This window comes from Flavobacterium sp., from assembly GCF_040383245.1.
In the GTDB taxonomy this organism is placed as follows: Bacteria; Bacteroidota; Bacteroidia; order Flavobacteriales; family Flavobacteriaceae; genus Flavobacterium.
Genome location: NZ_JBEIDX010000010.1, coordinates 1 through 57,671, shown reverse-complemented (window position 1 = coordinate 57,671; position 57,671 = coordinate 1). Strand labels below are relative to the sequence as shown.

At 33.7% G+C, this 57,671-nt stretch carries 54 protein-coding genes and 1 tRNA gene; 26 read left to right on the top strand and 29 right to left on the bottom strand.

Annotated elements, in window-relative coordinates:
* Positions 1-24 precede the first annotated feature (24 nt).
* The 3 genes from ABWO08_RS06040 to ABWO08_RS06030 all read left to right on the top strand — a co-directional run bounded on the left by ABWO08_RS06040 (position 25) and on the right by ABWO08_RS06030 (position 2,492).
* Positions 25-402 (top strand): mechanosensitive ion channel domain-containing protein, encoded by a 378-nt coding sequence (locus ABWO08_RS06040; protein ID WP_353084310.1) that lies wholly within the window; start codon positions 25-27, stop codon positions 400-402.
* An 8-nt stretch (positions 403-410) separates the two neighbouring features.
* A complete protein-coding gene (locus ABWO08_RS06035; RefSeq protein WP_353084308.1) occupies positions 411-1,133 on the top strand; it encodes a DUF2490 domain-containing protein in 723 nt (240 codons plus the stop codon).
* A gap of 111 nt (positions 1,134-1,244) precedes the next feature.
* The gene (locus tag ABWO08_RS06030; RefSeq protein WP_353084306.1) at positions 1,245-2,492 is read left to right on the top strand and encodes a DEAD/DEAH box helicase; all 1,248 of its coding nucleotides are present in this window, start codon (positions 1,245-1,247) and stop codon (positions 2,490-2,492) included.
* 22 nt (positions 2,493-2,514) lie between these two features.
* On the opposite strand, the gene ettA is transcribed toward ABWO08_RS06030, so the two are convergent.
* From ettA to holA, 3 genes are read right to left on the bottom strand one after another with little or no spacing between them, the layout of a single operon-like run.
* Complete coding sequence (gene ettA / locus ABWO08_RS06025; protein WP_353084305.1) at positions 2,515-4,203, bottom strand: energy-dependent translational throttle protein EttA; 1,689 nt, start codon at positions 4,201-4,203, stop codon at positions 2,515-2,517.
* Positions 4,204-4,221: 18 nt separating this feature from the next.
* Positions 4,222-4,404, bottom strand: a complete 183-nt coding sequence (locus ABWO08_RS06020) for a CAL67264 family membrane protein (RefSeq protein ID WP_353084304.1) — start codon at positions 4,402-4,404, stop codon at positions 4,222-4,224.
* A 60-nt stretch (positions 4,405-4,464) separates the two neighbouring features.
* On the bottom strand, positions 4,465-5,469 hold the full coding sequence (gene holA, locus ABWO08_RS06015; protein ID WP_353084302.1) for a DNA polymerase III subunit delta: 1,005 nt from the start codon (positions 5,467-5,469) through the stop codon (positions 4,465-4,467).
* Positions 5,470-5,504: 35 nt separating this feature from the next.
* Here holA and ABWO08_RS06010 point away from each other — a divergent pair, with 35 nt between their 5' ends.
* From ABWO08_RS06010 to ABWO08_RS06000, 3 genes are all read left to right on the top strand, one after another.
* Positions 5,505-5,951: a type I restriction enzyme HsdR N-terminal domain-containing protein gene (locus ABWO08_RS06010; RefSeq protein ID WP_353084301.1), complete on the top strand. Its 447-nt coding sequence runs from the start codon at positions 5,505-5,507 to the stop codon at positions 5,949-5,951.
* 5 nt (positions 5,952-5,956) lie between these two features.
* Complete coding sequence (locus tag ABWO08_RS06005; RefSeq protein WP_353084299.1) at positions 5,957-6,943, top strand: glycosyltransferase family 2 protein; 987 nt, start codon at positions 5,957-5,959, stop codon at positions 6,941-6,943.
* A gap of 84 nt (positions 6,944-7,027) precedes the next feature.
* Entirely contained in the window at positions 7,028-7,858 is an 831-nt protein-coding gene (locus ABWO08_RS06000) for an OmpA/MotB family protein (protein WP_353084297.1), read from the top strand.
* Between the two features lie 50 nt (positions 7,859-7,908).
* On the opposite strand, the gene ABWO08_RS05995 is transcribed toward ABWO08_RS06000, so the two are convergent.
* Together ABWO08_RS05995 and ABWO08_RS05990 are read right to left on the bottom strand one after the other, a co-directional pair.
* A complete protein-coding gene (locus ABWO08_RS05995) occupies positions 7,909-8,529 on the bottom strand; it encodes an L-threonylcarbamoyladenylate synthase (protein WP_353084295.1) in 621 nt (206 codons plus the stop codon).
* Positions 8,530-8,574: 45 nt separating this feature from the next.
* Positions 8,575-10,908, bottom strand: coding sequence for an ATP-dependent helicase (locus ABWO08_RS05990; protein WP_353084294.1), 2,334 nt, complete (start codon positions 10,906-10,908; stop codon positions 8,575-8,577).
* A gap of 105 nt (positions 10,909-11,013) precedes the next feature.
* On the opposite strand from ABWO08_RS05990, the gene ABWO08_RS05985 reads away from it, so the two are divergent.
* A complete protein-coding gene (locus ABWO08_RS05985; RefSeq protein ID WP_353084292.1) occupies positions 11,014-11,535 on the top strand; it encodes a DUF7935 family protein in 522 nt (173 codons plus the stop codon).
* 2 nt (positions 11,536-11,537) lie between these two features.
* Here the strand turns inward: ABWO08_RS05985 and ABWO08_RS05980 are convergent, their stop codons facing one another.
* From ABWO08_RS05980 to rpmH, 4 genes are all read right to left on the bottom strand, one after another.
* Complete coding sequence (locus ABWO08_RS05980; protein ID WP_353084290.1) at positions 11,538-13,628, bottom strand: M1 family metallopeptidase; 2,091 nt, start codon at positions 13,626-13,628, stop codon at positions 11,538-11,540.
* 26 nt (positions 13,629-13,654) lie between these two features.
* Positions 13,655-15,763: an ATP-dependent DNA helicase RecG gene (recG, locus tag ABWO08_RS05975; RefSeq protein ID WP_353084289.1), complete on the bottom strand. Its 2,109-nt coding sequence runs from the start codon at positions 15,761-15,763 to the stop codon at positions 13,655-13,657.
* A gap of 94 nt (positions 15,764-15,857) precedes the next feature.
* Positions 15,858-18,710, bottom strand: a complete 2,853-nt coding sequence (gene carB / locus ABWO08_RS05970) for a carbamoyl-phosphate synthase large subunit (protein ID WP_353084288.1) — start codon at positions 18,708-18,710, stop codon at positions 15,858-15,860.
* 205 nt (positions 18,711-18,915) lie between these two features.
* Complete coding sequence (gene rpmH / locus ABWO08_RS05965; protein WP_008464848.1) at positions 18,916-19,077, bottom strand: 50S ribosomal protein L34; 162 nt, start codon at positions 19,075-19,077, stop codon at positions 18,916-18,918.
* 150 nt (positions 19,078-19,227) lie between these two features.
* Here rpmH and ABWO08_RS05960 point away from each other — a divergent pair, with 150 nt between their 5' ends.
* Positions 19,228-19,743, top strand: coding sequence for a DUF2892 domain-containing protein (locus tag ABWO08_RS05960; RefSeq protein ID WP_353084284.1), 516 nt, complete (start codon positions 19,228-19,230; stop codon positions 19,741-19,743).
* A gap of 87 nt (positions 19,744-19,830) precedes the next feature.
* Here ABWO08_RS05960 and ABWO08_RS05955 read toward each other — a convergent pair whose 3' ends face one another.
* Both ABWO08_RS05955 and ABWO08_RS05950 read right to left on the bottom strand, forming a co-directional pair.
* On the bottom strand, positions 19,831-20,724 hold the full coding sequence (locus ABWO08_RS05955) for a lytic transglycosylase domain-containing protein (RefSeq protein WP_353084282.1): 894 nt from the start codon (positions 20,722-20,724) through the stop codon (positions 19,831-19,833).
* 48 nt (positions 20,725-20,772) lie between these two features.
* Positions 20,773-21,438, bottom strand: coding sequence for an alpha/beta hydrolase (locus tag ABWO08_RS05950; RefSeq protein WP_353084280.1), 666 nt, complete (start codon positions 21,436-21,438; stop codon positions 20,773-20,775).
* 107 nt (positions 21,439-21,545) lie between these two features.
* Between ABWO08_RS05950 and ABWO08_RS05945 the strand changes: the two genes are divergently transcribed.
* Together ABWO08_RS05945 and ABWO08_RS05940 are read left to right on the top strand one after the other, a co-directional pair.
* Complete coding sequence (locus tag ABWO08_RS05945; protein WP_353084347.1) at positions 21,546-21,830, top strand: GNAT family N-acetyltransferase; 285 nt, start codon at positions 21,546-21,548, stop codon at positions 21,828-21,830.
* A gap of 96 nt (positions 21,831-21,926) precedes the next feature.
* Positions 21,927-22,268 carry a hypothetical protein gene (locus ABWO08_RS05940; protein ID WP_353084278.1) on the top strand — a complete coding sequence of 114 codons (342 nt, stop codon included), beginning with the start codon at positions 21,927-21,929 and terminating at the stop codon, positions 22,266-22,268.
* Here the strand turns inward: ABWO08_RS05940 and mtaB are convergent.
* The 3 genes from mtaB to ABWO08_RS05925 form a co-directional block, all read right to left on the bottom strand.
* Positions 22,265-23,584 carry a tRNA (N(6)-L-threonylcarbamoyladenosine(37)-C(2))-methylthiotransferase MtaB gene (gene mtaB / locus ABWO08_RS05935; RefSeq protein ID WP_353084277.1) on the bottom strand — a complete coding sequence of 440 codons (1,320 nt, stop codon included), beginning with the start codon at positions 23,582-23,584 and terminating at the stop codon, positions 22,265-22,267. The genes ABWO08_RS05940 and mtaB overlap by 4 nt on opposite strands.
* A 111-nt stretch (positions 23,585-23,695) precedes the next feature.
* Positions 23,696-24,871 carry a GlmU family protein gene (locus ABWO08_RS05930; protein ID WP_353084275.1) on the bottom strand — a complete coding sequence of 392 codons (1,176 nt, stop codon included), beginning with the start codon at positions 24,869-24,871 and terminating at the stop codon, positions 23,696-23,698.
* 134 nt (positions 24,872-25,005) lie between these two features.
* The gene (locus tag ABWO08_RS05925) at positions 25,006-25,257 is read right to left on the bottom strand and encodes a type B 50S ribosomal protein L31 (protein ID WP_353084273.1); all 252 of its coding nucleotides are present in this window, start codon (positions 25,255-25,257) and stop codon (positions 25,006-25,008) included.
* Between the two features lie 293 nt (positions 25,258-25,550).
* Between ABWO08_RS05925 and ABWO08_RS05920 the strand changes: the two genes are divergently transcribed.
* The 4 genes from ABWO08_RS05920 to ABWO08_RS05905 are packed head-to-tail and all read left to right on the top strand — an operon-like array spanning position 25,551 to position 31,135.
* Complete coding sequence (locus ABWO08_RS05920; RefSeq protein WP_353084271.1) at positions 25,551-26,561, top strand: DUF4199 domain-containing protein; 1,011 nt, start codon at positions 25,551-25,553, stop codon at positions 26,559-26,561.
* Positions 26,561-27,520, top strand: a complete 960-nt coding sequence (locus ABWO08_RS05915) for a glycosyltransferase family 2 protein (protein WP_353084269.1) — start codon at positions 26,561-26,563, stop codon at positions 27,518-27,520. Before ABWO08_RS05920 ends, ABWO08_RS05915 begins: the two co-directional genes overlap by 1 nt.
* Positions 27,521-27,560: 40 nt before the next feature.
* Positions 27,561-29,288 (top strand): phospho-sugar mutase, encoded by a 1,728-nt coding sequence (locus ABWO08_RS05910; protein WP_353084267.1) that lies wholly within the window; start codon positions 27,561-27,563, stop codon positions 29,286-29,288.
* Positions 29,288-31,135: an ABC transporter ATP-binding protein gene (locus ABWO08_RS05905; protein ID WP_353084265.1), complete on the top strand. Its 1,848-nt coding sequence runs from the start codon at positions 29,288-29,290 to the stop codon at positions 31,133-31,135. Before ABWO08_RS05910 ends, ABWO08_RS05905 begins: the two co-directional genes overlap by 1 nt.
* 11 nt (positions 31,136-31,146) lie before the next feature.
* On the opposite strand, the gene ABWO08_RS05900 is transcribed toward ABWO08_RS05905, so the two are convergent.
* On the bottom strand, positions 31,147-33,615 hold the full coding sequence (locus tag ABWO08_RS05900) for a TonB-dependent receptor (RefSeq protein WP_353084263.1): 2,469 nt from the start codon (positions 33,613-33,615) through the stop codon (positions 31,147-31,149).
* A 10-nt stretch (positions 33,616-33,625) separates the two neighbouring features.
* On the bottom strand, positions 33,626-35,314 hold the full coding sequence (locus tag ABWO08_RS05895) for a M23 family metallopeptidase (protein ID WP_353084261.1): 1,689 nt from the start codon (positions 35,312-35,314) through the stop codon (positions 33,626-33,628).
* Positions 35,315-35,510: 196 nt separating this feature from the next.
* On the opposite strand from ABWO08_RS05895, the gene ABWO08_RS05890 reads away from it, so the two are divergent.
* The 3 genes from ABWO08_RS05890 (at position 35,511) to rny (ending at position 37,883) form a co-directional block, all read left to right on the top strand.
* A complete protein-coding gene (locus ABWO08_RS05890; protein WP_353084259.1) occupies positions 35,511-35,801 on the top strand; it encodes a hypothetical protein in 291 nt (96 codons plus the stop codon).
* A gap of 4 nt (positions 35,802-35,805) precedes the next feature.
* Entirely contained in the window at positions 35,806-36,096 is a 291-nt protein-coding gene (locus ABWO08_RS05885) for a cell division protein ZapA (RefSeq protein WP_353084258.1), read from the top strand.
* A gap of 224 nt (positions 36,097-36,320) precedes the next feature.
* A complete protein-coding gene (gene rny, locus ABWO08_RS05880) occupies positions 36,321-37,883 on the top strand; it encodes a ribonuclease Y (protein WP_353084256.1) in 1,563 nt (520 codons plus the stop codon).
* A gap of 48 nt (positions 37,884-37,931) precedes the next feature.
* Here rny and xerD read toward each other — a convergent pair whose 3' ends face one another.
* From xerD to ABWO08_RS05865, 3 genes are all read right to left on the bottom strand, one after another.
* Positions 37,932-38,828: a site-specific tyrosine recombinase XerD gene (xerD, locus tag ABWO08_RS05875; protein WP_353084255.1), complete on the bottom strand. Its 897-nt coding sequence runs from the start codon at positions 38,826-38,828 to the stop codon at positions 37,932-37,934.
* Positions 38,829-38,908: 80 nt separating this feature from the next.
* Complete coding sequence (locus ABWO08_RS05870) at positions 38,909-39,469, bottom strand: porin family protein (protein ID WP_353084253.1); 561 nt, start codon at positions 39,467-39,469, stop codon at positions 38,909-38,911.
* Positions 39,470-39,686: 217 nt separating this feature from the next.
* A complete protein-coding gene (locus tag ABWO08_RS05865; RefSeq protein ID WP_353084251.1) occupies positions 39,687-40,361 on the bottom strand; it encodes a hypothetical protein in 675 nt (224 codons plus the stop codon).
* Positions 40,362-40,724: 363 nt separating this feature from the next.
* On the opposite strand from ABWO08_RS05865, the gene aroQ reads away from it, so the two are divergent.
* Complete coding sequence (aroQ, locus tag ABWO08_RS05860; RefSeq protein ID WP_353084250.1) at positions 40,725-41,141, top strand: type II 3-dehydroquinate dehydratase; 417 nt, start codon at positions 40,725-40,727, stop codon at positions 41,139-41,141.
* A gap of 4 nt (positions 41,142-41,145) precedes the next feature.
* Positions 41,146-43,620: a DUF5686 and carboxypeptidase regulatory-like domain-containing protein gene (locus ABWO08_RS05855; RefSeq protein ID WP_353084248.1), complete on the top strand. Its 2,475-nt coding sequence runs from the start codon at positions 41,146-41,148 to the stop codon at positions 43,618-43,620.
* Here the strand turns inward: ABWO08_RS05855 and ABWO08_RS05850 are convergent, their stop codons facing one another.
* The 4 genes from ABWO08_RS05850 to ABWO08_RS05835 all read right to left on the bottom strand — a co-directional run bounded on the left by ABWO08_RS05850 (position 43,621) and on the right by ABWO08_RS05835 (position 46,839).
* On the bottom strand, positions 43,621-44,385 hold the full coding sequence (locus ABWO08_RS05850) for a sulfite exporter TauE/SafE family protein (RefSeq protein WP_353084246.1): 765 nt from the start codon (positions 44,383-44,385) through the stop codon (positions 43,621-43,623).
* A 59-nt stretch (positions 44,386-44,444) separates the two neighbouring features.
* Positions 44,445-45,755 (bottom strand): UDP-N-acetylglucosamine 1-carboxyvinyltransferase, encoded by a 1,311-nt coding sequence (gene murA / locus ABWO08_RS05845; protein WP_353084244.1) that lies wholly within the window; start codon positions 45,753-45,755, stop codon positions 44,445-44,447.
* Positions 45,756-45,833: 78 nt separating this feature from the next.
* The gene (locus ABWO08_RS05840; RefSeq protein WP_353084242.1) at positions 45,834-46,553 is read right to left on the bottom strand and encodes a DUF4290 domain-containing protein; all 720 of its coding nucleotides are present in this window, start codon (positions 46,551-46,553) and stop codon (positions 45,834-45,836) included.
* A 1-nt stretch (position 46,554) separates the two neighbouring features.
* Complete coding sequence (locus ABWO08_RS05835) at positions 46,555-46,839, bottom strand: DUF493 family protein (protein ID WP_353084240.1); 285 nt, start codon at positions 46,837-46,839, stop codon at positions 46,555-46,557.
* Between the two features lie 254 nt (positions 46,840-47,093).
* Here ABWO08_RS05835 and ABWO08_RS05830 point away from each other — a divergent pair, with 254 nt between their 5' ends.
* Positions 47,094-47,873 carry an SDR family NAD(P)-dependent oxidoreductase gene (locus tag ABWO08_RS05830; protein ID WP_353084238.1) on the top strand — a complete coding sequence of 260 codons (780 nt, stop codon included), beginning with the start codon at positions 47,094-47,096 and terminating at the stop codon, positions 47,871-47,873.
* A 96-nt stretch (positions 47,874-47,969) separates the two neighbouring features.
* On the opposite strand, the gene ABWO08_RS05825 is transcribed toward ABWO08_RS05830, so the two are convergent.
* Complete coding sequence (locus tag ABWO08_RS05825; RefSeq protein WP_353084237.1) at positions 47,970-49,013, bottom strand: fibrobacter succinogenes major paralogous domain-containing protein; 1,044 nt, start codon at positions 49,011-49,013, stop codon at positions 47,970-47,972.
* Positions 49,014-49,126: 113 nt separating this feature from the next.
* Here ABWO08_RS05825 and ABWO08_RS05820 point away from each other — a divergent pair, with 113 nt between their 5' ends.
* The 5 genes from ABWO08_RS05820 to ABWO08_RS05800 all read left to right on the top strand — a co-directional run bounded on the left by ABWO08_RS05820 (position 49,127) and on the right by ABWO08_RS05800 (position 53,710).
* On the top strand, positions 49,127-49,660 hold the full coding sequence (locus tag ABWO08_RS05820) for an AAA family ATPase (RefSeq protein WP_353084235.1): 534 nt from the start codon (positions 49,127-49,129) through the stop codon (positions 49,658-49,660).
* 47 nt (positions 49,661-49,707) lie between these two features.
* A complete protein-coding gene (locus ABWO08_RS05815) occupies positions 49,708-51,603 on the top strand; it encodes a RecQ family ATP-dependent DNA helicase (protein WP_353084233.1) in 1,896 nt (631 codons plus the stop codon).
* A gap of 38 nt (positions 51,604-51,641) precedes the next feature.
* Entirely contained in the window at positions 51,642-52,589 is a 948-nt protein-coding gene (gene fmt / locus ABWO08_RS05810; RefSeq protein WP_353084232.1) for a methionyl-tRNA formyltransferase, read from the top strand.
* A gap of 182 nt (positions 52,590-52,771) precedes the next feature.
* Positions 52,772-53,044 (top strand): HU family DNA-binding protein, encoded by a 273-nt coding sequence (locus ABWO08_RS05805; RefSeq protein WP_353084230.1) that lies wholly within the window; start codon positions 52,772-52,774, stop codon positions 53,042-53,044.
* 105 nt (positions 53,045-53,149) lie between these two features.
* Entirely contained in the window at positions 53,150-53,710 is a 561-nt protein-coding gene (locus tag ABWO08_RS05800; RefSeq protein WP_353084228.1) for a YqgE/AlgH family protein, read from the top strand.
* Here the strand turns inward: ABWO08_RS05800 and ABWO08_RS05795 are convergent.
* Positions 53,702-54,532: an aminotransferase class IV gene (locus ABWO08_RS05795; RefSeq protein WP_353084226.1), complete on the bottom strand. Its 831-nt coding sequence runs from the start codon at positions 54,530-54,532 to the stop codon at positions 53,702-53,704. The genes ABWO08_RS05800 and ABWO08_RS05795 overlap by 9 nt on opposite strands.
* Positions 54,533-54,569: 37 nt before the next feature.
* Positions 54,570-54,962, bottom strand: coding sequence for an START-like domain-containing protein (locus tag ABWO08_RS05790; RefSeq protein WP_353084224.1), 393 nt, complete (start codon positions 54,960-54,962; stop codon positions 54,570-54,572).
* 141 nt (positions 54,963-55,103) lie between these two features.
* Between ABWO08_RS05790 and ABWO08_RS05785 the strand changes: the two genes are divergently transcribed.
* A tRNA-Met gene (locus ABWO08_RS05785) sits at positions 55,104-55,177 on the top strand.
* A 405-nt stretch (positions 55,178-55,582) separates the two neighbouring features.
* Here the strand turns inward: ABWO08_RS05785 and ABWO08_RS05780 are convergent.
* The 3 genes from ABWO08_RS05780 to ABWO08_RS05770 all read right to left on the bottom strand — a co-directional run.
* Positions 55,583-56,842: a tyrosine-type recombinase/integrase gene (locus ABWO08_RS05780; RefSeq protein ID WP_353084223.1), complete on the bottom strand. Its 1,260-nt coding sequence runs from the start codon at positions 56,840-56,842 to the stop codon at positions 55,583-55,585.
* The gene (locus tag ABWO08_RS05775; RefSeq protein ID WP_353084221.1) at positions 56,839-57,210 is read right to left on the bottom strand and encodes a hypothetical protein; all 372 of its coding nucleotides are present in this window, start codon (positions 57,208-57,210) and stop codon (positions 56,839-56,841) included. The genes ABWO08_RS05780 and ABWO08_RS05775 overlap by 4 nt, the downstream gene beginning before the upstream one ends.
* 34 nt (positions 57,211-57,244) lie before the next feature.
* On the bottom strand, positions 57,245-57,671 hold a 427-nt coding region (locus ABWO08_RS05770), incomplete at its 5' end, for a DNA methyltransferase (RefSeq protein ID WP_353084219.1).

The window sequence follows — 57,671 nt, the reverse complement described above, 5'->3', positions numbered from 1 at the left end:
CGATTGGAAAGAAGTAGGAGGAAAATGGCTATTAGATCATTACAGCTATTTTCGACAATCACTCTAATTATTCTTCTAACGGGAGTTTGGGGATTTAAACAAAATGAAATTGCATTATTTGCAAGTACAATTTTAACAGCTTTAGGCATAGCTTTTTTTGCTCAATGGTCATTACTTTCAAATATAACTTCGAGCATCTTGATTTTCTTTAATCATCCAGTAAAATTAGGAGATTATGTAAAAGTATTACACAAAGATTATCATTTTGAAGGAGAAGTGACAGAAATGAACTACTTTTTTGTGTATATAAAAACAAGCGATAACGAAATAATTACAATACCCAATTCTCATTTCTTTGAAAAATCATTTTCTGTTACTCAAAATAAAGGAAAATCTAAATAAGTTATTAAATGAGAATATTATTTCTAAATACTATTGTGTTTTATTATTCAATAAATACAATAACTGCACAGACTTTTGACCTTGGCAGTTGGAATATTCTGAACTTAAAATATAATCTTGACGAAAAATTAAGTTTTTTTGGAGAAGGACAAATGCGTTCATTAAAATTTTACAATGACTTTCACTATTATGAGTTTAAAGGTGGTATTAACTTCAAAGTTCATAAAAATGTAAAGCTAAGTTTAGGTGCGGGCAGTTACCAAACCTACAAAGAAGGCGGTGATTTTGTTTTACCAAAAAATAATAATGAATTCAGAATTTGGCCTCAGTTTATTCTTTTTCAATCAATCTACAAACTTAAAATAGAACAACGATATCGTGCAGAATTGAGATATACAAGTAATGGCTACCGCAACCGTTTTCGTTATAGACTTGGTGTTTCTTATCCTTTTGGAAAATTGCGAAATGAATACAAACCCTTTCAAGTTAGTGCAAGTAATGAACTATTTTTTACTGACAAAGAACCTTATTTTGAAAGAAACAGAATGTTACTTGCATTTAACTACAAACCATCAAAAGCAACAACTATACAAATTGGTTATTTACATCAGTTAGACTACAAAATAAATGATGAAACAGGTCGAGACTTTTTTCAAATTGGTTATTTTATAGAATTGTTCCGAACAACATCACAAAACACAATTATTGATTCAGATATAAAAGACAATTAATCGAAATAAATGACAAGTAAATTCAAAATACTCTTCATTTGAAATGAAAAATAGCGCTTAAAAAATATAACCTATCTTTGCAGTCACTTGAAACAGTTCAAGTAACTAATTATGACTTTCAGCGAATTAAATTTATTAAAAAACATACAGCAAGCCTTAACAGAAGAAGGATACACCAACCCCACTCCTATTCAGCAGCAAGCAATTCCAATTATTTTAGAAGGAACCGATTTAGTGGGTTGTGCCCAAACCGGTACCGGAAAAACAGCGGCTTTTGCAATACCAATCATCAACTATTTACACCGCTTAGTAGGCTCTTCTGCTAAGAAAAAAAACATACGCACACTTGTGGTTACGCCAACGCGAGAACTAGCCATTCAAATAGACGAGAGTTTCAATACCTACGGAAAATACACCAACATCCGTTCGATGGTGGTATTTGGAGGGGTAAGTCAGGTGCCGCAAGTAGACCAACTGAAAAAAGGAATTGACATCTTAATTGCTACTCCAGGAAGATTATTAGACCTTCACAAACAAGGATTTATTGATTTGGATCATTTGCATTTCTTGGTTTTAGACGAAGCCGATCAAATGCTGGACATGGGTTTTATAAACGATGTAAAAAAGATTGTAAAACTAACTCCAGACAACCGTCAAACGCTTTTATTTTCGGCCACTATGCCAATGGCAATTAGAGAACTTGCCGATACTTTTTTAACGAAACCTAAATATGTTTCGGTTACTCCGGTTTCTTCCACAGCCGAAACGGTGAATCAAAAAGTATATTTTGTGGGTAAAGAAGACAAACGCAAACTTTTATACCACATCATTCGAAACGACAAGATTGATAATGTTTTGGTTTTTACCAGAACTAAACACGGCGCAGATAATGTGGTAAAAGCGCTTAAAAAGAACAATGTCACTGCCGAAGCCATTCATGGCGATAAATCTCAAAATGCAAGACAACGCGTTCTTGATGCGTTTAAAAATAAAGAGATTTCTGTTTTGGTTGCCACCGATATTGCAGCGCGTGGAATTGACATTGAAAGTTTGCCTTTTGTGATAAACTTTGATATTCCGAATATTTCTGAAACCTATGTACACCGAATTGGAAGAACAGGTAGAGCAGGAAATAGCGGATTGGCGATTTCTTTTTGTGCCAAAGACGAACAACCCTATTGGAAAGATATTGAAAAGTTAATTAAAATAAATGTCAAAGTCGTAAATGATCATCCGTATCCTTACACTGACATTCCTGAAAATCCGGATGCAAAACCCGATTTAAGAAATAAGAAAAATGCACCTTCAAATTCAAGAAAATCAGAAGGTTCTAAAAAGAATAAAAAACGCTGGTATTAACCAGCGTTTTTTATTTATATACTTATCGAATTAATTTTTTGTATTTAATACGAGTTGGATTTACATCCCCTAAACGCTTGCGTTTATTTTCTTCATATTCAGAAAATCCTCCTTCAAAACAATACACTTGCGAATCGCCTTCAAAAGCAAGAATGTGCGTGCAAATTCGATCCAAGAACCACCTGTCGTGCGAAATAACTACAGCACAACCCGCAAAATTCTCTAAACCTTCTTCTAATGCTCTAAGGGTATTGATATCTAAATCATTGGTAGGCTCATCCAGTAAAAGTACGTTTCCTTCTTCCTTTAAAGTCATGGCCAAGTGAAGACGGTTTCGTTCACCTCCAGATAAAGCAGCTACTTTTTTGTTTTGCTCGCTTCCACCAAAATTAAAACGAGACAAATACGCTCTTGAATTCACCTGACGGCCACCCATCATGATTAATTCTTGTCCGTCACAAAAGTTTTCCCAAATAGATTTATTAGGATCAATATTAGAATGCGACTGATCTACATAAGCAATCTTAACGGTTTCCCCAATTGTGAACTCTCCGCCATCTGGCTCTTGTTCTTTCATGATCATTCTGAAGATAGTTGATTTACCGGCACCGTTTGGCCCAATAATTCCAACAATTCCAGCTTGTGGTAGCGTAAAATTCAAATCATCGTATAATAATTTGTCGCCAAAAGCTTTAGCAACTCCTTTTGCTTCAATCACATTTGTTCCTAAACGAGGTCCATTCGGAATGTAGATTTCTAATTTTTCATCTAATTCTTTCTGATCTTCATTTAATAATTTATCATAATTCTGTAAACGTGCTTTTTGTTTGGTTTGTCTTCCTTTCGCTCCTTGACGTACCCAATCCAACTCACGCTCTAATGTTTTTCTTCTTTTGGAAGCTACTTTCTCTTCCTGTTCCATTCGTTTCGATTTTTGATCCAACCAAGAAGAATAATTTCCTTTCCATGGAATACCTTCTCCTCGATCCAATTCTAAAATCCAACCTGCTACATTATCTAAGAAATACCTGTCGTGTGTTACCGCAATAACAGTTCCTGCATATTGCGATAAATGTTGCTCAAGCCAAAGAACGCTTTCTGCATCCAAGTGGTTGGTAGGCTCATCTAACAACAATACATCCGGCTGTTGTAATAACAATCTACACAATGCTACTCTACGTTTCTCCCCACCAGACAATACATTTATTGGCATATCTCCATCCGGAGTTCGCAACGCATCCATGGCAATTTCTAGTTTGGTATCCAGTTCCCAAGCGCCCGTTGCATCAATTTTATCTTGCAAATCCGCTTGACGATCCATCAATTTTTGCATTTTATCTGCATCTTCATACACTTCAGGCAAACCAAACATGTCGTTGATTTTATTGAATTCGTCCAAAATGGCTACCGTTTCGGCAACTCCTTCACGAACAACTTCAATTACAGTTTTAGTTTCGTCTAATTGTGGCTCTTGCTCTAAATACCCAACAGTATATCCCGGTTGAAAAACCACATCGCCTTGGTAATTTTTATCTACTCCTGCAATAATTTTAAGCAAAGAAGATTTACCAGAACCATTCAATCCCAGGATACCAATTTTAGCTCCATAAAAGAAACTCAAATAGATATTTTTTAAAACTTGTTTATCACTTCCTTGGTAGGATTTACTCAATTTTTGCATTGAGAAAATCACCTTTTTATCATCTGACATTTTATTGATTTTATATTATTATACTCTTCCTTTTAACGCATTAAACACCCATGCATTCGCCAAGAAACCAACGCCAACAGCGCCAAATCCCCAACCAGCCACATCGGCATATTTATAAACTCCTAGTCCAATTAAAATAAGACCCATTATGATCATAATAAAGGTGGCCCATCCTAAAACAGTATTTTTATTCATTCCCATAGTTTAATATTTAATTTGAGGTGCACAAATATCGTTATTTTAAATTTTTGCTCTAAATAATTAAGCAAAAATTTTCACCAACATTTCTTTAAGTAAATCATGATTGGATAAGGAATTAGCGCCAACCCCTTTGCTTTTAACATCTATTTCGCGCAAGGATGCCACAATGCTACTTACCTTTTTCATTGGATAATTTCGAAGCGCTATTTCATAATCCTTCATAAAAAAAGGATTCACACCAAGCACCGGAGCCGCTGCTCTAGGATCTTTATCTTTCAATCCGTGGTATTTTAAAATTTTCACAAAAAAACCAAATACCAAACTCACGGTAACCACTAAAGGATTGTCTTTTGGATTATCAGCAAAATATTGAGCAATCTTATAGGCTTTCAATTGGTCTTTAGACCCAATAGCATTTTGCAATTCGAATACATTAAAATCTTTGCTGAAACCAATATTGTATTCAATATCTTTTGGAGTGATGGTATGGCCTTTCGGCAAAATAATTTGAAGTTTATCCAATTCATTGCTAATTCTGCTCAAATCATTTCCTAAAAACTCCACCAGCATGGCATTCGCTTTAGGTTCTATTGCATATCCTCTACCTTGCAATAACCGCTGAATCCAGGTCCCAACCTGATTTTCGTATAATTTTTTACTTTCAAATAAAACCCCATTTTTAGCAATCAATTTTACTAATTTCTTTCTTTTATCGAGGGTTTTATATTTATAAGCCACAACTAAAACTGTTGTTGGTTGTGGATTTTCGGCATAACTTTCTAGTTTATCAATTGTTCGAGATAACTCTTGGGCTTCACGAACCACCACAACTTGACGCTCAGCCATCATTGGGTAGCGTTTTGCATTGGAAACGATATCTTCAATTGTAGCATCGCGACCATAAATCACTGTTTGATTGAACCCTTTTTCGTCTTCACCTAAAATGTTGTTTTCAATATATTTGGTTAATTTATCAATATAATACGGCTCCTCACCCATTAAAAAATAAATAGGCTTGATAGTTCCCGCTTTTAGGTCGTTAATGATTTTTAAAACTTCATCCATTTTTATCTGTTCTCTAAAATTCTTACTTTTGCATTATGCAAAAACTACAATTTCCATCGTATTCGTTTCGCTTCAAAAATAGTGAAAATAAAATTGCCATCTTCGATGAAATTCGTAAAAAATTTATTCTTCTTACTCCCGAAGAATGGGTGCGTCAACATGTAGTGCAGTATTTACTTCAGGATAAAAATTATCCAAAATCGTACATCAATATTGAAAAATTAATAAAAGTCAACGAATTAAATAAACGCTACGACATTGTGGTTTACCAACCCAACGGTGAATTGTTTTTACTAATTGAATGCAAAGCGCCCGAAGTAAAAATAACGCAGCAAACATTTGATCAGATTGCGCGTTATAATTTAGTTTTAAATGCAAAATACTTAATGGTAAGCAACGGACTAAATCATTACTTTTGCAAAATAGATTTTGAAAACGAGAAATATGTTTTTCTCGAAGAATTACCAAATTTTGGAGAATAGATTCAATGGATAAAAAAATTGCAGTTGTTATTTTAAATTGGAACGGAGCTAAATTGCTAGAGCAATTTTTACCTTCGGTGGTAGCTTATTCGGATGAAGCGAACATTTATGTGGCGGATAATGCTTCCACCGACAATTCGATTGCAGTGATTAAGGAGCAATTTCCATCGGTTAAAATAATTCAAAATGAAGGAAATTTTGGGTTTGCAATGGGCTATAATGTTGCCCTGCAAACTATTGAAGAACCGTATTATGCTCTAGTAAATTCGGATATTGAAGTTACCGAAAATTGGCTTAGCCCAATCGTATCTCTTTTTGATAACGAACCAATCATCGGAATCATCCAACCCAAAATTTTAGATTACAAAAACAAAGATTACTTTGAATACGCAGGAGCTGCCGGAGGTTATATTGACAGTTATGGCTATCCGTATTGCCGTGGGAGAATATTTGATACCATTGAAAAAGACAACCACCAATACGACGATGAAACTGAAATATTTTGGGCAAGTGGCGCGTGTTTTTTTATCCGAAAAGAAATTTTTAGAAAACTAAATGGCTTTGACCCTGATTTCTTTGCACACCAAGAAGAAATCGATTTGTGTTGGCGCGCTTTTAATTTGGGATACTCAGCAAAATATACGAGTAAATCAGTCGTGTATCATGTTGGAGGGGCAACTTTGAATCAATCGAATCCTAAAAAAACATTTTTAAATTATAGAAATTCTTTATTGATGTTGTTGAAGAATTTGCCAAGCAACCAATTGGTACCTATCCTATTCATGCGTTTGACTTTGGATGGAATTGCCGGAGTTCAGTTTATTTTTAAAGGGAAATTTGCCCATTGCTTTGCTATCCTAAAAGCCCATTTCTACTTCTATCATTTAATAAACTACACCTTAAAAAAACGAGGGACCATACAAAAGGAAAACTATTTTCACACGAAAAGCATTGTATTTAATTACTTTGTTTCCAAAAAACAGTATTTCTAACACTTCGTTAACAATAAATTAGGTTATTATTCAGAATATAACCACAAGAATTTGTAATTTTGTAATTGTAAAAAAAATATCACCATGAGAAAAGCACTTTATTTAATTTTATTTGCAGGGTTAACTTTAACTTCTTGCGGAACTAAAAAGAAAATAGCCGAATTAGAAAAACAAAACAAAGAGTGTAAAGATTTATTGAACTCAACTACTGTAAAACTTAATTTGTGTCTTACTGAAAAAGAGTCATTAAGTCAGCAAAATGAATACTTAAAGAAAAATAACACTGAGTTAATTAACAATGTAGGTAACATGACTACGTTAACTAAACAAGGTGCTCAAAACATAGAAAAAGCATTAGAAACAATTAAAGAAAAAGACCTGAAAATTTCTAGAATGCAAGATGCATTAACTAGAAAAGATAGCGTAACACTTGCTTTAGTTACTAGTTTAAAAGGTTCGGTTGGAATTTCTGATCCAGACATTAATATAAACGTTGAAAAAGGAGTAGTATTTATTTCTATTGCTGATAAATTATTATTCAAAAGCGGAAGTTATGTTGTGAGCGATAAAGCTAAAGATGTATTGGCGAAAGTTGCTAAAGTAATTAACGACAAACCAACTTTTGAGTGCATGGTTGAAGGTCACACAGACAATGTTCCGTTTACAGGAAACTCGGTTTTAATTGACAACTGGGATTTAAGTGTGAAAAGATCTACTGCAATTGTAAGAGTGTTAACTAAAGACTTAGGTGTTAAACCATCGCAATTAATTGCTGCAGGTCGAGGAGAATTCATTCCGTTAGTAGAAAATAAAACTGCTGAAAATCGTGCAACAAACAGAAGAACACGAATTGTAGTTTTACCAAAAATTGATGAGTTCTACGAAATGATCGAAAAAGAAATGAAAAAACAATAACATTGTAATTCAAATAAAAAAAACCTTGATTTCTCAAGGTTTTTTTTATGCTATAAAATAGCTAAATCACCTTTTCCTTCTCGGATAACTTCTGGTTCATTCCCAGATAAATCAATAATTGTAGATGGAACATTATCGCCATAACCACCATCAATAACCAATTCGATTTGGTTTTGCCATTTTTCAAAAATCAATTCGGGATCGGTAGAATATTCCAAAACCTCATCTTCATCATGAATAGAAGTGGAAATAATCGGATTCCCTAATTCTTTAACAATAGCACGGATAATATTATTATCTGGAACTCTAATTCCGACAGTTTTCTTGTTTTTAAACACTTTAGGAAGATTAGAATTCCCCGGAAGAATAAAAGTATACGGACCAGGCAAAGCTCTTTTAAGTAATTTAAATGTAGCGGTGTCGATTTGTTTTACATAATCGGAGATATGACTCAAGTCGGAGCAAATAAACGAAAGATTAGCTTTTTCTAATTTGATTCCTTTTATTTTGGCTACTTTTTCAACCGCTTTCACATTGGTAATATCACAACCCAAGCCATAAACCGTATCGGTAGGATAAATTATCAACCCACCATTTTTCAATACCTCCACTACTTTTTTAATTGCAGCTTCATTGGGATTGTCTTCGTATATTTTTAATAGTTGGGCCATTTTTTTAGTTTAAAGTTTAAGGTTAAAATTTACCTTTTGAAACTATTATCCAATCACGTCGAGTTTGGCGAAACGCAATAATAATTTCTTGATTCCTCCCACTTCAAATCGGATTTCTGCTTTTTTATCGGCACCTACTCCTTCCAGGTTGATGATTTCTCCTTTTCCAAAGCGTTCGTGCATTACAATGTTTCCAACAACCAATTTATTATCAAACAGATTCGAATTCGACCCTGCATTTTCTTTTCCAATTGGTTTTAATTTTCGAATTGCAGAAGCTGGAGTTGGCTCATCGCCATATTTTTTGGGCGGCGTTCCTGCAACAGGTTTTGCTAAACGCAACTTTGATTTATCAATGTCGCCAAAAATATCAATATCCATCATTGGTTTATAGCGATACCCTCCTGCATCAGCAGGATTTATATATTCCAAATAATCCTCTTTAATTTCTTCAATGAAACGAGAAGGCTCGCTATCTGTAAGTTTACCCCAGCGGTAACGCGACTGCGCATAGGTTAAATACGCCTGATGCTCGGCTCGAGTTAAGGCTACATAAAACAATCGGCGCTCTTCTTCAAGTTCGCTTCGGGTGTTTAAACTCATGGCACTCGGAAATAAATCTTCCTCCATTCCCACAATAAAAACATAAGGAAACTCCAATCCTTTCGCAAGGTGAATGGTCATTAATGCCACACGGTCGTCATCTCCGGTATCGTTATCTAAATCGGTTGCCAAGGCAACATCTTCCAAAAATTCGGATAATGCACCTCGAGCGCCATCAATTTCTTTTTGCCCTTCAATAAAATCTTTAATACCACCCAGTAATACCTCAATATTTTCAATTCGAGCAATTCCTTCTGGTGTACCGTCTTTTTTCAACTCCTGAATAAATCCGGTTTTCTTAGTTACATGATCCGTTAAAAACAAGGCATCTTGCGTTTCATTAATCACTTGAAAGCTCTTAATCATGGTAACAAAATCCTGCAATTTGGCTTTGGTACCCGAGTTTAATTTCAAATCGATTTTATCAATATGCTCCATTACTTCAAATATAGAACGCTTGTAATGATTGGCCGCTACCGTTAGTTTCTCAACGGTAGTATCCCCAATTCCTCGAGCAGGATAATTAATCACTCGAACAAGTGCTTCTTCATCTTTAGGATTTATCACCAATCGCAAATAGCACAAAATATCTTTTACCTCTTTTCTTTGGTAAAATGACAAACCACCATAAATTCGATACGGAATATCGCGCTTGCGCAAGGCATCTTCCATAGCACGTGATTGCGCATTGGTACGGTACAAAATGGCAAATTGGCCATTGTGCATTTGGTTCCGCATTTTTTGTTCAAATATCTCCCCGGCAACAAAACGTCCTTCTTCACCATCGGTTACACTGCGGTGGACTTTGATTTTGGGACCATTATCATTAGCCGTCCAAACCACTTTGTCCAGCTTGACTTTGTTTTTATCAATAATCGAATTGGCTGCTTCTACAATATTCTTGGTAGAACGGTAGTTTTGCTCCAATCGATACATTTTTACATTATCATAATCTTTTTGGAAATTCAAAATATTATTGATGTTCGCACCACGAAAAGCATAGATACTTTGCGCGTCATCTCCAACAACACATATATTTTGAAATCGATCAGACAAAGCTCTAACAATTAAATATTGCGAATGGTTGGTATCTTGGTACTCATCCACCATAATGTATCTAAAACGGTCTTGGTATTTTGCTAAAACATCAGGAAATCGGTTCAGCAATTCGTTGGTTTTCAATAATAAATCATCAAAATCCATTGCCCCCGATTTAAAACAACGGTCTACATAATTAGCATAAATCTCGCCCAATCGCGGCTTTTTTGACATGGCATCTTGCTCCTGCAACTCGGGATTATTCATGTACGCTTTTACCGTTATCAAGGAATTTTTGTAAGAGGAAATCCTGCTTAAAACTTGTTTGGGTTTGTAAACATCTTTATCCAATTGCATTTCTTTGATAATTCCAAATATACAACGCACCGAATCTTGGGTGTCATAAATAGTAAAATTGGAAGGAAAACCCAACTTATCGGCTTCACTTCGTAGAATTCGTGCAAAAACAGAGTGAAATGTTCCCATCCATAAGTTCTTGGCGTCGTTAGAACCCACAATATCGGAAATACGCTTTTTCATTTCGCGCGCCGCTTTGTTGGTAAAAGTCAATGCCAAAATATTAAACGCATCTACGCCCAAACTCATTAAATAAGCAATACGCATGGTAAGCACCCGGGTTTTACCTGATCCTGCACCCGCAATAATAATCATCGGACCGTCTTTTTGTAAAACCGGTTCTTGCTGCGCCTCATTAAGCTGATTAATATATTTTTGCATTCTAACTTTTTTGAATCTTCAAATTTAAGCTTACTACTCCTTAATTACAATATATTTTTAAGGTTAATTCTTTATATTTGTCAACAATTAATATACAAATAAAAAATGAATACTGATAAAATTATTGAATTGGCTTTTTACACACTTCCTGCTTTAATAACTGGAGCTGTAGCTTATTATTTTTTTCAAATGCATACGCAAAACGAAGACAATAAAAGACGTTTTGCACTTCAAAAAGAAAACCAAAAACAAGCGTTACCAATAAAACTTCAGGCGTATGAAAGATTGTCACTTTTATTAGAACGCATCAATTCAACAAAATTAGTATTGCGAATTGCGCCACTTTCAGAGGACAAATTAGCATATCAAAATTTACTTATTCAAAATATCGAACAAGAATTTGATCACAATTTAACCCAACAAATTTATGTTTCGGATGAATGTTGGACAATGCTCATTTCTGCAAAAAACACCACCATTCAAAATATTAGAAAAGCAACTTTAGACGCAGCTAATACCAACTCCAAAGAATTAAGAGAAGCTATAATTACTAATTCTCTAGAAGGAGAATCGGTAAATAATTTGGCTTTAGGATACTTAAAATCAGAAGTAAAAGAGTTTTTGTAAAATTACTTTTCATCCAACAAACGCTGCAACTGAATTTTTTCTAGTTCGGGCAAATCATTAAAATAGGAACTAAATAATTCTCGATATCCTTCTTTTTTCAATAAAGTACGAATGGTATCGCGTGCATACTTTACCAATTGCCATTTAGGATGAATCATTGCATTGACTAAGTTTTTTAGCACTTTATTATTTTTGGGCTCCATAAACAACGTACTTTCAAAGGCATTTTGCCGAACGTTACTTTCAAACTTAGGCGAAGTGTACTCCAACAACTCATAAAAATACTGTGAATATTGCGCTGAATTGGCAGTGGAATAATTGAAATCTATGTAATACGAAAGAAATAAAATTCGCAATCCTTTATCGTTTTTACCCAACCAATTTTTAGCCAGTTCCAAATAATTGGCTCTTTTTTCGGGATAATTTTTATACAAATTCACAAAAGCTACTTCTTTTGTATCATAAGAATTATCTAGCAATAACGATTCGTATTCGGTTAAAAAGGAACCCGGAATAGTTGCAACTGTTTCCGCTACCGATTGCCGCACTTCCACCTCATTGGTTTGCATTGCTAATCGCAACAATGCTTCTTTTTCATTAAAAGGAACGGCTTCAATTTGATTTATAATTTCTTTTTTCAATCCATAAAAGGCATTCGATTTCATGACCTCTGAGAAAAAGGGTTCTTTGTCTTTAAAGGATTTGCTTTTTTGTGCTTGAATTTCAAATAGCATTCGGATGCTTTCATTTTTCTTTAACAACGCGTTGGCTTGATCGGTTTGAAAACGATACTCCTCAAGCCATTCTTTTTGAAATTTTACAATATCAAAGTCAGAAACCGCAGCAATTTCACTCAAGAAATCAGCCGTTTCCACATTTTTAAATTGGTGCTTTTTTAAATATTTCTTTACCGCTTTTTGAAACGCTTCTTTCCCAATTGCTTCCCGAATGACATGCAAGGCCCAAGCTCCTTTTTGATAAAACGAAAATGAACTCGCCTTCTCATTTAGAATAGGAATCGTATCCGTCTTTGCCGCTTTTCGGAGTTGTAACGCATTTCGGTATAGCGCATTATAAAAGTAATCCTCGCCAAAAATTTCGCGTTCAGCCAATAAGGCATAATAGGTTGCAAACCCTTCTTGTAACCAATGGTGCTTACCAGATTTTGCCGTTACCATGTCGCCAAACCATTGGTGCGCCAATTCGTGGGCACTCACATTAATATAATTTCGATCGTTAAAACCCGATTCATCCACCACAAAATCTTGAGCGAATAATGTTGAAGTTGTATTCTCCATTCCGGCATAAAGAAAATCTTCAACCGGAATTTGGCGGTAAATTTTCCAAGGATACTTCACCCCAATTTCTTTTTCGAGGTAATCAAAAATGGTTTTAGATTCTTTATAAGTATATTGGTATTTATCGGCGTCAACTGGTTTATAATAGTTTTCAATAGCAATTCCCGATTTGGAAGTTTCCGTTTGGTGTTCAAATTTTCCTATGGCCAACATCACCAAATAAGAAGCCATTGGTTTTTTCATTTCAAAATTCCAAGTGGAATTGTTGAAATTTGGAATTCCATTTTGTTTAGAATCCCTTCCTTTATAAATTCCATTGGAGACCACTGCAAAATTAGCATCGTAATTTACCGAAATGTTAAAAACAACTTTCTCATTCACATCATCAAAACTCGGCAACCAATGGCTCGTATACTTGCCCTGCCCTTGCGTCCAGATTTGTTGGCCTTCACCAATTCCTACAAAATACAGGGTTTGCTTAGGCATAGCTTTATATAAAAAGGAAACTTCATTAGTTCCTTTTTTATAGCCTTCAAATAAAACCAATTCGTTCTTGTTGTTTTTATAATTAACCGGATTTCCATTGATAGTCACATTCGAAAAATACATGTTTTTGGCATCTATTCGAATGGAATCGATTTCTGAAAGCACTTTGAATTGATAGGTAATCGTTCCATCTATTGTTTTATTCTCAAAATGAGGAGCTACCAGAGCGTTACATTTGATAAAATCAACTTTGCTAATTTGCTGCGCAAGCGAAAAAAAAGGAAGTAAAAAGAAAATCAGTTTATTCATTTAGTACTAAAATTGAGGAATAGCAGTTAGCTAATGTAATTCCAAATGTTTTTCTTGGCGCTCATTTCCATGAAAATGGCTTTCATTTTTTGGTGCTCGGGTTTGGCCATAGCCGCATCGTCTTTTAACAATTTTAGAGCATGTTCTCTAGCCAACATTAAAATAGCTCTATCTTTTACCAAATCAGCAATTTGCAAATTCAAAACACCACTTTGTTGTTTGCCCATAATATCACCCGGACCACGCAGTTTCAAATCAACTTCGGCTATTTCAAATCCGTCGTTGGTTTTACACATTGTTTCAATTCGGGTTTTGCTGTCGTTACCCAATTTAAATCCCGTCATTAAAATGCAATAACTTTGTTCGGCGCCACGACCTACCCTTCCGCGCAATTGATGCAATTGAGACAACCCAAATCGCTCGGTACTTTCAATCACCATCACACTCGCATTGGGTACATTCACCCCTACCTCAATCACGGTGGTTGCTACCATTATATTAGTTTTTCCGGAAACAAAACGTTGCATTTCGGCTTCTTTTTCGGCGGGTTTCATTTGACCGTGCACAATAGAAATACTGTATTGCGGTAACGGAAAATCTCTTGAAATACTCTCGTAACCGTCCATTAGATCTTTATAATCTTGGGTGGCACTTTCGTTTATTAATGGATAAACAATATACACTTGACGGCCTTTGGCGATTTCATCTTTAAGGAATTTCCATACTTTCAATCGGTTGGAGTCATAGCGATGCACCGTTTGAATGGCTTTTCTTCCCGGAGGCAATTCATCTATCACCGAAATATCCAAATCGCCATACAAACTCATTGCTAAGGTTCTCGGAATTGGTGTTGCCGTCATGACTAACACATGCGGGGGAATATCGTTTTTATGCCATAATTTAGAGCGTTGCTCCACACCAAATCGGTGTTGCTCATCAATAACGGCCAATCCCAAATTATGAAATTTTACTTTATCTTCCAGCAATGCATGTGTTCCGATAAGAATATCTAAAGTCCCGTTTTCTAGAGCTTCGTGAATAATTCTTCGCTCGGAAACCGGAGTTGATCCGGTAAGGAGTTTTATACTTATGTTTAAATCTTGGGCAAGTTCGGTCAAGCCGATAAAATGTTGGTTGGCTAAAATTTCGGTTGGTGCCATTAAGCAACTTTGAAACCCATTGTCTTTTGCCAAAAGCATGCACATCAAGGCCACAATCGTTTTGCCTGATCCCACATCGCCTTGCAGTAACCGATTCATTTGGGCATTGCTACCCATATCGTTTCGTATTTCTTTGATAACGCGTTTTTGGGCGTTGGTCAATTCAAATGGCAAATGATTGGAATAAAAATCGGTGAAATTAGTACCTACTTTATCAAATAAATGCCCTTTAATTTTATGTTTTCGGATGAGATTTTTGGTGATTAATTGCAACTGAATGAAAAACAATTCTTCAAATTTCAATCGGAATTGGGCTTTCGCCAAAAGGTCCTGACTTTTAGGGAAATGAATGTTAAACATGGCCTCATTTTTTGAAATGAGTTGCAACTGTTCCAGCAGATAATTGGGTAAGGTTTCAATAAACTGCCCTTTCACTTCCAGAAACAATTGCTGCATGGCCTTGTTGATAACCTTATTGGTAATGCCGCGCTGGGTTAATTTCTCGGTGCTTGGATACACCGGTTGCATGGCACTTCGCAAACTGGCTTTGTGCTCTTCCAGCAATTCCATTTCGGGATGCGCCATAGAAAATTGCCCGCCATAATTGGAGGTTTTTCCAAAAATCACATACACTTCATTCAGCTTCAAACTTTCCCGAATCCATTTGATCCCTTGAAACCAGGTGAGTTCCATTTGGGCGGTATCATCGGTATAGGTGGCTACCAATCGTTTTTGGTTTTTACCAAACTCCACCGTTTTAACATGTATTATTTTACCAACTACTTGAACTTCGGCAGTGGTATTTTGAAGTTCATTAATTTTATAATACCGCGTACGATCTATATAGCGATTGGGAAACAAATTCATCAAATCGCCATACTTATGGATATTGAGTTCCTTGCGCAGCAATTCTCCGCGCGAAGGTCCAATTCCTTTTAAGTATTCTATAGGAGTTAGAAGCAGCTGATTAGACATTGGTAATAACTAAGAAATTATCTAAAAGCGAAGATAAGTTTAATTACAGTAATTTCATAAAAAAAATCCCAAGCTTTCACTTGGGATTTTGTTGTTATTTACTCAAATACATTTTGCGTCGGGAGTACAATTCATAGAATTGGTCGTCTTTTAAATCCTCAATAAACAAGATGCTTTCGCCGGTTGATTTCATTTCGGGTCCTAGGGCTTTATTCACATTTTGGAACTTACTAAAAGAGAATACCGGTTGTTTAATTGCATATCCTTTTAAATGTGGATTGAATTTAAAATCGGTTACTTTCTTTTCACCCAACATTACTTTGGTAGCATAATTCACATACGGTTCACCGTAAGCTTTTGCAATAAACGGAACCGTTCTTGAAGCTCTTGGATTGGCTTCAATAATATAAACGATATCGTCTTTTATAGCAAACTGAATGTTTATTAAACCAACGGTACGCAAGGCCAATGCAATTTTCTTGGTGTGGTCTTTAATTTGTTGCATTACAAATTCACCCAAATTAAACGGTGGCAAGGTTGCATTAGAATCACCTGAGTGAATTCCGCACGGTTCAATGTGCTCCATAATTCCGATGATGTATACATTTTCACCGTCGCAAATTGCATCGGCTTCGGCTTCAATAGCACCATCTAAATAATGATCGAGCAATAATTTATTTCCAGGAATGCTCTTTAATAAATCAATTACATGCTCTTCTAATTCTTGCTTGTTGATTACAATTTTCATTCCTTGTCCACCCAATACATACGAAGGACGAACTAATAATGGAAAGTCTAAACTATCTGCTAATTTTGAAGCTTCGTCGGCACTTTCTGCAATTCCGAATTTTGGGAATGGAATATCCAATTCGGTTAACAATTCAGAAAAACGACCTCTGTCTTCAGCTAAATCTAGAGCATCGAATGAAGTTCCTAGAATTTTGATTCCGTATTTAGATAATTTTTCAGCCAATTTCAAAGCCGTTTGACCACCTAATTGCACAATCACCCCTTCTGGTTTTTCATGCTGAATGATGTCGTAAATGTGTTCCCAAAAAACAGGCTCGAAATACAATTTATCGGCCGTATCAAAATCGGTAGAAACTGTTTCTGGGTTGCAATTAATCATGATGGTTTCATAGCCACACTCTTTGGCAGCCAAAACTCCGTGAACACAGGAATAATCAAACTCAATTCCTTGCCCAATTCGGTTTGGTCCCGAACCTAAAACAACTACTTTCTTTTTATCGGTTACGATACTTTCATTGTGCACATATCGTTCTCCGTTAGGAGTTTGAATATCGGCTTCGAAAGTAGAGTAATAATAAGGCGTTTGCGCTTTAAATTCGGCCGCACAGGTATCAACCAATTTATAAACACGGTTTATGTTTTGATCGTGACGCAGTTTATAAACCTGACTTTCTAAACAACCCAACATGTGCGCTATTTGGCGATCGCCGTAGCCTTTTTGTTTGGCTTCTAGTAATAATTCTTTTGGTAACGAATCTAATTTGTAAGTTGAGATTTCTCTTTCTAACAAATACAATTCTTCGTATTGTTTCAAGAACCACATGTCGATTTTAGTGATTTCATGAATTCTACTCAACGGAATTCCCATTTGAATGGCATCATAAATCACAAAAACACGATCCCAACTTGCGTAGGTTAGTTTCTCTATAATTTGTTCGTAGTTTTTATATCCTTTTCCGTCTGCTCCTAGTCCGTTGCGTTTAATTTCTAGCGACTGGGTTGCTTTGTGTAAAGCTTCTTGAAACGAACGCCCAATTCCCATTACCTCTCCTACCGATTTCATTTGAAGACCTAAAGTTCGGTCGGCTCCTTCAAATTTATCGAAGTTCCAACGCGGAATTTTCACGATCACATAATCTAAAGTTGGCTCAAATAAAGCCGAAGTAGATTTTGTAATTTGATTTTGCAGTTCATCTAAATGATACCCCAAAGCCAATTTGGATGCAATTTTAGCAATTGGATAACCCGTTGCTTTAGATGCTAAAGCAGAAGAACGGGACACACGAGGGTTAATTTCGATGGCAACAATATCTTCTTTTTCATCTGGTGAAACGGCGAATTGCACGTTACAACCTCCAGCAAAGTTTCCGATGGAACGCATCATCAAAATCGCATAATCACGCATTTTTTGGAAGGTCGTATCCGATAATGTCATTGCTGGCGCTACCGTAATTGAATCTCCGGTGTGGATTCCCATAGGATCCATATTTTCAATAGAACAAATGATAACTACATTATCGTTTTTATCCCGCAAAAGTTCCAATTCGTATTCTTTCCAACCTAACAAAGCCTTATCAATTAAGACTTCGTGAATTGGCGACATTTCTAATCCGTAGGTTAGTTTTTCGTCAAATTCTTCTTTGGAATGCACGAAAGCGGCTCCAGTTCCACCAAGAGTAAAGGATGGACGAATAACTAATGGAAAACCAAATTCTTGTGCTATTTCTTTTCCTTGCAAGAAGGAAGTGGCTGTTTTTGCAGGTGCAGTAGGAACATTTATTCGTTCTAACAATTGCTTAAATTGTTCGCGGTCTTCGGTAATGTTGATGGCATTTACATCGACTCCAATTAATTTTACTCCAAAGTCTTTCCAAATTCCTTTTTCATCGGCTTCCAAGCAAAGATTTAAGGCTGTTTGGCCTCCCATAGTTGGAAGTACAGCATCAATTTGTGGGTGCTCTTTTAATATTTGAATTATCGATTTGGTTGTAAGTGGCAACAAATATATATGATCGGCCATGGATGGATCGGTCATTATGGTTGCTGGATTGGAATTGATTAAGATTACTTCTATTCCTTCTTCACGGATGGAACGAGCTGACTGAGAACCAGCGTAATCAAATTCGCATGCTTGCCCGATTACGATTGGACCTGAACCTATAATTAATACGGATTTTATAGCGTTGTCTTTTGGCATTGTAGTTTATTTGTAATTGTTGTGTTGTTATTTTTTCTTAGCCCCGATAGCAGTGAAAATACTTTTTAAATTTTTCTTTAAAATTAAAAAGATTGCAGCGGATAGCGGGAAATAGCTTCAAAAACTTATTAAATTTTATAAACAAGTTTAAAAAAAAGCCGCTACTAATAAAAGTAACGGCTTAATATTGATTAATTCTTAATCATTATTTTTTGTGTCTTGGTTCGCTAGAAACAGTCAATTTATGTCTTCCTTTAGCTCTACGACGAGCAAGGACTTTTCTTCCATTTGCAGAAGCCATTCTGTCCATAAATCCGTGTTTATTTCTTCTTTTTCTTTTCGATGGTTGAAACGTTCTTTTGCTCATTGCTTTTTATCTTTAATCGTATATTAATCTATTTGATAGGCTCTTTTAAAACCGAGTGCAAATATACAAAGGTTTTTATTACTTGCAAGTAGTTTTTTAAAAATATTTTAAAAACCTTTTATTACCTTTGTAACCTAAATTAAATAAATTATGTTTCACAAAAATATCAAATTGGTTCTTGCGGTACTTCTATTAACAACTTCGGTATGGCAATTCACAGAAAGCAACACAGGAAACGGGATTTTTCTTATCTTATTAACGATCGTTCCTGTTTTTCTATATTATAAAAACGAATACATTTTAATGGCTTTTTTGCAATTGCGTAAGCAAAATTTTGAAGGAGCTAATAAATGGTTGATGAAAATTAAGAACCCAGAAACGGCCTTAGTAAGAAAACAACAAGGATATTACAACTACCTTCAAGGGTTGATGTTGTCTCAAACCAACTTAATTCAAGCTGAAAAACACTTTAAAAAAGCAATTGAATTGGGATTAAGTATGGATATGGATTTGGCTGTTGCCAAATTAAACTTGGCTGGTGTGGCACTTTCTAGAAGAAGAAAACTAGAAGCAACCAACTTAATCAATGAGGTTAAAAAATTAGACAAGCAAGGAATGCTGAAAGATCAAATCAAGTTGATGAAAGATCAAATGAAGAAAATATAAATGAGTTGGAAGACGGAAGACAGAAGATGGAAGTTGGAAGATGGAAGATGGAAGAAATAAAAAAAGGGCTTTAAAGCCCTTTTTTTATTAATATCCCGAAGTTGGAATTTCAATCACATATTTCTTTTTGGTTGGGTTGGATAGTTTTTTATCACGCAACCAGGGATTGTGGATTTTAAGTATCTTATAATTAATTCCTTGTTTCTTAGCAAACACCGCCAAATCTGTTATGGAACTATCTACTTCAATGGTTTTAGTTGGAATGTTATCATACATTTCGTTTTTATCTACTTCGAAACCATATAATTCAGGGTGCTTCATGATTTCTTTTAAGGCCAATATTCGGAATACATACCTCGAAGTTTCATCGGTTAAAAGCAAATCATAATAATCGGTTACTTGTTGTTCAACTATTTTGGTATTTACGCCATTCATTCCTCCATTATAAGATGCTGCAGCTAAGGTCCAGTTTCCGAATTTTTGTTTGGCAGCAACCAAATATTTACAAGCCGCTTCGGTTGCTTTTTGCAAATGATAGCGCTCATCCACGCCTTCATTCACTTCCATCCCTTTTTCTTTAGCGGTATCGGGCATGAATTGCCAAACGCCTTTTGCTCCCGACGGAGAAACGGCATTGGTCAGCGCACTTTCAATAACTGCCAAATATTTAAAATCATCGGGCACGCCATATTGTTTTAAAATGGGTTCTATGATTGGAAAGGCTCTATTGGCGCGCTTCATTATTAATATCGTTGACGAATGTAAGTTGGCATTAACCAACAATTCTCTATCTAGTCGCTCTCGTACATCGGCAATTTGAAGCGGTGCTTTCTCTCCAGCAAAATCGATTGCTGTTGGAAAATATTGCGCCGTTCCTTCGTGTAACAATTTCTTTTTATCATCGTTTGAAAGTGCAAATACAAACAAAGCACTTGAAAACACAAGCAATAATAAAGCTCCGAAAATCGATTTCTTATTCATTTAATAATTATTAAGTAGGAAACAAAATTACAAAAAGGGAACCACAAATTAGATTTCTGGTTTTAAAATAATATCTGGTAAATATTGGTTAAACCATCTAAAACGGTTTAATATCATAATGTGTGTTCCGCCTTTTATTGGTATAAAAGAATTGATATTCTTGGCCGGAAAAACCTCATCCAAATCGCCATGAATATGAATTACCTTAGGATCCGGAACACTTCTCTCCCAACAAACCACTTGCTCGATAGCCCAATCTAAATATTCTTTATTTCGCAAGTGTAGGAATTTTTCATATAATTTCAACTTTTGATTGATCACATTTCCAAAAGAGTATTTGATTAATTTTTCCACATTGTTCAATAAACTTGTAGGAAGCAGCTTATAAGCTTTAGTCATTTTGGCAAATTTTATTCTTCGTGGCATTTCGTCTCGTGTCTTCACGCTTGAGATAATAATTAATTTTTTAAGGTTTAAAAAAGCTGCCATTTCTTGCACTAAAATTCCACCAAAAGAAACACCAACCAATACAGCATTTTCATGAACTACTTTTTCAGCCATTCGCTGAGCATAAGAAACTAGCGTTTCATCCTTTTTAGGTTGCACCCAATCCAATAGAATAACCTCGAAAGACTCACTTGGCAATACAATTCGTTCAAAAATTGAAGAACTTGCCGCCAAGCCAGGCATAAAATAAACTGGGATTTTTGTCATATTTTAACTTATTTCAGTGGTTTTATCCATTAATTATTCCGAAATTTGCCTAAAATTAATCAATTAAAATAGAATTGAATTTGAACTCAGAAATAATTTCAGAAAAAATGGATATTAAAGACAATACCTTCGCTCGTCAATTTGAGATTATGGTGGATGGAAAATTGCTTTCCCTAGAATATTCCTTTCAAGAAAAGAAAATTTTTCTGACGCGCATCAATCTTCCTGAGGGATTTTCTGATGAAGAATTAATTACCAATTTCTTGAAAAACGTTATGGATATTGCATACGAACGCAAACTAAAAGTGGTTCCTATTTTGCCGAAAATTGCGCTTTTCTTCAGAAAAAATCCAACTTACAAAGACTTATTACCTCCGGGTATCAAAATATAATTCGTTTAAAAATCCCAAATCTGAATTCCGAATGCCATTTGTATCCTTATAAATGGTGTTTGGAATTTTTTATTTAGTATTTTCTATATTTACAAAATGAATTTGGACGAACTCAATACTACCGTACTCTCTTTTTTTGAAACCATTGAGAAATATTATGGTTGCAAAACCGAAATCACCGAAGGATTACTAAGTGATCATCATGATTTAGATCCCGAATTTACTACATGGAACTTATCAAAATTTGATTTAATTCGTTCGGCTTATCGCAAAAAAGGCGGCCGTTTTATGCTGGAAGGTTCTAGTATGTATTATGAAATTTCGGGCGAAAGAATTGTAGAATTCAAGCAGCCTGGACGACACAAATATGAATTCGTTGAACAATACAGCGAGACTGTTTTTAGAATCACTAAGATTAAGTTTGACTCGAAGTATTAATTCAAGAAATCCATTCTCACGCTCCCGTCTTCATCAATATGCGTAAGTTTTACTTGATGCAATGTATTCACCAATTCAGGATTCCAAGGGGTTTTTACTTTCACGTAATTCTCTGTAAACCCGTGAATGTAGCCTTCTTTGTTTTCACCTTCAAATAAAACGGTTCTATTAGAGCCAATTTGAGTTTCATAAAAAGCACGACGTTTTTTTACAGATAATCCTCGTAACATTTTACTTCTTTTGGAACGCACATTCATAGGAACAACACCCTCCATTGCTGCAGCTTCGGTATTATCTCTTTCAGAATAAGTAAAAACATGCAAATACGAAATCTCTAAATCATTCAAAAAATGATACGTTTCAAGAAAATCTTCATCGGTTTCACCAGGAAAACCAACAATAACATCCACACCAATACAAGCATGAGGCATTACTTCTCTTATCTTTGAAACACGCTCTGTATATACCTCTCTTTGATAACGGCGTTTCATTTTCTTAAGAATTTCATTGCTTCCAGATTGCAACGGAATATGAAAATGAGGCACAAAAGTGCGACTTTTAGAAACAAAATCTATGGTTTCATTTTTAAGTAAATTAGGTTCGATAGAGGAAATTCGCAAGCGCTCAATTCCTTCTACTTCATCCAATGCTTTTACTAAATCTAGAAAAGTATGTTCGTGTTTTTTATTTCCGAATTCGCCTTTACCATAATCACCAATATTCACTCCGGTAAGCACAATTTCTTTTATTCCTTGTTGGGAAATCTCCGAAGCATTTTTCAAAACATTCTCTAAAGCATCACTTCTAGAAATCCCTCTTGCCAATGGAATCGTGCAATAGGTACATTTATAATCACAACCGTCTTGCACTTTTAAGAAAGCACGAGTTCGATCGCCAATTGAATAACTGCCAACATAAAAATCGGCTTCTTCAATTTCACAAGAATGTACTTCTCCAATATCATTTTTGGCTAAGTCATTAATATAATCGGTGATTTTAAATTTTTCGGTAGCACCAAGAACCAAGTCTACGCCATCCACAGCAACCAACTCCTCGGGTTTTAATTGCGCGTAGCAACCCACCGCAGCGATAAAGGCTTTGTCATTAAGTTTTGTGGCTTTTTTTACAATTTGTTTAAATTGTTTATCTGCATTTTCGGTTACTGAGCAGGTATTTATTACATAAATATCGGCAACTTCTTCAAATTCAACGCGGTCAAATCCTTCGTTTTGAAAATTTCTCGCAATGGTAGATGTTTCGGAGAAATTAAGTTTACACCCAAGGGTATAGAATGCTACTTTTTTTTTGTTTTCCATAGATAAACTCAATTAATGAAATCGTTGTCAAAAAATTGAGAGGGCAAATATAATTTAATTTGAAGATTATTCAATTTGAAGATTTGAAAATATTCGTATATCAAATCAATTTTATTCTTTTCTATACTTTTTTGTTTCTTCAAAAACTACTTCTAATATTTTAGCATCTACTTCTGTAAATTCTACATTTCGGCGAGCCATAACAATTTTAGCTGTTTGAAACACCTTATTTGTTTGATATGTTGTAAATCCGGAAGCCCCGCCCCAAGAATAACTAGGAACAAAATTTCGGGGAAACCCAGAGCCAAAAATATTAGCACTTACGCCAACCACAGTTCCGGTGTTGAACATGGTGTTGATTCCGCATTTACTGTGATCTCCCATCATTAATCCGCAAAATTGAAGTCCGGTTTGAGCAAAATTCTCCGTTTCGTAACTCCACAATTTAACCGGTTCGTAATTGTTTTTAAGGTTGGAATTGTTGCTATCTGCACCAATATTACACCATTCGCCTAAAACCGAATTTCCTAAAAATCCATCGTGCCCTTTATTGGAATATCCAAAAAGAACTGAATTATTCACTTCGCCTCCAATTACAGAATGCGGGCCAACAGTAGTTGCACCATAAACTTTAGTTGCTAATTTCACTCTTCCTGATTCACATAAAGCAAAGGGCCCTCTAATTACCGAACCTTCCATTATTTCGGAATTGGCACCAATATAAATAGGGCCTGTAGCAGCATTTAAAGTAACAAATTCTAGTTTGGCGCCTTCTTCAATAAAAATATTTTCAGGAGCAATAACATTCACCGATTTTGGAATGGGTTGCGATTTTCTATCTGCGGTAAGCAATTCAAAATCTTCGCGTAAAGCGGCATCATTTTTTGAAAAAATATCCCAAGTATGCTCCACAGTTAAACCAGCTTCTTCGTGTTCGATGATTTCGTAGGTATCAAAATCAACTTCTTCTTGTGTTTCGGTTGTATAAAAAGCAATTACGGTTTCACCAGCAAAAATCGCTTGATTAACTTGAAGACTTTTTATTTTTTCGACTAATGAAGCAGTAGGTAAAAAAGAAGCATTAATCATTACATTGTTTTCCATCTCTACCATAGGAAACTTTTCCGAAAGATATTCTTCGGTAACTGTAGTGGTGGTATATCCCAAATATTTTTCCCACTTTTCTCTAATGGTTAAAATACCTATTCGAATATCGGCAACGGGTCTGGTAAATGTAAAAGGCAAAAGTGCCTCCCTAACAGTTCCGTCAAAAAGTATGTAATTCATGGTAGCAGATTAAAATTTCATGAGTTTAAATTCTGTAATTCAAAATAAACTCAGTTCAAAAGTACGAACTTTTAATAAATAAAAAAACCTCCCATAAAATGGAAGGTCTTAATAAAATTTGAACACTTAAAAAACTATTTTGCTTTTTTAGCGTATTTGCTGTTGAATTTATCAATACGTCCTGCAGTATCGATAAGTTTAGATTTACCTGTGTAAAATGGGTGAGATGTTCTAGAGATCTCCATTTTAAAAACTGGATATTCAACTCCTTCGTGAGTGATAGTTTCTTTAGTTTCTACTGTTGATTTAGTGATAAAAACATCTTCGTTTGACATGTCTTTAAAAGCAACTAATCTGTAATTTTCTGGGTGAACTCCTTTTTTCATTTTGTAAATCTTTATTGGTTATGAAGTAGTTTATTCTGAAGCTTTTATTTAAAAGGTGTGAATTCGCTACGACTTTTATTATTCTATTTTTAATATTTAAGAGTGCAAAAGTACAATTATTTTTTAATTATCCAACGATTGAACTACTTTTTTTATTTGAAATATATAATATGCCATAAAAATGGAATTACTATATTTGTGGAATAAATTTTACCAAAATATATAATTTGCATTTACACTAATAAATTATTACTAACTAATTCATTTAATAACCAAATTACAAAGTAATAATCATGAATGAAAATAATAAAAAAATAACTAATAAATCAAATGAAATGGATAATTCAAAATCAGAAATAAACAATGAAAATTCAATTGAATTAAACAAAACTAAATCAAATGATATTATAGGATATCTATTTGGTCTTGGTATATTTTTTTCAGGTTTTTTTCCCTGGATTAATGGATATTCATACACCTCTATAGGGAGCAATGCTACTGCATCCCTAAATATTGGATTAGCATATAGCATCCCTTTAAGCTTAGGAGCTCTTTACTTAATATATAATAAAAAAATAGAAAAATTAAAAATTTACTATGGAATCTTAATTGCGCTTATTTCTTTATTTTTAATTTTCTCATACAAAAGTAAATATAGTGCATCAGTTGGAGAAATTTCTGCATCTGCAGGAACTAGCGCAGGGAATGGAGTATATATTATGTTAATAATGGGGCTTCTATATTCCATGTCAAATTTTATTAAATTTAATAGAATAAATGAAATAGTAAAAAAGAACGGAATTACTTTTGGAATAATTAGTGGTATGATTTCACTTCTAATTACTACCCTTATTTACACTTTTAATATTGAATTATTTATATCATTTTGGACAGGATTTATCAGCATATTGATTTACATTGTAATTAGTATCATTCTATTATTAAAAACAAAAAAAGAACTAAACAATGTATTTCCTTTTAAACAGGCATTTACAACTTATTTCATTTCTGCCCTAATTGGGATAGCAATTTCTATGATTTTCAATATTATTTTATTCAACTTTATAGATCCTGCTGCGAAAGAAACTATTAAAGAACTTTCTTTAAAATATGCTGTTGAAATGATGAGAAAATTCAACACACCAGAAGATGCAATGAGTAAAGCAATCGCAGATTTACAAGCTAACGATCAATTTTCAATAGGCCAATTAGTTAAAGGTTCTATATTTAGTATCGCTTTTAGCGCAGTATATGGCTTAATAATTGCTGCTATTTTCAAATCAAAAACAACTTACGAACAATAGTGAATTTATCCATAATAATCCCCTTATTAAACGAGCAAGAATCGTTACCTGAATTACATTCTTGGATTGTAAAAGTCATGCAAGCCAACCAGTATTCTTATGAAGTAATTTTCATTGATGATGGCAGCACCGATGTTTCTTGGCAAGTTGTTGAGGAACTTAATGCGAAGGATTCTAATGTCAAAGGAATTCGTTTTTTAAGAAACTACGGAAAATCGCAAGCGTTACATGCCGGCTTTAATAAAGCACAAGGTGATGTTGTTATCACTATGGATGCCGATTTACAAGACAGCCCCGATGAAATTCCGGAGCTTTACAATATGGTAATGAACGATAAATTTGACTTGGTTTCAGGTTGGAAAAAGAAGCGTTACGATCATGTAGTGACCAAAAACTTACCCTCTAAATTATTTAATTGGGCTGCCAGAAAAACTTCTGGAGTTTATTTAAATGATTTCAACTGCGGATTAAAAGCCTACAAAAACGTTGTGATTAAAAACATCGAAGTTTCAGGTGAAATGCACCGCTATATTCCGGTATTAGCAAAAAATGCAGGGTTTAGTAAGATTGGAGAAAAAGTGGTAATCCACCAAGCACGAAAATACGGAGAATCAAAATTTGGCATGAGTCGATTTATTAATGGTTTTTTAGATTTAATTACTATTTGGTTTTTAACCCGCTACGGAAAAAGACCAATGCACTTCTTTGGAGCAGCTGGAGTATTGATGTTTCTAATCGGATTACTTTCTACCGCTTCCATAATAATTATCAAATTAACCAAACTGTTTGTATTTCATGAGCCAACGATTTTAGTAGCTCAAAATCCGTTGTTTTATATTGCTCTAACTTCTATGATTATTGGATCACAATTATTTCTTGCCGGATTCTTAGGTGAAATAATACTACGAACAAAAAACAACGAGGAACGATATAAAATTGCTACTGAAGTAAATTTATAAAATCAATTCGAATATAAAATTCTATTAAAGTTATTCATAAATGCAAATAGATCAAGATATATTAAACAAAGTAAACGAATGGCTGACTCCGGTATTTGACCGGGAAACTCAAACTGCTATTCGCGAAATGATGGCTTCTTCGCCAAAAGATTTAGAAGAAAGTTTTTACAAAAATTTAGAATTTGGAACTGGCGGAATGCGCGGAATAATGGGTGCCGGAACCAACAGAATTAATAAATATACCCTAGGAAAAAACACACAGGGAATATCCGATTACCTTAAAACAGCATTTCCTGAAGAAGAATTAAAAGTCGTGATTGCATACGATTGCCGTCACAACAGTGATACATTAGCAAAAACAGTTGCTGATGTTTTTTCGGCAAATGGAATTAAGGTGTATTTATTTTCCGACTTACGCCCTACTCCCGAGTTATCTTTTGCTTTAAAATATTTAAAATGCCACGCAGGAATAGTATTGACAGCTTCGCATAATCCTCCTGAATACAACGGATATAAAGTGTATTGGCAAGATGGTGGGCAATTAGTTCCACCTCAAGATGCAGAAATTATCCAAGTAATAGAAGCGCTTCCTTACGATCAAATAAAATTTGATGCTAATGAAGATTTAATCAAATATATCGACACAGAGGTTGACGAAGCATTTATTAAATCAACTATAGAAAATGCTAGTTTTAATACTCCGGCTTCTGCAAAAGATAATTTAAAAATTATTTATACTTCACTTCACGGAACCTCAATTAAATCGATTCCTGGTGTTTTAACAAAAGCAGGATATACCAATTTACATATTGTTGCAGAACAAGAAGTACCAAACGGAGATTTTCCAACAGTAAAATCACCTAATCCCGAAGAACCAGAAGCCCTAAGTATGGCATTAGCACTTGCTGAAAAAGTGAATGGAGATATTGTGGTAGGTACCGATCCCGATTCAGATCGATTGGGTGTGGCAGTTAGAGATACCAATGGCAAAATGATTTTGCTAAACGGAAATCAAACCATGGTTATCATGACGGCCTATTTATTAGAACAATGGAAACGAGCTGGAAAAATTAATGGAAAGCAATTTATTGGTTCTACCATAGTTTCTACTCCAATGATTATGGAGCTTGGTGCTGCTTATGGGGTTGAATGTAAAGTGGGATTAACCGGGTTTAAATGGATTGCAAAATTCATTAAAGATTTTCCTGAATTGCAATTTATTGGCGGTGGTGAAGAAAGTTTTGGGTTTATGGTTGGTGACGCCGTTCGTGATAAAGATGCAGTTGCAGCCACTTTATTAGTTTGCGAAATTGCAGCTCAAGCCAAAGCCGCTGGAAGTTCTTTATATCAAGAATTAATAAACTTATATGTAGATTACGGTTTTTATAAAGAACATTTAATTTCGTTAACCAAAAAAGGAATTTCGGGGTTAGAAGAAATTAAACAAATGATGGTTAACCTAAGAGAAAATCCAGTTTCTGAAATAAACGGACAACGTGTGGTTTGCATTGAAGATTACCAAAATTCGACTGCCAAAAACATGTTTACTGGAGAAATTGAAACAATTGCTATCCCTAAATCGGATGTGTTGATTTATTATTTAGAAGATGGATCAAAAATATGTGCGCGTCCAAGTGGAACGGAACCAAAAATAAAATTTTATTTTAGTGTAAATGCACCTTTGGATAAAATTGAAAATGCAACAACAGTTGAAAAAGAATTAGACGAAAAAATTAAAAATATTATTGCTTCAATGCAGTTAAACTAATGGACGAAAATCTTAAAAAAATATTTCCTTTTATAAAACCTTATAAATTTCATGTCGTTTGGAATGTAATTTATAACATATTATATGCACTTTTCAGTACCCTGTCATTCATTGCTTTAATACCAATGATGCAAGTATTATTTGACAATGCTGAAAAGGTTACTGAAAAACCAGTATATACTTCTATTTGGGAAATAACAAAATTTGGAAAAGAATACCTTTATTATTACATCACGGAATTACAAAATAATTACGGTCCACAATATGCACTTTTACTAGTTATTGTATTGATAATCATTACTTTTTTACTAAAAAACTTGTTTAATTATCTAGCATCCAATCATTTAATGCACCTGAAAAATGGGGTTTTAAAAGATTTAAGAAACAAGATGTATAACAAAATCATTGATTTACCAATATCTTTTTATTCCGAGAAAAGAAAAGGAGATATTATGGCGCGAATGCTTGGAGATGTTGGTGAAGTACAAAATTCCTTTTTTGCTATTTTAGAATTGGTTGTTAAAGAACCTATGACCATTATTTTTACGATTGCTGCAATGTTTGCAATAAGTGTAAAACTTACCCTATTTGTTTTCATCTTCATTCCAATTTCTGGTTATATCATTTCATTAATTGGAAAATCATTAAAATCAAAATCACAAAATATCCAATCTGAAGCTGGTTATTTAATTTCCATTGTAGAAGAAAGTCTTTCTGGATTAAAAGTGGTTAAAAGTTATAATGCAGAAAGCAGTTTCAAGAAAAAATTCTATGATTCGGTTGAACGGTTATTAAAATTATCCAATAGCATTGGACGAAAAAATAACTTAGCTTCTCCATTTAGTGAATTTATGGGAATAATTGTAATTGCGGTTTTACTTTGGTTTGGGGGAAACATGGTACTTGTAGATAAATTACCAAATGGAAAAGCGGTTCTTGAAGGAGCACAATTTTTAGCCTACATGGGATTAGCTTACAACATTTTAACTCCGGCGAAAGCAATTTCAAAAGCCACTTATGCTGTAAAAAGTGGAATGGCAGCTGCACAGCGTGTATTTGAAGTATTAGAAGTTGAAAATGCAATTACAGACAAACCAAATGCATTAGTTAAAGAAACTTTTGATAAAGAAATTTCAATTGAAAATATTAACTTTAAATATGAAGAGGAGAATGTATTAAAGAATTTTTCTTTACAAGTTCCTAAAGGTAAAACGGTGGCTTTAGTGGGGCAATCGGGAAGCGGAAAAAGTACGATTGCTAATCTACTAACGCGTTTTTATGATGTGCAAGAAGGATCAATAAAAATTGATGACACTAATATTAAAGACATGACAATGAATTCACTTCGTCATCTGTTAGGATTAGTGACTCAAGATTCGATTCTTTTTAATGACACTATAAAAAGTAACATTCTTATTGGTAAACTTGATGCAACCGATGAGGAAATTATTGAAGCATTAAAAGTTGCCAATGCATATGAATTTGTAAACGATTTACCAAACGGAATATACACAAACATAGGTGACGCTGGAAACAAACTTTCGGGTGGACAAAAACAACGATTGAACATTGCTCGTGCCGTAATGAAAAATCCTCCAATTATGATTTTGGATGAGGCTACTTCTGCATTAGATACAGAAAGTGAAAAATTTGTTCAGGTAGCATTAGAAAATATGATGCAAAACAGAACTTCAATTGTTATTGCACACCGTCTTTCTACAATTCAAAAAGCGGATAAAATTGTGGTGATGCATCGCGGCGAAATCGTAGAGCAAGGTACTCATGACGAACTTTTAGAGCTAAACGGAACCTATTCTAAATTGGTATTGATGCAAAGTTTTGAATAAACAATTATTTATTACAATCTCGCAGTCAATTTAATATTAAATACTCGTGTGGTCATGTAATTCGGAATTCCGTATTGATTTTTAGTATAAGCATCACGAACCCAAGTATTGGTAATTGCATTTTGGTTATTGAACATATTATAAATTTCAAAACCTAATGACAAATCGTTAAATTTCTTTAACCAATGACCTTCGGGACGTTCGTTATTTTTTTCGGTAAACAAATACGAGAATCCTACATCAACACGACGGTAATCTCGCAAACGACTTTGGTATTCATAGGCATCAGCATACGAAGGAGATCCACCAGGTAATCCTGTATTGTATGTTAAATTCAAATACAATTTTACATTCGGAATATTTGGCATATAATCCTGAAATAAGATTCCGAATTTCAATCGTTGATCCGTTGGTCTTGCAATATAACCTCTGCCATCTTGATTTTCTTCGGTTTTCATGTATCCAAAACTAAACCATGATTCAGTTCCAGGTACAAATTCACCATTCAATCTACAATCAAACCCATAAGCATAAGCAACCGCATCATTATTAGCACGGTAACGAATTCTAACATTTTCTATCGAATAAGTATTTACATCACTCATTGTTTTATAATAGGCCTCGCTAACCAACTTAAATGGACGATTCCACATTTTAAAGTTGTAATCGTTGCTCAATACAAAATGTATGGATTGTTGTGCTTTTACATTAGGATTCACTGTTCCAAATTGATCACGCAATTCTCTATAAAATGGTGGTTGGTAGTAAAAACCAGTTGAGAATCTAAAAATCATATCTTTTTCCCAATCCGGTTTAAAAGAAATTTGAGCTCTTGGACTAACTACTGTTTGACTTTTAGCATCGGTAGCCACATCACCAGAAACCATCCAATTTTGAGCTCTAACTCCGGCATTTACCCATATTTGATTGTCTCCAAGAGTGGTTTTTGTACTCCATTGGGCATAACCTGAAAATCTATTAATGTTAACAAAATTTAGCTCACGCACATTTTGAAATGGTACTAAAGGTCCTGTATATGCAGGTGAATACGGATCATCTCTTGGCGGCACACTTGGTGGGTTCACATTAAAACCAGCATCATTTACTACTTCCCATTCTACAATTCGGTCACGAATACTTTCATGCGTAAATTTCAAACCCCACTCCACTTGATGGCTATTTTTCAAATTGTGATTTCCTTTAATCTCACCATTAAAAATTAGTGCATCCAAATCATTTCTTGCATGATTTAATTGTGTTCCAATAGCTCTATTATAGGTAACTCCTCCAAAAGTTTCTGATCCAATGTTTGTATCCACTTCTCCTAAGAAATAAGCAGCATCAATATCAAAATATTCTTGTTCTTGAGTGTGATAAGCAGAAGCAATTAACTTATAAGTACTTCTTTCAGATGCAATATAATTCGTTTTAAATGCACCAAATAAGGTTTGATATTGGTCCTTTTCTTGTCCTTCATAAAAAACTTGAAGGGCAATTGGATTATTCAAAGTGCCAAAATTTGTTTGTCGTGTTAAAGGTTGGTAGTTGTATTTATTTCTTGAAATATTTCCTAGAAAACTAAACTGAACTTTTTTATTCAAATTGAAATTTACATTCGATTGAATGTCCGCAAATGTTGGTCTGTAATTGGTTTGTGTTTCTTGGCTGTTAACTAAAAGGGAGTTATCACGATAACGAACACCAGTTATGGCGCTCCATTTTTTATTTTTAGAAATTCCCTCAAAAGAAATATTTCCTCCAAGCATACTCGCCTCAATTGAAGCACCAAACTTGGTTGGCTTTCTGTATGTTATATCCAAAACCGAAGACATTTTATCTCCATATTTTGACTGAAAACCTCCAGCAGAAAAATCAATATTCTGAATTAAATCGGTGTTGGTAAAACTCAATCCTTCTTGTTGCCCTGAACGAACTAAAAACGGACGGTATATTTCAATTTCATTTACATAAACTAAATTCTCATCGTAGTTTCCGCCTCGAACTGAATATTGCGAACTTAATTCGGTGTTGGAAGTTACACCCTGCAAAGTTTTGATTATCCCTTCTACTCCACCGGATAAACTAGGAACTTTTTTAACTACGTCGGTGTCAATACTTACAATTCCCTGTACTCTTTTTCGTTTACTTGTAATTACAACATCTTCTAATTGTTCGTTTTTAGAACTCATTATCGGATTGTAATCTAAAACTTCTTTTGGTTTTAATTCGAATGTTGCAGTGATACTTTTTAAAGAAATATGGGTGTAAACCAAAACGACTTTTTGGTTGGAAGGAATTTCAATTACATAAAAACCATTAGTATTTGTAACTGATGATTTGCTTTTATAGCTCACATTTACGCCTACAACTGGTTTATTATTTTCATCAATAACTATACCGGTTACTTTTGCATTTTGCGCGAAAATGAAGGTGCTAATTAGAAAAAAAAGTAGCGATAAAACTTTATTTCTTGTTTTCAAATGGATCGTATTATTTTTGACTTCTATTAAACTGCGTCTCAAAGATAGTGGAATTTCCTACATTATCGGTTACAATTACTTTCAATTTATTAGCTCCTTCCAAAAGAAGATTATCTTTAAAGACATGTGTTATTTTGTTCTGTTTTGATTCATATTCAAATAATACCCATTGTTCATTAAGATATCCGTTGTAGGTTTTCACGCCCGAAAAATCATCAGAAATTGATAAACTAATACTTTTTTGGTCGCTTAGCCATTTACCTTCAATACTTTTTGAAATTTTAATTTTTGGAGCTATTGTGTCCTTCATTAAAGCAAACTTTCCTAAGGTTTTTGATTTACAAGTAAAGGTGTTTCCATTTAATTTTGTGAAATTGTAGGTCCATTTTTTTCCATTAAAAGAAGCAAGGAACATCTGTTTTTTATCGGCTTCAGAAGCCTTATCATCTGTTGCGGTTATAGTAAAATTAGTATGTGCTGGAACAACATCTTCGTGCAAAAATAAAACCTTATTTTTTACTTCAAAATTCAAATAGTAATCGTCATAAAAAGTTCCCGCTGGAAAAAAAACTGAATAATTATCTTTTTCAAAAATAGCATCTACTTTTGCTTTTACTGAAAATTTAGTAGGTTTTTCTTGACTTAGAACTTTTGCTTCTTGGTTTGAATACTGAATTGGCACTGAAATAATAGTTTTATTCTGATTGAAATCAGATACTTCAATCCTTTGATTACTTGTAAAATTTGGAGTTACATTATATATCCCATCAGCTAAATTTTGATATATATTACTCCAATTAAAAGGATTTTTCATGAATAATTTTTGAACCCTTTGGTGTGATTTTTTATATCTACCATAATCTATAAACGCATTCACATAGCGTCCTTCATCAAACACCATTTGATCTAATTCATATCCAAAAACAGGGGTGCCATTTGAAATTATTTGAGTTTTATACACCCCGTTAGCGTTGTAAGAAACATCATCCCAATCGGAAGCATTTATTCCAAATCCAATCCTCCCTGACGCCATTACTTTATGAGAAATATAGGTGCCATCTTTTTGCAAAGACAAACTTAACATTACTGGAATCTTTGACTCATTTACAACCGAATTTTCATCAATTGGATAAACATAAACTCCAGAAACTATAGGTTTTTTAGTATCTTTCAATTTCAATCCAAAAAATAAAGGATTGATAATTTTTTCTGTTTTACTATCTCTAAATTCAAAGTGCAAGTGCGGCCCTTCAGAACCACCAGTATTTCCTGAAATAGCTATAATTTGATTTTTTGTAATTGGCAATTCATTTGGTTTAAAATAGGCTTCTATTTCATAACTTTTTGCAGCATATTGCAGTTCTTCAATTTTTTCTTGAATAACTCCAACAGCTTTTTGCAAATGCCCATAAACGGTAGTATATCCATTTGGATGGGTTATGTATATTGCTTTTCCGTATCCATTAGATGCAATTTTTATGCGTGATACATACCCTTCGGCAGCTGCATGAACATTTAGACCTTCTTTCTGGTTTGTTTTAAAATCAAAACCTGCATGAAAATGGTTTGGACGTAACTCTCCAAAATTGCCCGAAAGCTGCATTGGTATTTCAAGAGGTTGCACAAAATAATCTTGAGGATATGGATTTTGTGAAAATGTAAAAAAAGTTATTAATAAAAAAAAAGAGACGAATTTCATTTAAAAAAGTTGCTATTTGGCTAATTTACGAAATAAGAAAGATACAAAAAAATTAGACCAAAACTATTTTACAAGTAGTTATTTTACAAAATGTTAGCCTGCAAACCAAAAATAAATATTTTTTTTAGCAAAAAATATTGCTTTAATAGAATAGGAATTATAAATTTGTAAGATTAAGTAATGAATAGTGTTACAGATGAGTGAAATCACCGAAATAATAGATACTCTTGAAAATAAAATTCAAAAATTGTTTTTGAAAATAAACAGTTTAGAACAAAAAAAGCAAGAGTTAGAAAAACAACTAACTATTTCAGTGGGGTCAAATCAAAATCAGAATTTAGTTATTGAGCAACTAAAAAAAGATGTTGAAACTTTAAAAATAACTAATTCACTACTTGGCAGTGAAGATTATAAAAGAGATACGAAGCTTAAAATAAATTCATTAATTAGAGAGATAGATTACTGTATTTCACAGATAGCAGATTAAAACTATGAATGAAAAGCTTAAAATTAAATTATCAATTGCAGATAGAGTTTATCCATTAACGGTAGACCCTTCTCAAGAAGAAGCTATGCGTAGTGCTTCGAAAAAAATTGATAATATGATAAAGCAATTCGAAGAAAACTATGCTGTTCGTGATAAACAAGATGTTTTGGCAATGTGCGCCCTACAATTTGCTTCTCAATTAGAACAAAAAAATGTGGATAATGCAATAGATGGAACAGAATCTATCGCGCGATTGACAAAAATGAATGAGTTATTAGATCAATATCTAAAATAATATTTCAAAAAAATACGTTCTTACAAATAGACTAAAAATACTGCCTACATTAGTTCATTTTTGGTAAACTCAACACTAACAAATTAAAATGAGTGAATCATCGTTACTATAGTATGCCCGCTTTATGTGGGAAACTTGAACAACGAGTTAACTCAAAACTTGTCTTATCGAGTTTATACAAGCAATTAATGTAGGTTTTTTTATATAATTTTTTAAATCAAAACATGGATATAGTATCTATAATTATCGGAATGGTAGGTGGATTAGCCGGCGGATTTACAATAACGAAAGTATTGGAAAAAAGCACCGCATCCAACCTACTAAAAAACGCAAAAAAAGACGCAGCATCAATATTAAAAGATGCAAATCTTGAAGGCGAAAATATTAAAAAAGACAAATTACTTCAAGCTAAAGAAAAGTTTTTAGAATTAAAATCGGAACATGAAAAGGAGATTTTAGCTAAGGACAAAAGAATGGCCGAAGTCGAAAAAAGAATTCGAGATAAAGAATCTCAAGTTTCTAGTGAATTAGCTAAAGCTAAAAAAGTAAACGATGATTATGAAGCGAAAACAGCAGAGTATGAATCGAAACTTGAAGTACTAAATAAAAAGCAACAGGAAATTGAGAAAATGCACAAAAGCCAGGTGGAGCAACTTGAAGTTATTTCAGGTTTATCTGCTGAAGATGCAAAAGAACAATTGGTTGAAAGTTTGAAAGCGGAGGCCAAAACCAAAGCAATGGCACACATTCAAGATACCATAGAAGAAGCCAAACTTACCGCACAACAAGAAGCTAAAAAAGTTATCATTAACACCATTCAGCGTGTAGGAACAGAAGAGGCAGTTGAAAATTGCGTTTCTGTTTTCAATATCGAATCGGATGATGTGAAAGGTAGAATTATTGGACGTGAAGGTAGAAACATTCGCGCCCTTGAAGCAGCAACTGGAGTTGAAATTATTGTAGACGACACACCTGAAGCAATTATCCTTTCTTGCTTTGATCCTGTTAGAAGAGAAATTGCAAGATTATCCTTACATAAATTAGTTACAGACGGTCGTATTCACCCGGCACGTATTGAAGAAGTAGTAGCTAAAACAACCAAACAAATCGAAGAAGAAATTGTGGAAGTTGGAAAACGAACTGTAATTGATTTAGGTATTCATGGTTTACACCCAGAGCTTATCAAAACGGTTGGTAGAATGAAATACCGTTCTTCTTATGGTCAAAACTTATTGCAACACTCTCGCGAAGTTTCTAAACTTTGCGGAATCATGGCTGCTGAACTTGGGCTGAATGTAAAACTAGCTAAACGTGCTGGTTTACTTCACGATATTGGAAAAGTGCCTGATGCAGAAAGTGATTTACCACACGCATTATTAGGAATGCAATGGGCTGAAAAATATGGCGAGAAAGAAGAAGTATGTAACGCTATTGGAGCACACCACGACGAAATTGAAATGAAATACTTAATTTCTCCAATCATTCAAGTTTGTGATGCTATTTCTGGTGCAAGACCTGGTGCAAGAAGACAAGTATTGGATTCTTACATTCAAAGATTAAAAGATCTTGAAGAAATTGCTTTCGGATTTAACGGAGTTAAAAACGCCTATGCTATTCAAGCGGGTCGTGAATTGCGTGTTATTGTAGAAAGTGAAAAAGTAAATGACGATATGGCTTCTAACCTGTCGTTTGAAATTTCTCAAAAAATACAAACTGAAATGACCTACCCTGGTCAGGTGAAAATTACCGTAATTAGAGAAACTAGAGCGGTTAATATCGCTAAGTAATAGTTGCTCTTTATTATATAGAAAAGCTTGTCGTTTGACAAGCTTTTTTTATTTTCTAGGGTGATACGTATTTACAATTTGCGTGAGGTGTTTTCTATCTAAATGCACGTAAATTTCAGTTGTAGTAATCGATTCATGGCCTAATAATAGCTGAATAGATCGCAAATCGGCACCATTCTCAAGTAAATGTGTAGCAAACGAATGACGCAAAGTATGCGGACTTATTACTTTGTTTAGATTAATAGCAACGGCAAGCTCTTTAATAATTGTAAAAATCATTGCGCGCGTTAATTGTTTGCCTCGACGATTGAGAAACAAAGTATCTTCAAATCCTTTTTGAATTTGAAGTTGACTCCGAATTAAATTTCGATAAAGTAAGATGTATTTCTGGGTTACTTCACTTATAGGAACAAAGCGCTGCTTATCCCCTTTTCCGGTGATTTTAATAAAACCTTCGTCAAAAAATAAATCGGATATTTTTAAAGAAACCAATTCGGAAACCCGTAATCCACAGCCATACAAAGTTTCTATTATGGCTCTATTACGCTCGCCTTCGTTTTTCGACAAATCGATTGCAGCGATTAAATTATCGATATCTTGAACCGAAAGGGTGTCTGGTAATTTTCTACCCAAACGCGGCGCCTCTATAAGCTCCATTGGACTATCGGTTCGATAATCTTCAAATATCAAATAAGAAAAGAAGCTTTTTAAACCAGAAATGATTCGGGCTTGCGATCGTGCATTAACTTCTTTAGAAATAGCATAAATAAACTGCTGAATAGTTTCTTCTGTAATTTTAATAGGAGAAATAGCTAAAGCATTTTGCTCTAAATATAAACACAACTTCTCTATATCTAGGGAATAGTTGGCTATGGTGTTTTTAGACAGTCCTCTTTCAATTTTAAGGAAAGACTGGTAACTTTTTAAATAAGTGCTCCAATTCATACTTACAAAGTAACGAGAAAAGAAGCAATAAAAAAAACCACACTATTTCTAGAGTGGTTTATAAATTTAACTATCAAAGATTAGAATCTGTAACCTAAACTCAATTGAATGTTAGTGTTTTTTGTTGCAGTTTCTCCAGAAGCTAATTCTTTTTCTAACTGAGATAAACCTAAGCAATAACGAAGACCTACATTAATGTTTTCAGCAACATCATATCCAGCGCCAAAATTTAATCCAAAATCCATAGTTTTATAACCTTCTTTTACATCCAATGAACCTGCAGAAGATTTAGCTGTAGCAGACATTAAAAGACCAATTTGTGGACCAGCTTCTAAATTAAATTTATCAGCCACATAAAACTTAGCCATAACAGGAATGTTAATGTATGATAAGTTATAATTAACATCACCGTCAAATTTAGCTCCTTGAGCAGAGTACAATAATTCTGGTTGAACAGCAAATTTATCTGAAACCGAAATAGTTGCATATCCACCTAAATGGAAACCAACTTGAGTTTTAGCTCCTTCAGCATTAGCTAATGAACTTAAGTTCAAACCAGCTTTTGCTCCAAATTTAACATCTTGTGCATTAGCAAAAGAAATTGCGAAAACAGCTGCCGCTGTTAAAAAAAATTTTTTCATTTTTAAAATTATTTAAAGTTAATAGTTCAAATTTAACTATTAATCTAGGTAATTCCAATTACTATTAACAAGTAGTTATCAACAAAAATATCATTAAAGATTTTTAAAATAAAAAGATTTATTTTCAGTTAGTTAATTTATTTTATGTAAACAGATTAATGAAATAAAAAAAACCACCCCATTTCTGGAGTGGTTATTAAGATATAACTAACTTATCTTAGAAATGTAAAGTCATGTTGATAGAAGAAACTCCAACACCACCTAAATCAAATCCTGAAGTTGCATTTCCAGTTTTAACACCAGCAACTTCTGAAGCAGCTTGACTAGAAATCATTAATCCATAAGTGTATTGAGCACCAATAGATATTTTAGGAAATAAGAAGTACTCTGCACCTAGGAAACCTTGAGCACCAATACCGAATCTCATTCCGTCTTTAGTTTCAACTCCAGCTGCATTAGTAGAAGAACCTGTAGAAACAAGTAACATTGCATCAGCACCATAGAAACCTTGAAGACGAGTTTTACCTCTTCTCCACTCTTTTCCTAAACCTGCCATTAATTCAAATCCAGAAGTAGTAGCTTTATTACCTGCAACATCTGTTGTAGAACCACTATTTACTTGAAAATTAGCCATAACTCTGTAAGCTTGGGTTGCAGAAGTAAATTTCTTACCTACAAAAGTACCTGCTGTTTGATAATCTACAGATGGTGCAGAATTACCTGCTTGGCTAAACATATTCCCTGCATAGTTAAACAAACCATCAGCATTAAATCCGATAGCCCAATCACCAGCTTCTGGTAAAAAGTTTTCTCCTTTTTTAGATTTCAAATCTTGCGCATTAGCAAACGATAAAGCGAATACTGCTGCAACTGTTAAAATAATTTTTTTCATAATTAAATTTTTGTTTAAAGTTAATAGGGCAAATTTAAATACAATTTCATTATAGTTTAACAACATGTAAAAATCAGTTATTAACAAGAAATGAACTATAAAAATTATGTTAATTTATTGTTTATCAAGTATTTAAAAAATAGATTGTTAACAACTTATAAAAATTGGTTAATATCTAACTAACTAAAAAAACAACTTAATTTATCAAATAACAAATACTAGCAGTATTTTTTTTGATAATATACATAAAATCAATTATGAAATTGTCGTATTGCTAATTGCATAATTCAAACACAATAAGTTTAAGATTTATTTAATATGATTATACTTAAAATTATTTATTTTTACAAAAATCAATTTTTCATGAAAGTTATTATTATTAATGGTCCCAACTTAAACCTATTAGGTAAAAGAGAACCTTCAATATACGGAAGCGAATCCTTTGAAGATTATTTCAATTATTTAAAAGAAAAATTTCCAAGTATCGATTTAGACTATTTTCAAAGTAATGTTGAAGGCGAACTAATAAACAAACTGCAAGAAGTAGGTTTTACATATAATGGAATCCTATTAAATGCCGCAGCCTACACCCACACTTCTATAGGCATTGGCGATGCGGTTAAAGCAATAACTACACCTGTAATTGAAGTCCATATTTCAAACACTATGGCTAGAGAAGAATTTAGACATCAATCTTTTATTTCACCAAATGCATCAGGAGTAATTCTTGGATTTGGATTAAAAAGCTATGAATTAGCATTACAATCATTTTTACTATAATTTTATGAAAAAAGCTATTCTTATATTAATTCTATTTTTTTCTATTAGTTCTTTTGCACAAGTTAAAGGTACTGTAACCGACTCCAAAGGAAAACCCATTGCATTTGCTAATATATATGTAAAAGACACCTATATAAGTACCACATCGAATGAACAAGGCAAATATGAATTAAATATTAAAATTCCTGGGACTTATGTAATACTTTATAAGTACTTGGGCTATAAAACCGAAAAGAAAGTAGTGGAGTTTGATAAAGTTGCTGTGTCGCTAGATGCTACTTTACAAGAAGAGGAAATCCAATTGCAAGATGTGGCAATAAGTAATAAGGTAAATCCCGCCATCGAAATTATTAAAAATGCTATTGCAAGTAAAAAAGTAAACACAAAAAAAACCGATAAATACAATGCCGACTTTTACTCGAGAGGAATTTTTAGAGTTAAAAACTTGCCTAAAACTATACTCGGCCAAAAGTTAGATTTCTTTGATGAAATGATTGACTCCACTAGAAGTGGAATTTTATACTTATCGGAAACGGTTTCTAAAATTACTTTTCAAAAGCCAGACAAAATGAAAGAAACCATCATCGCCTCAAAAGTTAGCGGAAGGGATAATGGTTTTAGTTTTAATAATGCAGCCGATGTAAATTATGACTTCTACGAAAATTATTTAGATTTTAACACTAAAGTAGTGTCGCCAATTGCTGATAACGCATTCAATTATTACAAATATAAATTTGACGGATCTTTTGTAGATGAAAACAATAAAATTATTGATAAAATAAAAGTTATTGCCAAACGAGATTCGGAGCCAGTAATGGAAGGTTACATCTATATTGTAGATGATAGTTGGGCAATATATGCAGTAGACCTAACAATTAAAGGCAGTCAGATGGGGAATCCTGCAATTAATAAATTGGTTATCCAACAAAGTTTTAGTTACAACAACACCAATAAAATTTGGGCGAAAAACACCCAAACCTTCGACTTTGAAGCAGGAATTTTTGGAATAAACATTAGCGGTAGATTTACCTATGTATATTCTAATTTTGATTTCCCTGAAAAATTAGAAAAGAAAACCTTTACCAATGAGGTCCTAAAATTTGAAGCAAACGCCAATAAAAAAGAAGATACTTTTTGGAATACAATAAGACCCGTTCCTTTAACAATAGAAGAAAGTACTGATTACTTGAAAAAGGATGTGCTGCAAACAAAGAAAAAGTCAAAGACCTATTTAGATTCTATAGATACGAAACGAAATAAATTCAGGGTTTTTGATGTGATATCGGGTTACAATTATTCGAATTCCTATAAAAAATGGAATATTAATTATGACGGATTATTATCAAATACTTCATTTAATACGGTTCAAGGATGGAAATTTCATTCAGGAATCTCCTATACAAAAAGAGAAGAAGAAAAAAGAACCTTCACTAGAATTAGCTCTAATATAGAATTCGGCTTAGCTGAAAAGAAATTAAGAGCCACCGGAAGTTATGTTCACAAATTTAATTCGGTTAATAATGCCACCTTGTCTATTAATGCAGGTAGCAGCGTTGCTCAATTCAACAGCAACAACCCAATTTCGAATACCATAAACACCTTTAGTAGTTTACTTTTCAAGAATAATTTCATGAAATTGTATGAAAAGAATTTTGTTTCGGCCAATTTTGGAAGAGAACTAGTTAACGGTTTAAATATGAATTTCAATTTGGATTACTCCGAAAGAAAACCTTTATGGAATACAACCGATCAGAGTATTACAAAAACAGATGATGTTTATTCTTCTAATAACCCAATTCTTCCAGATGACTTTAGTACTCCTGCTTTTGAAAAACACAATTTAATGAAAGCAAATGTAGTTGCTGTAATTAAATTTGGGCAACACTATTGGACAAGACCTGACGGGAAATTTAATATTGGAAATGACTCCTATCCTACTGTTTCTTTAGGTTATGAAAAAACTTTTTCTGCAACCGATAAGAAATACGAATACAGTTTGCTTAAGTTTAGAATTCAGCAATTAGCTGCTTTAGGCAATAAAGGAAATACCAAAATCAATATTAGCGGAGGTCAATTTATTAATGGTGAAAACATTGCATTTGTAGACTACAAACATTTTAACGGAAACCAAACACATATTGGAAGTGCAGATTCTTACACTAATCAATTCAATAATTTACCGTATTATTCAGCAAGTACCAATACTAAATATTTTGAAACGCATATTGAACACAACGACCAAGGATTCATTATGAATAAAATTCCGTTGTTGAATAAACTGCAATCGCAATTGGTTTTGGGCTTTCATAATTTAGCTATTCCAGATAGAAAACCCTACCAAGAATACACTATTGGTCTGGATAATTTAGGTTTTGGAAAAGCAAAATTATTCCGATTGGACTATGTTCGCTCCTACCAAAATGGCTACCAAGGAGATGCAATTATATTTGGATTGAAATTCCTGAATGTTTTAGAATAATTATTTAAATACATCATATCCAAATCGGATAAGGGTAGCAACAACAATAATTAAAAAGAAGATTCGAATAAATCCGTTTCCTTTTTTAATTGCCAATTTTGCGCCCATCCAACCGCCAATAGCGTTGCAAAATGCCATTGGTATTGCAATTGTCCAAATGATTTTCCCTTTTAAAACAAACAAACAAATCGATCCAAAGTTGGTTGCTAGATTCACCATTTTGGCATTTGCGGAAGCATGCAAAAAATCGAAACCTAAAATTGCTACAAAACCAAGCACCAATAAACTTCCCGTTCCCGGACCTATAAATCCGTCGTAAAAACCAATACACAAACTCATTACAACCGCAAGAAGTAATTGTTTGTTTGGAGTTAAATTTTTCTCTTGGCTGGCGCCAAAATTCTTTTTGGCAAACGTATAAATCGCAATTAAAGTCAACACCACTAATAGTAGCGGTTTCATAAAATCATTACTCACCAAAGTCAATAAATTGGAACCTAAAAATGCAGCGCCAAAAGACAGCACAGCCATTATTGAAAGCAACTTCCAATTCATTTGTACTTTTTTCAAATACTGTTTGGCCGCAAATGAAGTTCCGCTAAATGCTGGAATTTTTAAGGTACCAATTATTGAAGCAACAGATAAATTGGGCAACAAAACCAGAGCAACAGGTGTTTGAATCAATCCGCCACCACCAACAATAGCATCAACAAATCCTGCGCAAAAAGAAGCCAAACAAAGCAATAAAATAATATAGGTCTCCATAATTCTATAAAATAAAAAAGAGGTACTAGTTGCACCTCTTTTTTAATATTTAGTTCAAATTATACTCTAACAATATTCGCACCTAAAGCTCTTAGACGCTCATCGATGCGTTCGTAACCTCTATCAATTTGTTCGATATTTTGAATCGTTGAAGTTCCTTTTGCAGAAAGTGCTGCAATTAATAAAGAAATTCCGGCTCTAATATCTGGCGAACTCATAACAGTTGCTTTTAATTGTGATTTAAAATTATGCCCCATAACCACAGCACGGTGAGGATCACACAACATAATTTTAGCACCCATATCAATCAATTTATCCACAAAGAACAAACGACTTTCAAACATTTTTTGATGAATCAATACATCGCCATTGGCTTGTGTAGCCACTACCAAAACAATACTCAATAAATCGGGAGTGAATCCTGGCCATGGTGCATCAGCAATGGTCAATATTGATCCGTCAATATCGGTTTTAACTTCGTATCCATTTTCATGAGAAGGGATGTAAATATCATCTCCTTTTCTTTCTAAGGTAATTCCAAGTTTTCTAAATACATTTGGAATAACACCCAAATTATCCCAACTCACATTTTTAATAGTAATCTCACTTCTTGTCATCGCCGCAAGACCTATCCAAGAACCAATTTCAATCATATCAGGAAGTATTCTGTGCTCACAACCACCAAGACTTTCTACTCCTTCAATAGTCAATAAGTTTGATCCTACTCCACCAATTTTAGCTCCCATAGAGTTAAGCATTTTGCATAATTGTTGCAAATACGGCTCACAAGCAGCATTATAAATTGTAGTTACTCCTTCTGCCAATACGGCTGCCATAACAATATTGGCAGTTCCCGTTACAGAAGCTTCGTCAAGTAACATATAAGTCCCTTTTAATCTTGTTGAAGTTTCAACTCCATAAAAATGGTCTTCTTTTTCATATCTAAATTTGGCACCCAAATTAATAAATCCTTCAAAGTGCGTATCCAATCTTCTTCTTCCAATTTTATCTCCACCTGGTTTCGGAATGTATCCTTTTCCAAAACGAGATAACAACGGACCAACAATCATAATAGAACCTCTGAGCGATCCCCCTTCTTTTTTAAAGGCTTCGGTTTCAAGATAGCCCACATTAACCTCATCGGCTTGAAAAGTGATTGATCCTGGACCATTTTTTTGAATTTTTACACCCAAGTTTCCTAATAGCGTAATCAATTTATTTACATCAATAATATCTGGAATATTATTAATTGTAACTTTTTCTGGTGTTAACAACACCGCACATAATATTTGTAACGCTTCGTTTTTAGCACCTTGTGGGGTTACATCCCCTTTTAATCTAATGCCTCCTTCAATTTTAAAAGTTCCCATATAGTCGATTTAGGTTCTTAGGTATTTAGCAATAAGTTTCTTAGTTTTCTTAGACCCTTAGTGCCTTAGCTCCTTTTTTTATTTTGGATTATTATTGTTCTTTATAAATGGTTTTTTCCCTGTTTGTTTTTTAAAACCTTGTTTCATATTCTTTTGCATTGGCATACCGGCTTTATTTGAAACTTTTTTATTGGTTCGAATTAAATCGGTTGTGGTAGACAATTCTTCTTCACTTCCTAACAGGTTAATTGTTCCTTCAGAAAGCTCAAATAAATGTTCAAAAATTACCACATCGGTAACTGTATCTTTATTCCAACTTAAATATGATTTTTTCATGTGGTTGGCAATTACTTTCACCAAGGCACTTTTCATTTCGCCTTCTTCCCATTTATCGGCAACTTCTATCATGTATTTGATATTGTTTCCATAAAAACGGTATTTCGGATTTTTCTGTGGATAAGGTAAACGCTCTGGTTTTAAATTTATCACCTCACGAGTAGGAATAGGATAAGGAGAATCTACATCCATCATAAAATCAGACATGATAAACAACTGATCCCATAACTTGTGCTGAAAATCGGGCACATCACGCAAATGCGGATTCAAACTTCCCATTACCTGAATGATGTATTTGGCTGCCTTGTTGCGTTCTTCTCTGTCTGCAATAACTTTGGCTTGATCGATCAATTTTTGCAAATGACGACCATATTCCGGAATAATTAAATGCGGTCTTTCGGCATTGTATTCCAAATGACCTACCACCTCATTCGCATTCTCTTTTATGTATTTTGGCACCATATTAAAATGAAATTATTCCTTCTATTGTAGAAACTTCTAGATATTTTTCAACCACATGCTCCGGCGAATTCATTCTTACATTTACCGAAACACTGGTATATTTTCCTGCTTTTGATTGGTGCGTATTAATAACCGCGCCCATATTATCAAATGCCTTTTCTACCGCAACAATTTTAGTAGTATCGGTAGGAACGATAAATTTATACAAGTATTCTGAAGGCCAAGCAGAAGTGCTACTCAATTCTTCTTTCAGGCGAATATAAAATTCTTCGGTCTTTTTATCCATTCTGTAATTAAAATAAACGCAAATATACATTTTTGAAATTAGATAAAGTTATCCAAAATAAGATTTTTAAGAATTATCCGCTAATTTATTTGGAGCGAAAATTTGGCGCATTTTAGTAAACCAAATTCCTGCTCTCCGCGCTACTTGGTAGCTTGCTGCGATCAGGGCTATTTGACTGGGGATGGGATATAAATAAAGTAATTTCAATTAAAAAAATAAATATATTTGAAGAATCATAATATTAATGAACAAAAATGAAAAACACCGCTTTAATAACAGGCGCTTCAAACGGCATCGGACTTGAATTGGCCAAAATTCATGCTTCAAAAGGTCATGATTTAGTTTTAATTGCAAGAAACAAATCCAAATTAGAAGAAATTAAAAAAGAATTAGAAGAGCAATATAAAATTTCGGTTTACCTATTCATCAAAGACCTTTCTGAAATTAATGCGGCTCAAGAGATTTATAACGAAACTACCGAACAAAACATTCAAATTGACTACTTGATAAACAATGCCGGTTTTGGAGACTACGGAATGTTTACAGAAACAGATTGGAATAAAGAACTTCAAATGATTAATTTGAATATGACCACGCTAACCCATTTTACAAAATTATACTTACAAGATATGGTACTTCGTGGTCGAGGCAAAATAATGAATGTAGCTTCAACGGCTGCATTTCAATCCGGACCAACATTTGCAGTATACAGTGCCACCAAAGCCTATGTATTGAGTTTTAGTGAAGCAGTAAACAATGAGGTTAGAAATAAAGGAATTACAATAACGGCACTTTGTCCTGGTGCTACAAAAACAGGTTTTCAAGATGCTGCTGCAATGAATGACAGCAAAATCTTTAAATCAAAAAATTTACCTTCTGCTAAAGAAGTGGCCGAATTTGGCTATGCTTCCATGATGAAAGGAAAAACTGTTGCCATACACGGAATTATGAATTCAGTTCTGGCTTTCTCCTCAAGATTAATACCAAGAGCAATAGTAGTAAAAGTCACAAGAAAAGTATTAGACAAAGCCTAATTCAAAAGCTAATATAGCTGCTTTACTATTTATCTAAAATAAAAAAGCTACAACTAAAAGTTGTAGCTTTTTCTATTATTCTAATTGTATAATAAATTAGTTTTTTACACAACGCACAGATAAAGCACTGCTTTTAACCGCACCACTGCGCACCAATTGATCACTTGTGCTATTAACATCTCTTACCCAGTTATATTCAGCTGAATTACCTGGAGTTGAAGTCCACCAATATGCAGCTTTTGTTTTCCATTTAAATAAATCTGAAAGAGCTGGAACAGCAGGAGAAGGTGGTAAACTATAATTTAAATAACCTACTCCACCTGGTAATGCCGAAAACCCTGATTGATTGGTAGCATAATGTGTAGTCACATCCCAAGTTGAAGTTGCAGAATTGTCTTTTAGTTTTTTACCAGCTACATTTGCACCGCCTAAAAAATCAGTTAAACTAGTCCATTCTGCATCGGTAGCAATATGCCATCCTGTTGGAGCTAAACCCCTACTATCATTAATAGCATACCAATTGTATAATTTACCATAAATAGGTCCATTAGCCGTATCGTTCTCATAATAACACCAAGCACCTGTTGTTAATGCATCCCATTGAGCCACATCGGTAACTTGAGGTATTACATCACCATTTTTGTATTTACTTACATTTAAGTTTCTTCGCATCCATTCTTTTCCGTTAATAACCACAGATTCATATGCTTCCCCTTCAACATCAACTAGTCCGCCACCAGTAGAACCCACCATATTTAAAGTTGTAAATGACATTTGAGCTCCATATACAGTTCCAGTAGCATCTTTTGCATATGCCCTTACATAGTAAGTGGTATTTGCAATTAATGGCCCAATAATACTAGAAAAAACAGAGGAACCTGCATTTAAAGTTCCTTGAGCATGAGGGCCTGTTGCAACAGGATTTTGTAAAGTACTCCAGCAAATTCCATAATCAGAAGTTGCATAACTTCCAAGAGTAAGTACCCCAATACATTTTGCACTAGTAAAATTTATATCCTGAATACTATAAGTTTGTACCCTTAATTCTCCATCTGAACTTGAAGATCCAGAAACACCCTCTTTGTTACTACAACTAAAAAAGAACAAGGAAAAAAAGGCAACAACTAATAAATTTTTCATAATTGAATCTGATTTGTATTTTGAGAATAGTTTCCAAAAATATAAAAATTTAATTAATTTCCAACTTTAAATCTAAAACAAATCTATAAATTTGCCGCTTATTTCGATACATTTTGAATAAAGAAATCGTAGTTATTATTGGAGGTCCAGGCACAGGAAAAACAACAATTATTGAAGGCTTGCTAGCCAAAGGTTTTTGCTGCTATCCTGAAATTTCTCGTGAGGTAACTTTGGAAGCTAAAAAACAAGGTATTGAACAATTGTTTTTAGAGAATCCGTTACTGTTTAGCGAACTACTTTTAGAGGGTAGAAAAAAACAATTTTACAATGCCCAAAAAGAACCACACAACATTGTATTTCTAGACAGGGGAATTCCTGATGTATTGGCCTACATGCATTACATTGGCGACAGTTATCCTGCTTTTTTTGATCTGGCTTGTCGCGAACATATTTACACCAAAATATTCTTACTTCCGCCTTGGGAAGAAATATATGAAAGTGATAACGAGCGCTATGAGAACTTTGAACAAGCCACACTCATTTACAATCACCTTACTGAAACCTACCAAAAATATGGTTATCATTTGATTGAAGTTCCAAAAGGAACTGTGGAAGAACGAATCTCTTTCATTTTAAATCAATTATAATTTATTGTTTTACTACTTTTACGAAATAGTAAATTCGTAATTATTCCATGTCCAAACCGATAGAAATCCTAAAAAAATATTGGAACCATGATGCGTTTAGAACGCCTCAGGAAGCCATTATTAATTCGGTTTTAGAAGGCAAAGATACTTTCGGATTAATGCCAACCGGAGGCGGAAAATCAATTACTTTTCAGGTTCCTGCTATGCTTAAGGAAGGCATTTGTTTGGTTATTTCACCTTTAGTTGCTTTGATGAAAGACCAAGTTGAAAACTTGCAAAGCAAAGGAATTAAAGCCATTGCTTTAACAGGCGGAATTCACTCAGAAGAACTAATTGACTTACTTGACAATTGCCAATATGGTAATTACAAATTTTTATATCTATCGCCGGAGCGACTTCAAAGTGATTGGGTGCTAGAGCGTATTAAAAATCTTCCTATTAATCTAATTGTTATTGATGAAGCGCATTGTGTTTCGCAATGGGGACATGATTTTAGACCTGCCTATTTGAAAATTGCAAAGCTCAAAGCGTTTTTTCCTAAAGTTCCGTTTTTAGCATTAACAGCCACAGCAACAAGTAAGGTGCAAGAAGATATTTTGGCACAATTACAAATGCAGCAAGCGCAAGTATTTACAAAATCATTTGCTAGAGAAAACTTAGCCTACATGGTTTTTAATGTGGAAGACAAACTGAATTTGTTAGAACAAATTCTTAAAAAAAATCCACAGCCTGCTATATTATATGTAAACAATAGAAAAGCCTGTTCAGAAACGGCGCTTCAATTAAACTCTTTAGGATATTCTTCAACATATTACCACGGCGGTTTATCTGCTAAGGAAAAAGAAAAAAACAGACTGCTTTGGATGGATGAAAAAGCCCAAGTGATGATTGCAACCAATGCATTCGGAATGGGAATTGACAAAGCCAATGTAAAAACCGTAGTGCATTTACACATTCCTTCCAACCTTGAAAACTATTACCAAGAGGCCGGAAGAGCGGGCCGAAATGGCGAAAAAGCTTTTGCTATTTTGCTTGCCAATCCATCGGATGTGATTCATGCCGAATCGCAGTTTTTGAGCGTCCTTTGTGACAAAGCCTTTTTAAAGTTGGTTTACATCAAACTCAATTCTTATTTTCAAATAGCCTACGGAGAAGGATTGGATGAAAAATACAACTTCAATATCAACCATTTTTGCACTAAATATTCATTTTCGGTTTTGAAGGTTTACAATGCCTTACAATTTCTAGATCGCCAAGGAATACTTTCGCTTTCGCAGGAATTTTCTGAAAAAATTACGCTACAATTTTGTATTCCTTCCAAAGAAGTAATGCGGTACATCAGTTTAAATCCGCAGGATGAAGAAGTAATTCTGACCATTTTAAGAACAAATCCCGGGGTTTATGAATCGCAATCGGTAATTAATATTTCGCTTATTGCAAAAAAATCCAATTCCGATGAAAATCAAGTATTGGCCATTTTGCATAAATTAAATGAAAAAGGAATCATCGAATTGAATGCAAAAAACAATGACGCTTCGATTACCTTTAATGAAGTGCGCGAAGATGAAAGAACAATAAACCGAGTTGCTAAATATTTGGAAGCCCAAAATCAATTGAAGACCGACCAACTAAAATCGGTGCTCCATTATATTAATGAAGGTACACAATGTAAAAGTAAATTGTTGTTAAACTATTTTGGAGAAAAAGCAAAAGACGATTGCGGCATTTGTTCGTATTGTATTTCGAAAAACAAAAAGAAAGTCGATATTAATACAATAACCAAAGAAGTTCTTGAACTATTAAAATTACAAGAATTGAACTCTAGAGATATTCAAAAAATTACAAAATATCCAAAAGACGATGTTATCTTTGCACTTCAAATTTTAATGGAAAACGACACCATTACTATTCAACCAAACAATTTATATTCTATTAAGAAATAAAAAATGAGACTGCTTCGTGCCTCGACATGCCAAACACTATGGAAAAATTAAGAATCGTTTTTATGGGTACGCCCGAATTTGCTGTAGGAATTTTAGACACGATCATAAAAAATAATCATGAAGTGGTTGGCGCAATTACTGCTGCAGACAAACCAGCAGGACGCGGACAAAAAATAAAATATTCGGCGGTAAAGGAATATGCATTAGAACATCAACTGCATTTATTACAGCCTACCAATTTAAAAGACGAAGATTTTTTATCAGAATTAAAAAGTTTAAATGCCAACCTTCAAGTAGTTGTTGCCTTTAGAATGCTACCCGAAGTGGTTTGGAAAATGCCAAAATTAGGAACTTTTAACCTTCATGCTTCCCTACTTCCCAATTATCGTGGTGCTGCACCTATTAACTGGGCAATTATTAACGGAGAAACCAAAACCGGAGTAACAACCTTCTTTATAGATGACAAAATTGATACCGGCGCTATGATTCTTAGTAAAGAAACTCCGATTTCTATTTCTGAAAATGCAGGAGTTCTTCACGACCGATTAATGAATCTTGGCTGTGAAGCGGTAACCGAAACGCTAGCTTTAATAGAAAAGGGGAATATTACAACAACCATTCAGGTAGATTCAAGCGAAATTAAAACTGCCTACAAACTCAATAAAGACAATTGCAAAATAGATTTCACAAAATCCGGAATTGAAATCTACAACCTTATTAGAGGACTTTCACCTTATCCTAGTGCTTGGTGTACTTTTTTGGATGGTGAAAATGAGTGGAGCGTTAAAATATACGAAGCCAGGTTAGTAGCAGAAAACCACACTAATGCTATTGGCAGCATCCTAACTACTAAAAAAGAAATGAAAATTGCAGTTCAAAATGGTTACTTAGAAATTACAAGTTTGCAGTTTCCAGGAAAAAAGAGGATGACAACCGCCGAATTATTGAATGGAATGACACTTTCTGCCGAGGCAAAAGCGGTGTAAACCATTGTAAATATTGGTATAATCGAACAAAAAAACATCAAAAAAAGCCGCTTTTATCAACAAAACCTGCTACTTATCAACAAAATTGGCTAAAATAGCCTCAAGGCCTTGCGCAGTAGGTATTTTCTACTAAATTTGTTTTGATTAAAAAAATGTTTAACCAACAATTAATAACTATTATTATGAACAAATCAGAATTAATCGATGCTATTGCTGCAGATGCAGGAATTACAAAAGCTGCTGCTAAATTAGCTTTAGAGTCATTTTTAGGAAATGTAGGATCTACTTTGAAAAAAGGTGGAAGAGTTTCTTTAGTAGGTTTTGGATCTTGGTCAGTTACTAGAAGAGCTGCTAGAGACGGAAGAAACCCACAAACTGGAAAAACTATTAAAATCGCTGCTAAAAATGTAGTTAAATTTAAAGCTGGTGCTGAATTAGATGGTTCAGTAAACTAGTAAGTTTCCACTTCAATATAAAATCACGCTTTTAGCGTGATTTTTTTTGCCCTAACTTGATATCTTTAAATGGTTTTTTGTACTTTTAATTTATATATAAAAATAATGATCTCAGAAAAACTTCAAAAAGGACAACTATTAATTGCCGAGCCTTCCATTTTAGGAGACCTCTACTTTAATAGATCTGTAATTTTACTTGCAGAGCACAGCAACGAAGGTTCGTTGGGATTCATTATGAATAAACCGCTGGAATACACTATTAATGATTTGGTTCCAGATATTGAAGCTTCTTTCAAAATCTATAATGGCGGACCTGTTGAACAAGACAACCTGTATTTCATTCATACCATACCGGACTTAATTTTTGACAGCATTGAAATATCCAATGGAATTTATTGGGGTGGCGATTTTGAACTAACCAAAAGCCTAATCAACGAAGGGAAAATAAACAAAGAAGATATTCGGTTTTTCCTTGGCTACACCGGTTGGGGCGCCAACCAGCTAGAGGAAGAAATAGAAGGTAATTCTTGGGCAATAACTGTCAACAAACATAAAAAAGACTTGCTTAATACCTCATCAAAAAAAATCTGGAAAGAAAAAATAACTGAATTAGGTGGCGATTACCTAATTTGGTCCAACGCACCAGAAAATCCTAATTTAAATTAGTTCGTTTAGTTGCTTCAGTAATTGCACAGCTAGTTTTGTAGTATACCCTTTTTTACGGTATTGCGTTATGGGCTGAATTCCAATTATAATATTTGTAATAAAAAGTTCATCAGCTTTTTGCAAATCAAAGGGTGAAATTGGCTCTTGCACCACTTCAATTCCTTCTATTTTATTAGCAAGTTCTAGTATTTTTTTTCTTGTAATTCCGTTTAAGCAACCTTCATCAATTGGCGGGGTGATCAACTTATTTCCCATCAACATAAATAAATTTCCATTCAAAGCTTCCACCACATTTTTTTCATTATTCAGCAAGAGGCAATTTTGCAAATCATTTTCTTGGGCAAAAATACTCCCCGTGATCGAAATCATCTTGTTGGTTGTTTTTATGGTTGAAAGCAACTGTTTTGAAATGAAAAAATCTTTATACAAATCTACTTCATAAGCCGCATCAGAAAAAGAATACAAGGCAGAAGCCAATGGTGAAGCCTGAATCACATAGGAAACTTCACGAGTTTGAGGCAAATAGTAGCCGCCATCGTTTCTATAAACAGTAAATCGAACCCGCGCAGCATCGGCACAACTGCAAGCGGTTGCAGTGCTAATTACTTGCTCTTCAAAATATTCTAAGGTAAAATTATTTGGGATTTGCATGCGCACAATTCGCATCGAAGCCATTAATCTAAAATAATGATCTTCTAAAAATAAGACTTTGGAATTTACAACTTTAAGCGTTTCAAATACGCCGTCTCCATATAAAAAAGCTCTGTTTGTACTAGATAACAACCCTTCAGAAGGAAGAAAAGAACCGTTAAAGTTAATCATAAGAAAATCTTATTACTGCAAAAATATGATGTGAAATTTATACCGAACCAATTACATGTTTCAAATCAGAAACTTGATTTTCCCATAATTGTCTTGCTTCATTCAACTCATCTTCTTCGGCAAAATCAACAATTAGTAACGATACATCTTTGGTTAATTCGTCTTCGAGAATTCGGATTTCAAAATAATATTCGGTGTCTTTTTTATTTTCATCAATCCATTTGAACTTGATTTTCTCACCGGTTTTTTTAGAAGCCAATCGCGCATTTTCTTGAGAATCATTCCATTCAAAAGTAAAAAACTCTCCACGAGAATTCACCTTATCTGCAAACCATTCTTGCAAACCAGATGGGGATGAAATGTATTGATACAATAACTGCGGAGACGAATTAATAGGGAATTCAATCTCATAACGAACTTTGGACGACATATTCTAAATTTTGATAAATATATAATTTTTATTTATAAAAAAACAAAAGAAAAAAATATTTTATTTTCTTAATGTAATATTTGTATGCTGTAATTTTAGTGTTATATTTGCACCCGCATTCAAAAACGCAAATCGACATTTGGCGAGGTAGCTCAGTCGGTTAGAGCGCAGGATTCATAACCCTGAGGTCGGGAGTTCAAATCTCCCTCTCGCTACAAAAAGAAACCCTTAGTATTCAACATATTAAGGGTTTTTTTATGGATTTTAATCAAAAAAAACAAGAACTCATTTTGTCCAAGTGAGGAATTCAAGTGAGGAAGAGTGATGAAAAAAGTTAAAAAAAATCTCTAAAAAAGACTAAAATTATCATAGAACTTGTAGCTATTACTAGTATATGAGGATATATCCATTCACAAATTTATTTCACGGAGATTAAACAATACTAATAAATTTGATTTTCATTATAATCTAAACCAAATTTTAATTTATGTTCATATGGATATCATTAATAAAATGATTCAAGTGAGGAATTTAAGTGAGGTAGATTTTAGATAAATTGAAAAATCCCTAAAAAATTAATTTTAGGGATTAATCAAAAAATAACTAATAAAGATTAACATCTAACCGAAGATGCGAACTTCCAATACGGCCTTTTCAATTGTTGAGATTACTTTCGGATCCAAGTAATGCTCTTTAAGAACTTTGTCAGTTGAATGAGATGTAAGTATTCCTGTTTTAGTTCCCATCGCCTGATTCACCCATGTAATATAGGTTTTTCTTAAGTCTTTTAAACTTATTTCCTTCTCAATCTTTGCCGATTTTCTGTAAAAAGTGAAAGACTTACTTAAATTATTCATTATGGTAGTATTAGATATATTTCTATCAGGAAATAAAATATAATCATTTGTGTGCTTTTTATCCTCAAAACCTAATTCGAACAAAAATGAAAGTAAGTCTGAATTAATAGGGATATATTTCATGTAACTCCCTTTATTATTTGAGTTTCTCTCTACTTTTTTGTTAGATATCATAAAAAAATAGGTTCCGTTTTCAGATTGATAAATATCCCCCCACTTCAAGTCAACAACCTCTTCTCTTCTTCCACCAGTTAAAAGAAACAATTTAAAACCTTCCTTTAGATAAGGAAATTTCATATTCTTTTCTTCTCCTTTTCCTCCAAGTTTTAGAATAGGGCTTTCAGTATCGATAGCATCTAAGATTAAATCGAATTCTCTTTTAGAAACAGTATTTATTGTACTTTTTTCAACTGATTTTGATTTAAATCCAACAAATGGATTTTTCATATTGATATCTTCAACATCAATCAAAAAGTTAAAAAAAGTTCTTAACGAAATCATACATTTATTGAATGTTCTTGGTGATGGAAAATGTGATTCTGCCCAAGTGTAGAACAATGCAACATCATGTTTTGAGACATCCTTTACTCTAAAAGTTTTTAAATTATGTTTATGCTCGATAGCTTTACAAAAATATTTACAAAATCTGAATGATTCTTTTTCATGAGAAATAGTAATCTTTTTTCTAAATTGAACTAACTCATGATTACCTCCTAAATATTGAGTATATTTAAGAATTGCTCCTACGAGAGTAAAGTCATTTCCAACATAATTTTCTTGAACTAATTCATAATTATTTGAAACTAATTCTTTTTGAAATTGAGTTGCTTCTTGAACGGCATCAAGATAATTTGTTGCAGATAACTTTTTGCTTCTAATATCATTTTTAGTACCCGGAATATGGACTCTAATTTTATAATATTGATTTTCGTAATGTTTACAATTAGGATTATCTCTATTACAAACTTTACAGAAAATTTTCAATCCTTTAAGTGAATTTCTTCCTAATGTTAATTTTTTCATGATAATAATTGTTTTAGTAGAGCCTCTTCTTTTTTGTTTTTAACTTTCACTACAGTATAGCTTGTGCTTTGAACTGGTTCGTCACCAATTTGTAATAACACTAACTCACACACTTTAGGATTTGAAGCAATAGTTCTATACATTTCAATCCATCTGTCCGGAAATCTTCTTTTCAATTCTTTTACTTGAAGCTTATCAATTTCCGATAATACCTCAATCTCAAATACATATTTCTTATTTGCTATTCTATGTATTTTTACACTATTATTTTCCAACCATTTCATTGTAGTATTAATACTTTTGAAACACATCATTTCTGATACTTGATGAATTGGAATCATCCCTGTAGAATTATATTGATTTGTCATAATAATATTACTTTAGTTGTTGTGTGTTATCTATTTATGCTACTTCTTCAAGTTCAGACAATCTTATTTCAGATGCCATTACGTACTCGGGATTAAATTCATATCCAACATATTCTCTATCCAATTTCACACTAACTTCACCTGTAGTCCCTGTCCCATTGAATAAATCAAGAACTGTGTCTCCCGGTCTTGTAGTTGATAAGATTGGAATCATAGGGATTACTTCAGGAAAGACCGCTGTATGATTTAGAAAAAATCCTTTCTTTTCACACAATTTTCTCAAATGTTGAGTTGTTGCAACATTAGTTCTAACTACTCCATCTCTAAAATCCATTCCAGAAATTAACTTTGGAAATAGATTATTAGTCCCATATGAAAATGTATTTGTTTCGTCATTCACCCCATCCAACCATGAATCATCATAATAGAAGTTCTTTGATTTCACAAAGTGAAACAAGTAT

Excerpts from the sequence above, each read along its gene's own strand:
- ABWO08_RS06040 (WP_353084310.1), top strand. The coding sequence starts at position 25 with ATGGCTATTAGATCATTACAGCTATTTTCGACAATCACTCTAATTATT.
- ABWO08_RS06035 (WP_353084308.1), top strand. The coding sequence starts at position 411 with ATGAGAATATTATTTCTAAATACTATTGTGTTTTATTATTCAATAAAT.
- ABWO08_RS06030 (WP_353084306.1), top strand. The coding sequence starts at position 1,245 with ATGACTTTCAGCGAATTAAATTTATTAAAAAACATACAGCAAGCCTTA.
- ettA (WP_353084305.1), bottom strand. The coding sequence starts at position 4,203 with ATGTCAGATGATAAAAAGGTGATTTTCTCAATGCAAAAATTGAGTAAA.
- ABWO08_RS06020 (WP_353084304.1), bottom strand. The coding sequence starts at position 4,404 with ATGGGAATGAATAAAAATACTGTTTTAGGATGGGCCACCTTTATTATG.
- holA (WP_353084302.1), bottom strand. The coding sequence starts at position 5,469 with ATGGATGAAGTTTTAAAAATCATTAACGACCTAAAAGCGGGAACTATC.
- ABWO08_RS06010 (WP_353084301.1), top strand. The coding sequence starts at position 5,505 with ATGCAAAAACTACAATTTCCATCGTATTCGTTTCGCTTCAAAAATAGT.
- ABWO08_RS06005 (WP_353084299.1), top strand. The coding sequence starts at position 5,957 with ATGGATAAAAAAATTGCAGTTGTTATTTTAAATTGGAACGGAGCTAAA.
- ABWO08_RS06000 (WP_353084297.1), top strand. The coding sequence starts at position 7,028 with ATGAGAAAAGCACTTTATTTAATTTTATTTGCAGGGTTAACTTTAACT.
- ABWO08_RS05995 (WP_353084295.1), bottom strand. The coding sequence starts at position 8,529 with ATGGCCCAACTATTAAAAATATACGAAGACAATCCCAATGAAGCTGCA.
- ABWO08_RS05990 (WP_353084294.1), bottom strand. The coding sequence starts at position 10,908 with ATGCAAAAATATATTAATCAGCTTAATGAGGCGCAGCAAGAACCGGTT.
- ABWO08_RS05985 (WP_353084292.1), top strand. The coding sequence starts at position 11,014 with ATGAATACTGATAAAATTATTGAATTGGCTTTTTACACACTTCCTGCT.
- ABWO08_RS05980 (WP_353084290.1), bottom strand. The coding sequence starts at position 13,628 with ATGAATAAACTGATTTTCTTTTTACTTCCTTTTTTTTCGCTTGCGCAG.
- recG (WP_353084289.1), bottom strand. The coding sequence starts at position 15,763 with ATGTCTAATCAGCTGCTTCTAACTCCTATAGAATACTTAAAAGGAATT.
- carB (WP_353084288.1), bottom strand. The coding sequence starts at position 18,710 with ATGCCAAAAGACAACGCTATAAAATCCGTATTAATTATAGGTTCAGGT.
- rpmH (WP_008464848.1), bottom strand. The coding sequence starts at position 19,077 with ATGAGCAAAAGAACGTTTCAACCATCGAAAAGAAAAAGAAGAAATAAA.
- ABWO08_RS05960 (WP_353084284.1), top strand. The coding sequence starts at position 19,228 with ATGTTTCACAAAAATATCAAATTGGTTCTTGCGGTACTTCTATTAACA.
- ABWO08_RS05955 (WP_353084282.1), bottom strand. The coding sequence starts at position 20,724 with ATGAATAAGAAATCGATTTTCGGAGCTTTATTATTGCTTGTGTTTTCA.
- ABWO08_RS05950 (WP_353084280.1), bottom strand. The coding sequence starts at position 21,438 with ATGACAAAAATCCCAGTTTATTTTATGCCTGGCTTGGCGGCAAGTTCT.
- ABWO08_RS05945 (WP_353084347.1), top strand. The coding sequence starts at position 21,546 with ATGGATATTAAAGACAATACCTTCGCTCGTCAATTTGAGATTATGGTG.
- ABWO08_RS05940 (WP_353084278.1), top strand. The coding sequence starts at position 21,927 with ATGAATTTGGACGAACTCAATACTACCGTACTCTCTTTTTTTGAAACC.
- mtaB (WP_353084277.1), bottom strand. The coding sequence starts at position 23,584 with ATGGAAAACAAAAAAAAAGTAGCATTCTATACCCTTGGGTGTAAACTT.
- ABWO08_RS05930 (WP_353084275.1), bottom strand. The coding sequence starts at position 24,871 with ATGAATTACATACTTTTTGACGGAACTGTTAGGGAGGCACTTTTGCCT.
- ABWO08_RS05925 (WP_353084273.1), bottom strand. The coding sequence starts at position 25,257 with ATGAAAAAAGGAGTTCACCCAGAAAATTACAGATTAGTTGCTTTTAAA.
- ABWO08_RS05920 (WP_353084271.1), top strand. The coding sequence starts at position 25,551 with ATGAATGAAAATAATAAAAAAATAACTAATAAATCAAATGAAATGGAT.
- ABWO08_RS05910 (WP_353084267.1), top strand. The coding sequence starts at position 27,561 with ATGCAAATAGATCAAGATATATTAAACAAAGTAAACGAATGGCTGACT.
- ABWO08_RS05905 (WP_353084265.1), top strand. The coding sequence starts at position 29,288 with ATGGACGAAAATCTTAAAAAAATATTTCCTTTTATAAAACCTTATAAA.
- ABWO08_RS05895 (WP_353084261.1), bottom strand. The coding sequence starts at position 35,314 with ATGAAATTCGTCTCTTTTTTTTTATTAATAACTTTTTTTACATTTTCA.
- ABWO08_RS05890 (WP_353084259.1), top strand. The coding sequence starts at position 35,511 with ATGAGTGAAATCACCGAAATAATAGATACTCTTGAAAATAAAATTCAA.
- ABWO08_RS05885 (WP_353084258.1), top strand. The coding sequence starts at position 35,806 with ATGAATGAAAAGCTTAAAATTAAATTATCAATTGCAGATAGAGTTTAT.
- rny (WP_353084256.1), top strand. The coding sequence starts at position 36,321 with ATGGATATAGTATCTATAATTATCGGAATGGTAGGTGGATTAGCCGGC.
- xerD (WP_353084255.1), bottom strand. The coding sequence starts at position 38,828 with ATGAATTGGAGCACTTATTTAAAAAGTTACCAGTCTTTCCTTAAAATT.
- ABWO08_RS05870 (WP_353084253.1), bottom strand. The coding sequence starts at position 39,469 with ATGAAAAAATTTTTTTTAACAGCGGCAGCTGTTTTCGCAATTTCTTTT.
- ABWO08_RS05865 (WP_353084251.1), bottom strand. The coding sequence starts at position 40,361 with ATGAAAAAAATTATTTTAACAGTTGCAGCAGTATTCGCTTTATCGTTT.
- aroQ (WP_353084250.1), top strand. The coding sequence starts at position 40,725 with ATGAAAGTTATTATTATTAATGGTCCCAACTTAAACCTATTAGGTAAA.
- ABWO08_RS05855 (WP_353084248.1), top strand. The coding sequence starts at position 41,146 with ATGAAAAAAGCTATTCTTATATTAATTCTATTTTTTTCTATTAGTTCT.
- ABWO08_RS05850 (WP_353084246.1), bottom strand. The coding sequence starts at position 44,385 with ATGGAGACCTATATTATTTTATTGCTTTGTTTGGCTTCTTTTTGCGCA.
- murA (WP_353084244.1), bottom strand. The coding sequence starts at position 45,755 with ATGGGAACTTTTAAAATTGAAGGAGGCATTAGATTAAAAGGGGATGTA.
- ABWO08_RS05840 (WP_353084242.1), bottom strand. The coding sequence starts at position 46,553 with ATGGTGCCAAAATACATAAAAGAGAATGCGAATGAGGTGGTAGGTCAT.
- ABWO08_RS05835 (WP_353084240.1), bottom strand. The coding sequence starts at position 46,839 with ATGGATAAAAAGACCGAAGAATTTTATATTCGCCTGAAAGAAGAATTG.
- ABWO08_RS05830 (WP_353084238.1), top strand. The coding sequence starts at position 47,094 with ATGAAAAACACCGCTTTAATAACAGGCGCTTCAAACGGCATCGGACTT.
- ABWO08_RS05825 (WP_353084237.1), bottom strand. The coding sequence starts at position 49,013 with ATGAAAAATTTATTAGTTGTTGCCTTTTTTTCCTTGTTCTTTTTTAGT.
- ABWO08_RS05815 (WP_353084233.1), top strand. The coding sequence starts at position 49,708 with ATGTCCAAACCGATAGAAATCCTAAAAAAATATTGGAACCATGATGCG.
- fmt (WP_353084232.1), top strand. The coding sequence starts at position 51,642 with ATGGAAAAATTAAGAATCGTTTTTATGGGTACGCCCGAATTTGCTGTA.
- ABWO08_RS05805 (WP_353084230.1), top strand. The coding sequence starts at position 52,772 with ATGAACAAATCAGAATTAATCGATGCTATTGCTGCAGATGCAGGAATT.
- ABWO08_RS05800 (WP_353084228.1), top strand. The coding sequence starts at position 53,150 with ATGATCTCAGAAAAACTTCAAAAAGGACAACTATTAATTGCCGAGCCT.
- ABWO08_RS05795 (WP_353084226.1), bottom strand. The coding sequence starts at position 54,532 with ATGATTAACTTTAACGGTTCTTTTCTTCCTTCTGAAGGGTTGTTATCT.
- ABWO08_RS05790 (WP_353084224.1), bottom strand. The coding sequence starts at position 54,962 with ATGTCGTCCAAAGTTCGTTATGAGATTGAATTCCCTATTAATTCGTCT.
- ABWO08_RS05780 (WP_353084223.1), bottom strand. The coding sequence starts at position 56,842 with ATGAAAAAATTAACATTAGGAAGAAATTCACTTAAAGGATTGAAAATT.
- ABWO08_RS05775 (WP_353084221.1), bottom strand. The coding sequence starts at position 57,210 with ATGACAAATCAATATAATTCTACAGGGATGATTCCAATTCATCAAGTA.